This window comes from Micromonospora sp. NPDC047521, assembly GCF_055587305.1.
In genome coordinates this window covers 1-49,180 of sequence record NZ_JBVJGN010000026.1, presented here as the reverse complement: position 1 = coordinate 49,180, position 49,180 = coordinate 1, and the positions used below count along the sequence as shown (strand labels likewise).

The 49,180-nt window shown below is 73.5% G+C and carries 47 protein-coding genes and 1 pseudogene; 14 read left to right on the top strand and 34 right to left on the bottom strand.

Going from position 1 to position 49,180, the window contains the following annotated elements:
• Together ACZ6N8_RS30780 and ACZ6N8_RS30775 are read left to right on the top strand one after the other, a co-directional pair.
• Positions 1 to 1,044 (top strand): glycosyltransferase family 4 protein (locus ACZ6N8_RS30780; RefSeq protein WP_466014517.1); only part of this gene is annotated, 1,044 nt, incomplete at its 5' end.
• 96 nt (positions 1,045 to 1,140) lie between these two features.
• Positions 1,141 to 1,785 (top strand): maleylpyruvate isomerase N-terminal domain-containing protein, encoded by a 645-nt coding sequence (locus tag ACZ6N8_RS30775; RefSeq protein WP_466014515.1) that lies wholly within the window; start codon positions 1,141 to 1,143, stop codon positions 1,783 to 1,785.
• A 745-nt stretch (positions 1,786 to 2,530) separates the two neighbouring features.
• On the opposite strand, the gene ACZ6N8_RS30770 is transcribed toward ACZ6N8_RS30775, so the two are convergent.
• The 4 genes from ACZ6N8_RS30770 to ACZ6N8_RS30755 form a co-directional block, all read right to left on the bottom strand.
• On the bottom strand, positions 2,531 to 3,814 hold the full coding sequence (locus ACZ6N8_RS30770) for a citrate synthase (protein WP_466014513.1): 1,284 nt from the start codon (positions 3,812 to 3,814) through the stop codon (positions 2,531 to 2,533).
• 175 nt (positions 3,815 to 3,989) lie between these two features.
• Positions 3,990 to 6,002 (bottom strand): sulfatase-like hydrolase/transferase, encoded by a 2,013-nt coding sequence (locus ACZ6N8_RS30765; RefSeq protein WP_466014512.1) that lies wholly within the window; start codon positions 6,000 to 6,002, stop codon positions 3,990 to 3,992.
• Positions 5,995 to 7,398 carry a methyltransferase gene (locus ACZ6N8_RS30760; RefSeq protein ID WP_466014522.1) on the bottom strand — a complete coding sequence of 468 codons (1,404 nt, stop codon included), beginning with the start codon at positions 7,396 to 7,398 and terminating at the stop codon, positions 5,995 to 5,997. Before ACZ6N8_RS30760 ends, ACZ6N8_RS30765 begins: the two co-directional genes overlap by 8 nt.
• Positions 7,399 to 7,436: 38 nt before the next feature.
• Positions 7,437 to 7,586 (bottom strand): hypothetical protein, encoded by a 150-nt coding sequence (locus ACZ6N8_RS30755; protein ID WP_167517342.1) that lies wholly within the window; start codon positions 7,584 to 7,586, stop codon positions 7,437 to 7,439.
• A 191-nt stretch (positions 7,587 to 7,777) separates the two neighbouring features.
• Here ACZ6N8_RS30755 and ACZ6N8_RS30750 point away from each other — a divergent pair, with 191 nt between their 5' ends.
• Positions 7,778 to 8,635, top strand: a complete 858-nt coding sequence (locus tag ACZ6N8_RS30750; protein ID WP_466014510.1) for an arginase family protein — start codon at positions 7,778 to 7,780, stop codon at positions 8,633 to 8,635.
• Positions 8,636 to 8,647: 12 nt separating this feature from the next.
• On the opposite strand, the gene ACZ6N8_RS30745 is transcribed toward ACZ6N8_RS30750, so the two are convergent.
• The 5 genes from ACZ6N8_RS30745 to ACZ6N8_RS30725 form a co-directional block, all read right to left on the bottom strand.
• The gene (locus tag ACZ6N8_RS30745) at positions 8,648 to 9,877 is read right to left on the bottom strand and encodes a bifunctional glycosyltransferase family 2/GtrA family protein (RefSeq protein ID WP_466014508.1); all 1,230 of its coding nucleotides are present in this window, start codon (positions 9,875 to 9,877) and stop codon (positions 8,648 to 8,650) included.
• Positions 9,874 to 12,093 carry a glycosyltransferase family 39 protein gene (locus ACZ6N8_RS30740; protein WP_466014506.1) on the bottom strand — a complete coding sequence of 740 codons (2,220 nt, stop codon included), beginning with the start codon at positions 12,091 to 12,093 and terminating at the stop codon, positions 9,874 to 9,876. The genes ACZ6N8_RS30745 and ACZ6N8_RS30740 overlap by 4 nt, the downstream gene beginning before the upstream one ends.
• Before the next feature lie 44 nt (positions 12,094 to 12,137).
• Positions 12,138 to 13,589, bottom strand: a complete 1,452-nt coding sequence (locus tag ACZ6N8_RS30735) for a sensor histidine kinase (RefSeq protein ID WP_466014521.1) — start codon at positions 13,587 to 13,589, stop codon at positions 12,138 to 12,140.
• Positions 13,590 to 13,620: 31 nt separating this feature from the next.
• Positions 13,621 to 14,367: a response regulator transcription factor gene (locus tag ACZ6N8_RS30730; RefSeq protein ID WP_357992322.1), complete on the bottom strand. Its 747-nt coding sequence runs from the start codon at positions 14,365 to 14,367 to the stop codon at positions 13,621 to 13,623.
• 84 nt (positions 14,368 to 14,451) lie between these two features.
• Positions 14,452 to 14,682: a hypothetical protein gene (locus ACZ6N8_RS30725; RefSeq protein WP_466014504.1), complete on the bottom strand. Its 231-nt coding sequence runs from the start codon at positions 14,680 to 14,682 to the stop codon at positions 14,452 to 14,454.
• A gap of 199 nt (positions 14,683 to 14,881) precedes the next feature.
• Between ACZ6N8_RS30725 and ACZ6N8_RS30720 the strand changes: the two genes are divergently transcribed.
• The 3 genes from ACZ6N8_RS30720 (at position 14,882) to ACZ6N8_RS30710 (ending at position 17,436) form a co-directional block, all read left to right on the top strand.
• Positions 14,882 to 15,820: a serine/threonine-protein kinase gene (locus ACZ6N8_RS30720; RefSeq protein ID WP_466014503.1), complete on the top strand. Its 939-nt coding sequence runs from the start codon at positions 14,882 to 14,884 to the stop codon at positions 15,818 to 15,820.
• A gap of 69 nt (positions 15,821 to 15,889) precedes the next feature.
• Positions 15,890 to 16,315, top strand: coding sequence for an OsmC family protein (locus ACZ6N8_RS30715; RefSeq protein WP_354823038.1), 426 nt, complete (start codon positions 15,890 to 15,892; stop codon positions 16,313 to 16,315).
• Between the two features lie 272 nt (positions 16,316 to 16,587).
• A complete protein-coding gene (locus ACZ6N8_RS30710; RefSeq protein ID WP_466014501.1) occupies positions 16,588 to 17,436 on the top strand; it encodes a hypothetical protein in 849 nt (282 codons plus the stop codon).
• Between the two features lie 13 nt (positions 17,437 to 17,449).
• On the opposite strand, the gene ACZ6N8_RS30705 is transcribed toward ACZ6N8_RS30710, so the two are convergent.
• From ACZ6N8_RS30705 to ACZ6N8_RS30685, 5 genes are all read right to left on the bottom strand, one after another.
• A complete protein-coding gene (locus ACZ6N8_RS30705) occupies positions 17,450 to 17,980 on the bottom strand; it encodes an ATPase (protein WP_466014499.1) in 531 nt (176 codons plus the stop codon).
• Positions 17,981 to 18,102: 122 nt separating this feature from the next.
• On the bottom strand, positions 18,103 to 18,549 hold the full coding sequence (locus tag ACZ6N8_RS30700; RefSeq protein ID WP_139582652.1) for a response regulator: 447 nt from the start codon (positions 18,547 to 18,549) through the stop codon (positions 18,103 to 18,105).
• A gap of 68 nt (positions 18,550 to 18,617) precedes the next feature.
• Positions 18,618 to 18,965 carry an STAS domain-containing protein gene (locus ACZ6N8_RS30695; RefSeq protein WP_466014497.1) on the bottom strand — a complete coding sequence of 116 codons (348 nt, stop codon included), beginning with the start codon at positions 18,963 to 18,965 and terminating at the stop codon, positions 18,618 to 18,620.
• Positions 18,966 to 19,083: 118 nt separating this feature from the next.
• On the bottom strand, positions 19,084 to 20,133 hold the full coding sequence (locus ACZ6N8_RS30690) for a cobalamin B12-binding domain-containing protein (RefSeq protein ID WP_466014495.1): 1,050 nt from the start codon (positions 20,131 to 20,133) through the stop codon (positions 19,084 to 19,086).
• Positions 20,130 to 21,893: a SpoIIE family protein phosphatase gene (locus tag ACZ6N8_RS30685; RefSeq protein WP_466014493.1), complete on the bottom strand. Its 1,764-nt coding sequence runs from the start codon at positions 21,891 to 21,893 to the stop codon at positions 20,130 to 20,132. The genes ACZ6N8_RS30690 and ACZ6N8_RS30685 overlap by 4 nt, the downstream gene beginning before the upstream one ends.
• A 204-nt stretch (positions 21,894 to 22,097) precedes the next feature.
• Here ACZ6N8_RS30685 and ACZ6N8_RS30680 point away from each other — a divergent pair, with 204 nt between their 5' ends.
• Both ACZ6N8_RS30680 and ACZ6N8_RS30675 read left to right on the top strand, forming a co-directional pair.
• Positions 22,098 to 22,487 carry an STAS domain-containing protein gene (locus ACZ6N8_RS30680; RefSeq protein ID WP_466014491.1) on the top strand — a complete coding sequence of 130 codons (390 nt, stop codon included), beginning with the start codon at positions 22,098 to 22,100 and terminating at the stop codon, positions 22,485 to 22,487.
• Between the two features lie 82 nt (positions 22,488 to 22,569).
• Complete coding sequence (locus ACZ6N8_RS30675; RefSeq protein WP_466014489.1) at positions 22,570 to 22,914, top strand: STAS domain-containing protein; 345 nt, start codon at positions 22,570 to 22,572, stop codon at positions 22,912 to 22,914.
• Between the two features lie 69 nt (positions 22,915 to 22,983).
• Here ACZ6N8_RS30675 and ACZ6N8_RS30670 read toward each other — a convergent pair whose 3' ends face one another.
• Entirely contained in the window at positions 22,984 to 23,298 is a 315-nt protein-coding gene (locus ACZ6N8_RS30670) for a hypothetical protein (protein ID WP_387121203.1), read from the bottom strand.
• 202 nt (positions 23,299 to 23,500) lie between these two features.
• Here ACZ6N8_RS30670 and ACZ6N8_RS30665 point away from each other — a divergent pair, with 202 nt between their 5' ends.
• The 3 genes and pseudogenes from ACZ6N8_RS30665 (at position 23,501) to ACZ6N8_RS30655 (ending at position 26,529) form a co-directional block, all read left to right on the top strand.
• The gene (locus ACZ6N8_RS30665) at positions 23,501 to 24,475 is read left to right on the top strand and encodes a DUF2267 domain-containing protein (RefSeq protein ID WP_466014486.1); all 975 of its coding nucleotides are present in this window, start codon (positions 23,501 to 23,503) and stop codon (positions 24,473 to 24,475) included.
• A gap of 79 nt (positions 24,476 to 24,554) precedes the next feature.
• A pseudogene (locus ACZ6N8_RS30660) lies at positions 24,555 to 25,331 on the top strand (spermidine synthase); the annotation flags it as partial.
• A gap of 73 nt (positions 25,332 to 25,404) precedes the next feature.
• Entirely contained in the window at positions 25,405 to 26,529 is a 1,125-nt protein-coding gene (locus ACZ6N8_RS30655; protein WP_466014484.1) for an AI-2E family transporter, read from the top strand.
• Here the strand turns inward: ACZ6N8_RS30655 and ACZ6N8_RS30650 are convergent.
• The 10 genes from ACZ6N8_RS30650 to ACZ6N8_RS30605 form a co-directional block, all read right to left on the bottom strand.
• Complete coding sequence (locus ACZ6N8_RS30650; RefSeq protein ID WP_364365845.1) at positions 26,500 to 27,801, bottom strand: NAD(P)/FAD-dependent oxidoreductase; 1,302 nt, start codon at positions 27,799 to 27,801, stop codon at positions 26,500 to 26,502. The genes ACZ6N8_RS30655 and ACZ6N8_RS30650 overlap by 30 nt on opposite strands.
• Positions 27,802 to 27,836: 35 nt before the next feature.
• The gene (locus ACZ6N8_RS30645) at positions 27,837 to 29,990 is read right to left on the bottom strand and encodes an amylo-alpha-1,6-glucosidase (RefSeq protein ID WP_466014482.1); all 2,154 of its coding nucleotides are present in this window, start codon (positions 29,988 to 29,990) and stop codon (positions 27,837 to 27,839) included.
• 58 nt (positions 29,991 to 30,048) lie between these two features.
• Complete coding sequence (locus ACZ6N8_RS30640) at positions 30,049 to 30,381, bottom strand: CU044_2847 family protein (RefSeq protein WP_466014480.1); 333 nt, start codon at positions 30,379 to 30,381, stop codon at positions 30,049 to 30,051.
• Between the two features lie 13 nt (positions 30,382 to 30,394).
• Positions 30,395 to 31,738 (bottom strand): ABC transporter substrate-binding protein, encoded by a 1,344-nt coding sequence (locus ACZ6N8_RS30635; protein ID WP_466014478.1) that lies wholly within the window; start codon positions 31,736 to 31,738, stop codon positions 30,395 to 30,397.
• A complete protein-coding gene (locus ACZ6N8_RS30630) occupies positions 31,735 to 32,832 on the bottom strand; it encodes a hypothetical protein (protein ID WP_466014476.1) in 1,098 nt (365 codons plus the stop codon). The genes ACZ6N8_RS30635 and ACZ6N8_RS30630 overlap by 4 nt, the downstream gene beginning before the upstream one ends.
• Before the next feature lie 5 nt (positions 32,833 to 32,837).
• Positions 32,838 to 34,268, bottom strand: coding sequence for a vWA domain-containing protein (locus tag ACZ6N8_RS30625; RefSeq protein ID WP_466014474.1), 1,431 nt, complete (start codon positions 34,266 to 34,268; stop codon positions 32,838 to 32,840).
• Between the two features lie 45 nt (positions 34,269 to 34,313).
• On the bottom strand, positions 34,314 to 36,542 hold the full coding sequence (locus ACZ6N8_RS30620; protein ID WP_466014472.1) for a serine/threonine-protein kinase: 2,229 nt from the start codon (positions 36,540 to 36,542) through the stop codon (positions 34,314 to 34,316).
• Complete coding sequence (locus ACZ6N8_RS30615) at positions 36,539 to 38,203, bottom strand: S1 family peptidase (RefSeq protein ID WP_466014470.1); 1,665 nt, start codon at positions 38,201 to 38,203, stop codon at positions 36,539 to 36,541. Before ACZ6N8_RS30615 ends, ACZ6N8_RS30620 begins: the two co-directional genes overlap by 4 nt.
• Positions 38,204 to 38,262: 59 nt before the next feature.
• Positions 38,263 to 38,808 (bottom strand): GNAT family N-acetyltransferase, encoded by a 546-nt coding sequence (locus ACZ6N8_RS30610; protein ID WP_466014468.1) that lies wholly within the window; start codon positions 38,806 to 38,808, stop codon positions 38,263 to 38,265.
• A 64-nt stretch (positions 38,809 to 38,872) separates the two neighbouring features.
• Positions 38,873 to 39,853 carry a LacI family DNA-binding transcriptional regulator gene (locus tag ACZ6N8_RS30605; protein WP_466014466.1) on the bottom strand — a complete coding sequence of 327 codons (981 nt, stop codon included), beginning with the start codon at positions 39,851 to 39,853 and terminating at the stop codon, positions 38,873 to 38,875.
• Positions 39,854 to 39,974: 121 nt separating this feature from the next.
• Between ACZ6N8_RS30605 and ACZ6N8_RS30600 the strand changes: the two genes are divergently transcribed.
• Positions 39,975 to 40,535: a CGNR zinc finger domain-containing protein gene (locus tag ACZ6N8_RS30600; protein ID WP_466014464.1), complete on the top strand. Its 561-nt coding sequence runs from the start codon at positions 39,975 to 39,977 to the stop codon at positions 40,533 to 40,535.
• On the opposite strand, the gene ACZ6N8_RS30595 is transcribed toward ACZ6N8_RS30600, so the two are convergent.
• The 6 genes from ACZ6N8_RS30595 to ACZ6N8_RS30570 form a co-directional block, all read right to left on the bottom strand.
• Positions 40,532 to 41,251 carry a VOC family protein gene (locus tag ACZ6N8_RS30595; RefSeq protein ID WP_466014462.1) on the bottom strand — a complete coding sequence of 240 codons (720 nt, stop codon included), beginning with the start codon at positions 41,249 to 41,251 and terminating at the stop codon, positions 40,532 to 40,534. The genes ACZ6N8_RS30600 and ACZ6N8_RS30595 overlap by 4 nt on opposite strands.
• 179 nt (positions 41,252 to 41,430) lie before the next feature.
• Positions 41,431 to 41,724, bottom strand: a complete 294-nt coding sequence (locus ACZ6N8_RS30590) for a DUF6510 family protein (protein ID WP_354823089.1) — start codon at positions 41,722 to 41,724, stop codon at positions 41,431 to 41,433.
• 32 nt (positions 41,725 to 41,756) lie between these two features.
• A complete protein-coding gene (locus tag ACZ6N8_RS30585) occupies positions 41,757 to 42,521 on the bottom strand; it encodes a ferredoxin reductase (protein ID WP_466014519.1) in 765 nt (254 codons plus the stop codon).
• Between the two features lie 7 nt (positions 42,522 to 42,528).
• Entirely contained in the window at positions 42,529 to 43,128 is a 600-nt protein-coding gene (locus ACZ6N8_RS30580; RefSeq protein WP_466014460.1) for a sulfite oxidase-like oxidoreductase, read from the bottom strand.
• A gap of 76 nt (positions 43,129 to 43,204) precedes the next feature.
• The gene (locus ACZ6N8_RS30575) at positions 43,205 to 44,227 is read right to left on the bottom strand and encodes a TerC/Alx family metal homeostasis membrane protein (RefSeq protein ID WP_466014458.1); all 1,023 of its coding nucleotides are present in this window, start codon (positions 44,225 to 44,227) and stop codon (positions 43,205 to 43,207) included.
• Positions 44,228 to 44,434: 207 nt separating this feature from the next.
• Positions 44,435 to 44,845, bottom strand: a complete 411-nt coding sequence (locus ACZ6N8_RS30570; RefSeq protein WP_364365886.1) for a DUF2267 domain-containing protein — start codon at positions 44,843 to 44,845, stop codon at positions 44,435 to 44,437.
• A gap of 153 nt (positions 44,846 to 44,998) precedes the next feature.
• Here ACZ6N8_RS30570 and ACZ6N8_RS30565 point away from each other — a divergent pair, with 153 nt between their 5' ends.
• Positions 44,999 to 45,271, top strand: coding sequence for a DUF2795 domain-containing protein (locus tag ACZ6N8_RS30565; protein ID WP_357994129.1), 273 nt, complete (start codon positions 44,999 to 45,001; stop codon positions 45,269 to 45,271).
• Between the two features lie 42 nt (positions 45,272 to 45,313).
• A complete protein-coding gene (locus tag ACZ6N8_RS30560) occupies positions 45,314 to 45,982 on the top strand; it encodes a DUF1345 domain-containing protein (protein ID WP_466014456.1) in 669 nt (222 codons plus the stop codon).
• A 206-nt stretch (positions 45,983 to 46,188) separates the two neighbouring features.
• Here the strand turns inward: ACZ6N8_RS30560 and ACZ6N8_RS30555 are convergent, their stop codons facing one another.
• The 3 genes from ACZ6N8_RS30555 to ACZ6N8_RS30545 all read right to left on the bottom strand — a co-directional run bounded on the left by ACZ6N8_RS30555 (position 46,189) and on the right by ACZ6N8_RS30545 (position 48,902).
• Positions 46,189 to 46,857 carry a hypothetical protein gene (locus ACZ6N8_RS30555; RefSeq protein ID WP_466014454.1) on the bottom strand — a complete coding sequence of 223 codons (669 nt, stop codon included), beginning with the start codon at positions 46,855 to 46,857 and terminating at the stop codon, positions 46,189 to 46,191.
• 40 nt (positions 46,858 to 46,897) lie between these two features.
• Positions 46,898 to 47,869, bottom strand: coding sequence for a pirin family protein (locus tag ACZ6N8_RS30550; protein WP_466014452.1), 972 nt, complete (start codon positions 47,867 to 47,869; stop codon positions 46,898 to 46,900).
• 64 nt (positions 47,870 to 47,933) lie between these two features.
• Positions 47,934 to 48,902 carry a hypothetical protein gene (locus ACZ6N8_RS30545; RefSeq protein ID WP_466014450.1) on the bottom strand — a complete coding sequence of 323 codons (969 nt, stop codon included), beginning with the start codon at positions 48,900 to 48,902 and terminating at the stop codon, positions 47,934 to 47,936.
• Positions 48,903 to 49,180 lie beyond the last annotated feature (278 nt).

Below are 49,180 nucleotides of genomic sequence, written 5' to 3'. Positions count from 1 at the left end.
TTCAACCACACCCTCACCCGCACCGCCCTGCGCGCCACCGAAGCCGGCACGTACGACGTCATCCACGCCCACGACTGGCTCGTCGCCCACACCGCGATGACCCTGCGCGACCACCTGGACATCCCGCTGGTCACCACCATCCACGCCACCGAGGCGGGGCGGCACCAGGGCTGGCTGCCCGAGGAGATGAACCGCACCATCCACGGCGTCGAACACTGGCTCAGCGGTGAGTCCGGCCGCGTGATCGTCTGCTCCGGGTACATGCGCGACGAGGTCAACGCACTGTTCGGCGTACCTGCCGGACGGGTCGACGTGGTCGCCAACGGCGTGGAGCCGCACCGCTGGCGGGTGCCGGCACGCGCCGTGGCCGCCGCCCGCGCCCGGTTCGCCGGCGACGGCAAGCTTGTCACCTTCGCCGGCCGTCTCGTGTACGAGAAGGGCGTGCAGCACCTGATCGCCGCCCTGCCCCGGCTGCGCGAGCGCCACCCCGGCCTGCGCGCCGTGATCGCCGGCGACGGGCCGTACCGCGCCGAACTGGAGGCCGAGGTGCACCGCCGTGGCCTCGGTGGCATGGTCACCATGCCGGGCTTCCTGGGCGGCACCGACCTGCCGGCGCTGATGGCCGCGTCCGACTGCTTCGCGGTGCCGAGCATCTACGAGCCGTTCGGCATGGTGGCCCTGGAGGGCGCCGCCGCCGGCGCACCGCTCGCGGTGGCCGCGACAGGCGGCCTCGCGGAGATCATCGAGCCGGGGATGACTGGTACGACCTTCGCGCCGCACGACCCGGACGGGCTGGGCGACGCCGTGGACGCGCTGCTGTCCGACCCCGACCACGCCCGCGTCATGGCCCGCCGCGCCCGCCGGATGGTCCACGACCAGTACGGCTGGTCGGCGATCGCCCAGCGCACCGCCGCCAGCTACGCCGCCGCCATCGCCACCGACGCGGCGTGCACCGCCGAGCGGGCCGAGCGGCGCATGTCCCAGGGGCGGGCCCTCCCGGCGCTGCCCGAGGGCAACCTCCTGGCCGCCGCCGGCCTGCGCTGACACCGGGATCGGCGGGGCCGCCGGCGTCGGGTGTCGACGCGCCGCGGTCGGCGACCTGAGCGGTCGGGACGCCCGCCGCGCTGCCAGAATGTGCGGATGTCTCACCCTGTCGATGCCCTGGACGCCGCCTTTCCGGTCGCCGCCGCGATCGCCCTGGATCTGATCCGGCGGCCCGAGGTGACCGAGCGGTGGTCGGACCCGAGCGCCCTGCCGCACCTGTCCGTCGGGGGCCTCGCGTGCCACCTGGGGCGCCAGGCGGTACGCGCGGCGGAGCTGCTGCCGGCGGCCACCGACCTGCCCACGCTGGAGTCGGCGGACAGCCACTACGAGCGGGCGGCCTGGGTCAGCGAGGGCACCCCGGACGAGGCCGAGGTCGCCGCCGGCCCGGACGAGGCCGACGCGGCGCGCGGCCCGGCGGACCTGCACACCAGCTCCACCCGCGCGCTGGAGGTCGTCGGTGACCTGCTGGCGCGTGGTGCCGCCCGCGATGTCGTACCGATCCCGTGGCAGGGCTGGTCCCTGCGCCGCGCCGACTTCCTGCTCACGCGCCAACTGGAGATCGTCGTGCACTCCGACGACCTCGCGGTGAGCGTCGGCGTGCCCACGCCGGAGTTCCCGGCGGAGGTCTTCGACCCCGTACGCGACCTGCTGGTCCGACTGGCCGTCCGCCGGCACGGCCAGTCGGCGCTGATCGGCGCGCTGAGCCGCAGCGAGCGGACCCAGGACATCTCCGCCTTCTGAGCCCAAGGTCCGCCGCGCCCCACACCCCGCGCCGCTCTCGGGCGCGATGTCCCCCGGCCCCTGGGTCCCTTGTTCGTCCCCTGTCGAGCTGCCCCAGATATGGGGCGGGCCGCCGGAAGCGAAAAGCGGGAATCAGCGTCACCGAAGCGCGGATCAGCCCCGCCGAAGCACAGATCAGCGTCACCGAGAAGCCCTGGGGCCGAGACCACCCCTTGATCGACTCCGGTTCGCCGACCTTGTGGTGTCTTAACGCTGTGGACACCGCGATATCGGCGAACTGGAGTCGATCAAGGGTGAGTCCAGCCAGACCAACCCGCGAAGCCATCCGTCGGCGTGGCAGGCCGGAAATCGTTCGCTTGAAACCCACCACGCGCCACGCCACGCCCCCGCCACGCCACGCCCGCCTCGCCCCACCTCCGCCAGGCCACGCCTCCGCCACGCCTCGCCCCGCCTCCGCCACGCCCCGCCTCGCCCCGGCCCATATGTGGGGCAGCTCGACAGGGGCCGAACCAGGGACTCGGGGTACGGCCCGCAGGGCCACCGGCCCGGGCAGATCGGCCGGCCCGCAAGCCGGAAAGCCCAGCGGAAGGGCCGCAGACCGTTCTGCGAGGCCCAGCGGAAGATCCGGCCGAAGCGCCCGGGCCACCACGGGAGAGGGCGGGTGGGTACGGCGCAGGCCGCCGGCCCGGATCGGGGCGGCGGCCTGCGGATGATGCGGTGGTGCGGGTGGTGCGGGGAGCGGAGGTCAGCGCTCGGCGAAGGGGACGTAGTCCCGCTCGGCCGAGCCGACGTAGACCTGCCGCGGACGGCCGATCTTGGTCTCCGGGTCGCTGATCATCTCGCGCCACTGGGCGATCCAGCCGGGCAGCCGGCCGAGCGCGAACAGCACCGTGAACATCTTCGTGGGGAAGCCCATGGCCTTGTAGATCAGGCCGGTGTAGAAGTCCACGTTCGGGTAGAGCCGACGCGACACGAAGAAGTCGTCGGCGAGGGCGATCTCCTCCAGCTCCATGGCGATGTCCAGCAGCGGGTCCGGCTTGGCCATCCGGCCCAGCACGTCCTGCGCGGCCTTCTTGACGATCGCCGCCCGCGGGTCGTAGTTCTTGTAGACCCGGTGGCCGAAGCCCATCAGCTTGACGCCGTCCTCCTTGTCCTTGACCTTGCGGACGAAGGAGCGGACGTCGTCGTCACCGGCGTGGATCTGCTGGAGCATCTCCAACACCGCCTGGTTGGCGCCGCCGTGCAGCGGGCCGAACAGCGCGTTCACACCGGCGGACACCGAGGCGAACAGGTTGGCGTTGCTGGAACCCACAAGCCGCACGGTCGACGTAGAGCAGTTCTGCTCGTGGTCGGCGTGCAGGACGAACAGCATGTCCAGCACCTTCGACATCACCGGGTCGACCTCGTACGGCTCCGCCGGCACGCCGAAGGTCATCCGCAGCAGGTTGTCCACGTACCCCAGCGAGTTGTCCGGGTAGAGCAGCGGCTGCCCGATGGACTTCTTGTACGCGTACGAGGCGATGGTGGGGACCTTCGCCATCAGCCGGACCGTGGAGATCTCCACGTGCTCGGAGTCGAACGGGTCCAGGCTGTCCTGGTAGAAGGTCGACAGGGCGCTCACCGCCGAGGACAGCACCGCCATCGGGTGGGCGTCCCGGGGGAAGCCGTCGAAGAAGCGGCGCATCTCCTCGTGCAGCAGCGAGTGCCGCCGAATCCACTCGGTGAACTCGGTCAACTGCTGCTCGGTCGGCAGCTCACCGTAGATGAGCAGGTACGAGACCTCCAGGAAGGAGGACTTCTCGGCCAGTTGCTCGATCGGGTATCCCCGGTAACGCAGGATCCCCGCGTCGCCGTCGATGTAGGTGATCGCGGATGAGGCAGCCGCGGTGTTGACGAAACCGGGGTCGTACGTCGTCATCCCGGTTTCCTTCAGCAGCTTGCTCACCCCGATACCGGCGGGGCCCTCGACCGCGGGATGTACCGGCATCGACAGCTGCCCACCGGGGTGATCGAGCTTGACTTCCGTCATGTGTTCCTCGCTTCGCCGGCAGATCTACGTTGAATTGCCTTCGCTTCTACCGTAATTGCGGCTCCGGGGACAACGCCCGCCGTGGTTCGGCGGTGAGGCCTGCGTCACCCGATTCCCGACCGGATGGCCGGGAAACCACCATCCCGGCACGCGGGACCGGGTGCGCGACCCGCGTTCAGGACAGCGCGAGGCGTCGCAGCGTACCGTCCCGCGCGACCTGGTAGACGTCCAGCTGGTTGGTGCCGGCCCGGAACAGCCTGTCGTCGGTGAGCAGCGCGGCGAACCGGCGACCACCGGGGTCGGGCGGCACCACCGGGACGACCGCCCCGATCCTGCCGTTCACCGCCACCGCGAGCATCGTGCCGTCCGGTATCCGGTCGGGCACGTCGCCCCAGACGAGCGCCGGCAGGGTGCCGGTGTCCGGGTCCATCGACCGGAACGCGGCCAGGTCGGCGACCCGCGCGTTGCCCTCCGTCGCGCCGGCCCGGACCTCGGTGCCCACCAGGGGGTGCGGGGCCGGCAGCGGCGGCGGGGCGGGCACCCCGCCGGGGAAGGTGACCGGCTCACCGGGCCGGTCGTAGAAGTGCTTCGTGCCGTCGGTGCGCGGGGCCTGCCGGGCGGAGCGGCCGTCGACCCGCCAGGGCAGCCGGATGCCTGCCTCGTCGGCGACCGTCGGCAGCAGGTCGACGTGTTCCCAGTTGCGGTCGTCCACCCGGCCGGCCTGCTGCCGGGGCTCCTTGACGAACATCGGCACCCACGCCACCTCGCCCGCCGCCGCCTTGATCGCGTCCATGCCCCGGCCCTGGGCGCCCGGGCGGAAGCTCACCCCGTGGTCGGCGGTCACCACCACGAGAGCCTGGTCGTACAGGCCGCTGGCGCGCAGCGTTCGCAGCGTCTCGCCGATCAGCCGGTCGGTGTAGCCGAGCTGCGCGAGGTGACGTTGCCGGGCCAGGTCGATCCAGCCGGCGCCGTCGTTGGGCAGGTCCTCCGGGGCGTCGTAGCGCGCTCCGGACGGCAGGTACGCCCACGGCGAGTGCGGCATCAGCAGGTGCAGGAAGTGCAGCACGGGCCGGGGTTGGGGTTTCAGCCCGGCCAGGAAACTGGTGAAGCGGGCGGGCTGGTTGTCGTCGAGGCTGTCCCAGCGGAACTTCGGGTCGGCCGGCACCGGCTCGGCGGCGTCCAGGCCCACCTCGGCGCGGGTCCTCTCCCGGTAGGAGTCCTCCGGGTCGACGGCGCTCTCCGTCGGCCCGGCGACCTGCCCGAGCAGCTTGCCCGTCTCGCGGACCAGCACGCCGAGGCCCTGCTCCGGGGCGACCGGCTGCTCGCAGCGGCTGGGCGGGCAGAGCCGGGTGATGCTCTCCTCGGCGCGGATGTCGTACAGGCCGCCGAAGGCGGTGAAGATGTTGTCCGGGTACTGCGAGTAGTGCGGGGCGACAGGCCGCGACGGGTACTTCCCGGTGAGCATCGCCGGCAGCGCGTTGGGCGTCCAACCGCTGACGCCCGTGGCGTTGCGGTACCAGGTCGAGGCGCCGGCCAGCTCGGCGAAGTTCGGGTAGCGGGCCGCGTCGATCCGCCCGTCCGCGCCGAGCAGACTCACCAGCGGCAGCTCGTCCAGGATCAGCATGACCACTGGCGGGTGCACGCCCGTACCCTGCGCGGTGCCGGCCGCGCCGCCGTCGCCGCGTGGCAGCACCACAGCCGAGGCCGGTGAGACGAACAGGAACAGCGCCACGAAGGCCACCGGGCCGACGGCGGCCAGCCGCAGCACCCGGGCGGGCGCCCGCCACCGCCGGTGCGCGAGCGCGCCGGCCGCGCCGGCGAGCACGGCCACCACCAGCAGGGGTACGCCCCGAAGCGGTGTCAGGTGTCGGCCCACCTGTACGGCAAGGGCGGCCAGCAGCAGCCCGACCAGCCCGGTGTGGGTGACGGCGCGGGCGGTGCGGCCGGCGAGTCGACCGAGTGCGCCGAGCAGCGCCACCGGCACGGTGGGCACCACCGCGACCAGGGCGACCAGCAGCAGGATCTGCCCGGTGTCCGCGCGGTGGAACAGGAAGAAGTCGGGGCTGCGGCCCAGCACGTCCAGCAGCGGTTGGGTGACCACCAGCCCGACCAGCGCCACGACCTCCAGCAGGCGGCCCACCTCACCGCGCCAGCCCCGCTCCCACCGTCCGAGCGCCGGTTCAGCCACCCATCACCGCCCGGTAGAGGGTGCGGGTGCCCGACGGCAGTTCCAGACGCCCGGTGATCCGGCCACGGGCGGCGAGCAGAGCCTCGAAGGCGTCCCGCCGGTAGTCGGGGAACAGACCCTCGGGCTTGTTGGCGAGCAGCCGCCGGGTCATCGGGTCCTCGGGATGGACGAACTCCACCACCACCGCCCCGCCCTGCGCGGTCAGCCCCGCCAGCCAGTCGACGATCTCCGGCAGCGGCACGTTGCGCCCGATCGCCAGGTGGTGCACCACCGCCAGGGCGAGCACCGCGTCGGCGTCGGCCCGTTCGGCGAAGCCGGCCCGCTCCACGCCCCGCCAGCCCCCGCCGGGTGACGGGTCGGCCAGGTCCAGCACCAGCGGCAGGACGCGCTGCTGGCCCTCGGCGCGCAGCGCCCGGTACAGGTCGTCGACGACCGCCGGGTCCTGCTCGACGGCGACCACGTAGTCGGCGTACGCGGCGGCCAGCCGGGAGTACCTGCCGTCGTTGGCACCCAGGTCGAGCACCAGGCGCGGCCTGGTGCCGGCGGTCAGCGCGGCGGTCACGAACTGTTCCTTGGCCGTCCGGTCCTGCGCCGAGTAACCGCAGGTGCGCTGGTAGTCGGCCCAGTGGCTGCCGGTCGGGCGGCGCTCCAGGCGGTGCAGCAGCTTCTCGATGCCACGCACCGTGGACAGCAGCAGCTCGCGGGAGAAGCCGGCGGCGCGCAGCTGGGCGCGTACGTCGGTGGTGCTGGCGGCGGCGTTGCGGTGCTGCATGGCGCCGTGCAGGTGCAGGTGGGTCAGCACGCCTGGGCGCAGCCGGCGGGTCCCGCCGAAGAGCGGGCGGAGCTGCTCGGCCTCGATGCCGTCGACCTGGGCGCGCAGCCACGGCTGGAAGTCCACGCCCAGGTGGGCGGTGAGCATCAGCGGGTAGAGCACGGTCTGGCAGAACTGCCGGTAGCCGGCCCACGGTTCGCCGTCGCGTACCGGCTCGAACGAGCCGACGTCGATGAAGACCGGCTGCACGCCGTGCCACTGGAGGTTGTAGGCGGAGCCGTCCTTGGTGGTGAAGCCGTCGGCGAGCGCCGCGCCCAGGATCTCGGTGTGCAGCAGTGCCGCGTCACGCAGCATGGCGAAGGACCACTCGTACGGGTGGGAGACGAACGGGATCCGCTCGTGGCGCAGCACCGCCGCCCACGGCAGCCCGGCCGGCACCAGCGCCTGCGGGGCGTCCTCGGTGGCGCAGACCTTGCCCGCGGCGACGAGGGCGGGGAAGAACGCGCTGGCGGTGAGCGCCCGCCAGTGGTCGGCGGCCCGGGTGTCCAGCCCGCGCAGCACCTCGTCGCCGACGTGGAAGACCCGGTTGGCCGGGTCGCGGAAGGAGGCCGGCTCGGCCCGCACCCGGGTGGGTACGGGCGGCGTCGCCGGTACGGACCGGGTCACCGCTGGTCGGTGGGCTGTCGACGGAACCTGTCGACGAGTCTCCGCCAGTAGAGCTTGGCGGCGACCGCGACGCCGGCGACGCCGCCCACGACCGCCTGCACGATCAGGCTGCCGGACCCCGCGTCCAGGTAGGCCAGATGGATCACCGATCGCTCCTTGTCCTCGCCCCGTGTCGACGCCGGCGTCCCGGGGCGTACAGCGGTGAGGCTTTTGACCCAGAAAGCCGGACTTCTGCCACCGTACGCCGATCGTCAGCACCGTCGCGGGCACATCGGCGTACTCCCAGCCTCAGCACAGAATGGGGTCGGGACGCCCGTCCCGCCGGTACGCTGCGAACGTGCGCTGGACGATCGTGGACGCGCCGCTGGACTCCTCGGGCGCGGGGCGCGGCGAGGAGCGGGCCCCTGCCGCACTGCGCGACGCCGGCCTGCTGGACGCCCTCGCCGCCGACGACGGCGGCCGGGTCGACGAGGCGTGGTTGCGCGACCCGGTGCGGGACGCGGCGAGCGGCGTGATCGGCGCGGCCGGCCTGGTCGGCGCAGGCGCGGCCATCACGTCCCGGATCGTGGCGTTGATCGCCGACGGGCGGCGGCCGCTGGTGCTCGGCGGGGACTGCGCCATCCTGCCCGGCATCTGCCGCGCCCTGCCGCCCGCGACCGAGCTGTGGTTCGTCGACGCCCATCCGGACTTCCTCGACGGCGGGACGTCGCCGACCGGCGAGGCCGCCGACATGGACCTGTCGGTCGTCACCGGGCACGGCCCGGCCGCCGCGATCGGGTACGACGGCCCGCTGCTCGATCCCGGGCGGGTCCACCTGCTCGGGCACCGTCCGGCGGACGACGACAGCGGGCGGGTCGAGTCGTCCCGGATCGACCAGGCCATCCACCAGCTGCCCGCCGCCGCACTGCTCGGCGAGGGTGCCGCGGCGGTGGGTGCCAGGCTGGCCGCCGGCGGAGCCGGGCCGGCCTGGCTGCACCTCGACCTGGACGCGGTGGACCCGCGCGACCTTCCGGCGGTGACCTATCCCGAACCGGACGGGCTGCGCTGGCCCGACCTGATCGCGCTCGTCACTCCCCTGGCCCGCGCCGACCGGCTGCTCGGCATGAGCGTGACCGACCTGAACGTCGACGAGGACCCCGACGGGCGTCACACGCGACGCGTCGTCGAGGCCCTCGCCGAGATGCTGGGCGGGTGAACGGCAGGCGTCTCAGCTCCTGCGGTGGTGCATGCCGAGGCGCAGCAGCACGAACCGCAGCACGGTGGCGGCCAGGTTCGCGGCCACCAGCACCGCCACCTCCACCGATCGGTCGGGCGAGACGGACACCGCGTGCAGCACGGCCAGCGAGCCGCTGGTCAGCGCGAGACCGAGCCCGAAGGCGAGCAGTCCCTGCGCGTGGTGCCGGCCGGCGTGCCGGCGCCCGCTGATGCCGAACGTCACCCGCCGGTTCGCTGCCGTGTTCGCCACGGCGGTCACCAGCAGCGCCAGCAGGTTCGCCGGTTGCGCGCCCAGCGCGCCCCGGGTGGCCACGAAGAGCAGCAGGTACGCGAGCGTGCTGGCCACCCCGACGGCGGCGAACCGGACCAGCTGCCGGGGCAACCCGGCCGGCACCCGAGCGGGCGGCGCGGCCAGCGGTGCCCGGCCGAGCTGCGCCCGCAGGTCGGTCAGCGGCAGCCCTCCGGTCAGCAACGCCCGCCCCAGCCGGCCGATGCCGCGCAGGTCCGCCAGGGCGGTGGCGACGATGTCGACACGGCTGTCCGGGTCGTCGACCCAGTCCACCGGCACCTCGTGGATGCGCAGTCCCGCCCGCTGGGCGAGCACCAGCAGTTCGGTGTCGAAGAACCAGCCGGTGTCGCGTACCAGCGGGAGCAGCCGAGCGGCCACGTCGGCGCGGATCGCCTTGAACCCGCACTGCGCGTCGGAGAACCGCGCCGCCAACGCCCCGCGCAGCAGCAGGTTGTACGCCCGCGAGATGACCTCCCGCCTGGTCCCGCGCACCACCCGGGAGGTACGCGCCAGCCGGGTGCCGATCGCCAGGTCCGAATGCCCGGAGATCAGTGGCGCGACAAGCGGCAGCAGCGCCGCCAGGTCGGTGGACAGGTCCACGTCCATGTACGCGAGCACCGGCGCGGACGACGCCGACCAGGCGGCCGACAGCGCCCTGCCCCGGCCCTTGGCGTCCAGGTGCAGCACCTCGACGCCGGGCAGTTCGCCGGCGAGACCGTCGGCGATGGTCAGGGTGCCGTCGACGCTTGCGTTGTCGGCGATGGTGATCTGGAACGGGTACGGGAAGTGTTCGCTCAGGTGGGCGTGCAGCCGCCGTACGCACGGTCCGAGGTCGGTCTCCTCGTTGTAGACCGGGATCACCACGTCCAGCACGGCGCCGGCGCCGGCGGGGCGGGTCCGGACGGCGGCGCGGGGACCGCTGACCGCGCTCACGACGCGGCCCCGCCGGTGCTCAGGTCGTAGACGGTGACCCCGTCCACGGTCTGCGGTGTGAAGGTCTCCTGGACCCAGGTGGAGATCTCCTGTGAGGCCGAGCTCCCGCCGTTGGCCCGGAAGCCACCGCCACCGACGAAGTAGTGGATCTTCCTGTCGGCGACGTGGCGCTGGAACTGCGCGAGGGTCGGTGACGGGTCGCTGCCGTTGAATCCGCCGATCGGCATCACCGGCTTGCCGGTGGCGAGCTGGTAGCCGGAGGCGTTGTTCGAGCCGATGGTCGCCGCCACCCAGGTGTAGGTGTCGCTGTCGCGCTCCAGCAGCTCACGCAGCGCGGCGCTGGGCTCGCGGGCGTCGAGCAGCCCGCCCATCCCCCCGGCCGCCTCGCGGCCCTGGCCGCCGCCGGGAGAGCCGGGCATCTGGCCGCCCCCGGGGAAGCCGGGCATCTGGCCGCCCCCGGGGAAGCCGGGCATCTGGCCGCCGCCGGGGAACCCGGGCACCTGACCGCCGCCGGGGAACCCGGGCATCCGGCCACCGTCGCGGCCCCCCGGATCGCGGCCGCCATCGTCCCGGCCCCCGCCGGGGAACTGGCCCCCGGCCGGTCGCCCGCCGGGGAAACCGCCGCGCCCAAAGGCGCCAGCCACGGACGGGCCAGCGCTCGGGATCGAGCCGGTGTGCGGGGTCGCAGCGGTCTGGACCGCGTACGCCGCCGGACCGGCGAGGGCCGCCGCCACGCCCAGGCCCAGCACCACGGGCACGAACCGGCGGGGCAGCCGGGTGACGAGCAGGAGCAGCACCGCGCCGAGCAGGCCGGCGACGAGCACCACGACCCGCAGCCACGGGTACCAGTCGGGGCTGCGCCCGAGCAGCACCCACGCCCACCAGACGGTCACCGCGAGGGTGCCGGCGAGCGTCACCGTGGCGGCGAGTGGACGCCACCGCTGTGCGCGTGACCCGGGCACCGTGGCGCCGTCCGGCGCGGGACGCGGGCGGCGTTGCCGCCAGAGCAGCGTCGCGCCGATGCCGACCAGCGCGCCGACGGCCGGGGCGAGCGCCACCGTGTAGTACGCGTGGAAGATCCCGGACATGAAGCTGAAGATCAGGCCGGTGACCAGCAGCCAACCGCCCCAGAGCAGCAGCCCGGCACGCGTCCGGTCGGTACGCGCCGCCCGCCCGGCCAGCACCAGCCCGGCGACGAGCAGGATCAGCGCGGCCGGCAGCAGCCAGGACACCTGACCGCCGATCTCGCCGTCGAACATCCGCAGCAGGCCGGTCTGCCCGGAGAACGGGCCACCGCCTCCCCCGCCCATCCGGGGACCTGCGCCGCCGACGCTGCCGACCTCGTCACCGGTGATCCGGCCGAGGCCGTTGTAGCCGAGGGTCAGCTCCAGGATGCTGTTGCCCTGCGACCCGCCGATGTACGGCCGGGCGCTGGCCGGGACCAGCTCGACGAGCGCCACCCACCAGCCTGCGGACACCAGCACCGCGAGGGCGGCCAGCAGCAGCTGCCGGACCCGCCGCCACAGCCCGGTCGGCGCGGCCAGCAGGTAGACCCCGGCGAAGACGGGCACCACGAGGAACGCCTGGAGCATCTTGGTCAGGAAGCCGAAGCCGACAAGCACGCCGACGAGCACGATCCACCGGGTGCTGGCCGTCTCCACCGCCCGCACGGTGGCGTACGCGCCGGCGACAAGCAGCAGGACCAGCAGCGCGTCGGGGTTGTTGAACCGGAACATCAGCGTCGCCACCGGGGTGACGGCGAGGACCGCACCGGCGACCAGGCCGGCTACCGGCCCGTACCAGCGCTTCACAGTCGCGTACAGCACGCCCACCGAGGCGACCCCGCACAGCGCCTGCGGGACGAGCATGGCCCAGCTGTTGAGCCCGAACAGGCGTACCGACAGGGCCATCAGCCACAGCGACGCGGGTGTCTTGTCGACGGTGATGGAGTTGGCCGCGTCCGACGAGCCGTAGAGGAACGCCTTCGCGCTCACCGAGCCGGCCTGCACCGCCGCCGCGTAGAACGAGTTGGCCCAGCCGGAGGCGCCCAGGCCCCAGATGTAGAGCACGGCGGTGGCGAGCAGAAGGGTCGCCAGCGCGGGCCGGGTCCAAGCCGGTGAGCGGCGCGTCGGCGGCGGGGGCTCGGCGGGGCGCGTCGCCGTTGGCGGCGGGCCCGGGTCGGCGGGCGTCGTCGGTAGGGCCTCGGTTCTGTCCATGCGCCAAGCCTTGGGCGCCGGGCTGGTGCGACGCCGTGCGCCGTCTATGCGTCGGCTGTGGGATTGGGCAGCCGGACGGTGAAGACGGTCCGTCCCGGGCGGCTGTGGACCGCGACAGTGCCGTGGTGGGCCTCCACGACCGCCGCGACGATCGCCAGGCCGAGGCCGGTGCTGCCGTGCTCCCGCGACCGGGAGCTGTCGCCCCTGGCGAACCGTTCGAACATGGCCGGTCGCAGCTCCGCCGGCACTCCTGGCCCGTCGTCGGCGACGGCGAGCACCGCGTCGTTCCCGTCGACGCTCAGCGTGGTCGTCACGGTGGTGCCGGGTGGGGTGTGCACGCGTGCGTTGGCCAGCAGGTTCGCCACCACCTGGTGCAGCCGGGCCGCGTCGCCGGGCACCCGGATCACCACGTCGGGCAGGTCGAGCTGCCAGTGGTGCTCCGGGCCTGCCACATGGGCGTCGCTTACCGCGTCGATCACCAACGCGGTCAGGTCGACCGGTTCGACGGCGAGCGGCCGGCCGGTGTCGAGGCGGGCCAGCAGCAGCAGGTCGTCGACGAGACTGGTCATCCGGGTGCTCTCGGACTCGACGCGACGCAGCGCGTGCGCCACGTCGGCGGGAACCTCGTCGCGGCCACGCCGGGCCACCTCGGCGTACCCGCGAATGGCCGCGAGGGGGGTACGCAGCTCGTGGCTGGCGTCGGCGACGAACTGGCGTACCCGGGTCTCGCTGGCCTGCCGGGCGGCGAGGGCGTCGGCGACGTGGCCCAGCATCCGGTTCAGCGCCGCGCCGACCTGGCCGACCTCGGTACGCGCGTCGGTGTCCTGGGCCGGAACGCGGACCGCGAGGGCCACCTCGCCCCGGTCCAGCGGCAGCTCGGTGACCCGGGTCGCGGTGGTGGCCACCCGGTTCAGCGGGCGCAGCGTGGCCCGCACGATCAAGGCGCCGGCCGCACCGGCGATGACCAGCCCGACGGCGGCCACCCCGGCCTGCGCGGCGACAAGCGCCCAGACGGTCTCCTGGACGCCGGACAGCGGGATGGCGACGACGCGTACCCGGCCGTCCCAGTACTGCCGGGCCACGGCCCGGTAGTCACCGCGGGCGCCGAGGTCGACGGTGCGCGGCGTGGCCCCGACCGGCAGGTCCGCCAGGGCGGCGACCTCCCCGACCGGGACGGCCTGCTCGTCGGGGAACGGGTCGTCGCTGGACGGGCTGTTGGTGAGGGTCCGCGCGCTCGTCACCCGGCCGTCGGTGATCACCGCGACCACCGTTCCGGACGGCGAACCGGGTGGGATGGCCGGACCGCTGCCCGGGAAGGCCGGCCGCCCCGGACGGTCACCCCGCATCGCCGTCGCGGGCGCGAGTTGCGCGTCGAGCCGGTCGACCAGGAAGTGCCGCAACGCCACAGTGGTCAGCCCGCCGATGACGACGCTGACCACGGCGAGCAGGGCGACAAGGGCGAACACCAGTCGGGTACGCAGGGACCGGCCGGCCAGCCACCGGCGGGCGGCGCGCACCGGGCGGCGGCTACTCGGCCGGCTTGAGGACATAACCCGCGCCGCGCAACGTGTGGATCATCGGTGCGCGCCCGGCGTCGATCTTCTTGCGCAGGTACGAGATGTACAGCTCGACCACGTTGGCCTGGCCGCCGAAGTCGTAGTTCCACACCCGGTCGAGGATCTGCGCCTTGCTGAGCACCCGGCGCGGGTTGCGCATCAGGTAACGCAGCAGCTCGAACTCGGTAGCGGTGAGGGTGATCAGCTGGCCGGCACGGCGTACCTCGTGGCTGTCCTCGTCGAGGCTCAGGTCACCGACGGTGAGCACCGCGTCCTCCCGGGCGGCGACCGCGAAGCCGGAGCGGCGCAGCAGCGCGCGCAGCCGGGCGATCACCTCCTCCAGGCTGAACGGCTTGGTGACGTAGTCGTCGCCTCCGACGGTCAGGCCGGCGATGCGTTCCTCGACGGCGTCGCGCGCGGTCAGGAAGAGCACCGGCACGGTCGGGGCGTGCTCGCGCAGCCGGCGCAGCACCTGGAAGCCGTCCAGGTCGGGAAGCATCACGTCGAGCACCACGGCGTCCGGTTGGAACTGCCGCGCGGCGCTCAGCGCGGCCATGCCGTTGCCGGCGCTGCGTACCTGCCAGCCCTCGTAGCGCAGCGCCATCGACAGCAAGTCGGTGAGCGTCGCCTCGTCGTCGACCACCAGCACCCGCACCGGCTCGCCGTCGGGGCGACGCAGCTCGATCCGGCCCGGCGCGACCTGCCCGTCCATCACCATGCCCCCATCGTGGGCGGAGCGCCTGTGCCGCGCCCCTGCGCCGCCTGTGCGCCAGCTGTGCGGCAGGCGCGCCTCACGGCCGGTTCACTCGGACACCCCGAACGCGTCGGTACGGACGAACCGCATGGTCCAGCCGCCCAGGCCGTCCGGCTTGTCGCGTTCGTAGAGGTGGTCGGGGCCGGGCTGGTTCGGGCCGGTGCCGTCGGGATGGCGCATGATCCACCGTTGCGGCGGGGTGCCGTCCGGGCCGGCCGGCACCTGCCGTACCAGGCCGTCCGCGGGCCCGTCGACGAAGCGTACGGTGACCTCGCCCATCGCGGCGTCCCCTCGGTGACCGTGCCGGCACGCTCGGTGAGCCGGCCCTGGCTCGCAAGCTACCGCACCCGCCGTGCGCCCGCAGCGAGGTACGGCGGGATCGACCCCGACGACTGCTGCGTCGGTTTGCCCAGCTCGGAGCCCGGGTATCGCGATCGGAGCACCCGCCGCCGGCGGGTCGGGGGGCAAGGAGTGATCGATGCGGACGCTGGGCGGGCGGTACCGGCTCGAACAGCGCATCGGCGTCGGCGGGATGTCGGAGGTGTGGCGGGCCCACGACGAGGTCCTGGACCGGCCGGTCGCGGTGAAGCTGATCCTGCCCGGCCCGGACGGGCAGCACGGTCCGGTGGAGCGGATCCGCGAGGAGGCCCGCTCGGCGGCCCGTCTGGTGCACCCCAACGTGGCCAGCGTGCACGACTTCGGCACCTCGTCCACACTGCCCGGTCGTCCGGTGCCGTACATCGTCATGGAACTCGCCGAGGGCGAGACGCTCGCCGCGCACCTGCGGGCCGGTCCGCTGGACTGGCGGATCTCCACCCGGGTGTGTGCCGAGGTCGCGGCGGCGCTGGCCGCCGCTCACGCCAGCGGCATCGTGCACCGGGACGTGAAGCCGGCGAACGTCATGCTCACCCCGGCCGGCGTGAAGGTGCTCGACTTCGGCATCGCCACCCCCACCGGCGCACCGGACCCGCTGCCGGCGGGAATGCTGATGGGCACGCCCGCGTACCTGGCGCCCGAGCAGCTCGACGGCGCGGCGGCCACCCCGGCGGCGGACATGTACGCGCTAGGGGTGCTGCTCTACTACTGCCTCACCAGCCGCCTGCCGTACCGGGCGGACAGCACGAGCGAGCTGCTCGGCGCGCGTCGGAGCCGCCCGCCGGACCGGTTGCCCGAGATCGACGGGCTGCCGCCGGAGGTGGTGGAGCTGTGCCACTCGTGCCTGGCCCACGACCCGGCGCGACGCCCGACCAGCCTGGTCGCCGCGCTGCTGCTCGCCGAGGCCGTGGACGCCCGGGTGTACGTGCCGATGCTGGTGCCGGCCCCCCGCGAACCGGCTCCGGTGTCGCCGTGGACCGAGCGCGCGGCGACGGAGGCCACCGAGGCCGTGGCGCTCACCGACGGGTGGGACGCGCGCTGACCGTCGCGCTCGCGGCGTTTCGGCGGGCCACTGCCGGGTAGCCGGGCGGTGAGCGACGGGAGAAACGCGATGCCGGATCAGAGTTCCTGGCTGCGTGAGGCCACCGCGACCGCCGAGGGCGGTCACGTACGCACCGACGATGGCGGGCTCTCCACCGCGCTGGCGTCACCGCTGGCGCCGCACTGCACCGGGCTGACCCCGGAGCAGCTGCTGGCGGCCGCCTTCGCGTCCTGCCTGCACCACGCGGCGGTGGAGGTGGCCGGGGAGATCACCGACGAGGCGCACACGGTCCAGGTGCGGGCGGAGGCGAAGCTGGGACGCGACAACGACGGCCGCTACCGGGCCGACGTGCACGCCGAGATCTCGTCGGCCGGTCTCAGCCGGGACCAGCTCGCGGACCTGGTCGAGTACGCCGACCGGCTCTGGCCCTTCTCCAGCGGCGACAACACCAGGCATCGGCTGACCGTCACGCCCGCGGAGAACGGCCGCCACTGACCCTCCGGGTGGGCAGGTCGGCGCCAGACGTTCCGGCACGGCGCCCTCACCCGTACGGGTGATGCCGCCGTGCGGCCCCGATCCGGCGCGCGGACTCGACCGGATGACCGCCTTCACACGGCCAATCGGAAATAACCGTCTGGCCCGATCGGCGAGGTTCTGGGCTTTGCTATGGCCTTCGCCCCTTATTGTGTCCGCGATCCGGGCAAATTGTGGCGCATGCCACCGTAAGGGCCGATGGCATCGGGCCCTGAGCTATCTAGCCTCGGCGGGTGCATCCCGACGACCCCGCCGACCAGAAGCTGACCGACGCGCGCTCGACCACCCTCTCGGGCGACGCCGCCTCAACCGAACGGACGATCGGCCGTCACCGGGCCCCCGAACCGCCGCGGCGGAGCCTGCTGGGCTCCACGCCGGTCCGGGTCGCCCTGGCCACAGGTGTCACCTGCTGCCTCGGCCTGGCCGCCGTGGCCACCGCCCGCGGCGCCGAGGACGACAGCCGCCCCGTGGAGCCGCTCGCCGAGGCGGTCGCCGACCGCGCCGCCATCGCCGACGAACGCGCCTCCCGCTCGCTGGACCGGGACCTCGCCCCCGCCCGGGTCACCCCCAGCCCGGTGGCGACGCCCACCCCCAGCCGCGCCGCCGTCCGCAAGGCCCCGAAGAAGCCGGTCAAGCCCCGCCGGCCCCGCCCGGTCGCCGGCCTCGACCAGGCCCAGATGGACAACGCGAAAATCATCGTGGACGTCGGCCTGGAGATGAAGATGCCGCGTCGCGCCCTCGTGGTCGCGCTGGCCACGGCGATGCAGGAGAGCAACCTCTACAACCTGGCCAGCGACGTGCTGCCCGAGTCGGCGCAGTACCCGAACCAGGGCAGCGGCTCCGACCACGACTCGGTCGGCCTGTTCCAGCAGCGGCCCAGCAGCGGCTGGGGCACGGTGGCCGAGCTGATGCGCCCGTCGTACGCCGCCCGGGCCTTCTACTCGGCGCTCAACGAGATCCCCGGCTGGCAGGACATGAGCGTCACCGCCGCCGCCCAGTCGGTGCAGATCTCCGCCTACCCCGACGCGTACGCCCAGCACGAGGAGCGGGCCACCACCGTCGCGGCGGCCCTCACCGCGTGACCTGAGGAGCGCGCTACCGGGTCTGCTCCGCGCCCAGGCCACCGGCGGCCACCCGGGTCGCCGGCACGCCCGTGCCGGCCGCCGCCGTCGCCGTGTCGGCGGGCACCGCCTCGGCGGCCATCTCACCGTCGACCGTCACCCCGCTGAGGATCTCGTCGGCCCGCGCCACGCGCCGCCGTCGGGCGTGCAACGCCGCCTCGAACTCACGGCGGGCCTGCACGGCCTCGGCGTACGCCCGCTCGCGCACCTGCCGCGCCTCCGCGCGGGCCTCGTCCAGCTCGGCGCGGGCCTGGGCCAGGATCTCGGCCGCCTCCCGACGCACCACGTCCTGGCTGCGCCGGGTCACCGCGGCGTCGCCCAGATCGAGCCGCTGGAGCAGGCCGCTGAGAAACGCCGCCTCCTCGCGGATCTCGTCCCACTCCCGGGCGGCCCCGGCGGCGCACTCGGCCCGCGCGGCGAGCCGGGCCAACCGGACCCCCAGCTCGTCCAGGCAGGCATCCACCTGCCGCATGTCGTAACCGGTCTCAACGACGGAGAACCTCATACTGTCGCCCCCCAGGCAGCTGCTGTTACTTCCCCACTGGATCCTCGACGGCGCCGGCAGCGGCCGAGGAGGTTCGGGAAAAATGTTCAGCATCCGAGGGCGCGGACGGCCCGACCCCGGTCTCAGGGGCGCTTGGGCAGGACCACCACCCGGCCGAAGAACTCGTCGATGCGGCGTACCACGTCGTTGAAGTCGTCCAGGTCGATCGGCTTCGTGACGTACGCGTTGGCCTGGAGCGTGTAGCTGCCGACGATGTCGGTGTCGGCGTTCGAGGTGGTCAGCACCACGATGGGGATGGTGCGCAGATCCTCGTCCTGCTTCACCGCGCCGAGCACCTGCCGCCCGTCCATCCGGGGCATGTTCAGGTCCAGCAGGATGACGTCGGGGCGTCGCGCCTGCTCGTGGCGGCCCTCGGCGCGCAGGAACTCCATCGCCTCCTCGCCGTCGCTGACCACGTCGATGACCTTGTCGACGTCCGAGTCCGCCAGCGCTTCCTCGATCATCAGCACGTCACCCGGGTCGTCGTCGACCACCAGGATGCGTACCGGCTGCGGGCTGTCTACGCCCATCACTACCTGCCTCGAGTCGACGGAGACGGGACCTGACGGTCACCGTGTTGGCGGGAAAATCTAGCCCATCAGGAGGCGCTGCGGGACGCCGGGTCGACAGTGTCCGGTTCGTAGCGCAACACGTCTGCCAGACCGGTGACCCGCAACACGCGCTCGACCCGACCGTGGGCGCCGGTGAGCCGCAACCAGCCGCCCTGGGCGGCTGCCCGGTTGTCCCCCCTGACGAACACGGCCATGCCTGTGGAGTCGCAGAACGTGAGGTCGGCGAGGTCGAGCAGCACCCGGCTCTCGCCCGCCTCGGTGAGCCGGTCGATCGCGGCGGTCAGCTCGGGGGCCGTGCTCAGGTCCAGTTCACCGGCGAGCTGCAAGCGAGCGCCACCGCCGTCGCGCCCGGCGTACCTGACGCTGAACGTCACCGTTCTCCCCCTCGCTCCACCCGCTCCGGTGGGACGTTTGCAGTGCGGCAAGTATACGCAGAGGTAGGTCGGCGACCGCAGGCCGCGGTGATCGACTCGGTTGTCGCCGGTAGGACCCTCAGCGCACGGCGTGCGAGTCCCGTGCCGCCGCGCCCGGCCGGCTCAGCGCCAGCGTGTGCGCCGCACGCGGGAAGTCCCGCAGGACAGCGGCGTAGTGCCCCAGGGTCAGGTCGACGGCGGCGGCCGGCACCCCCCGGCTCCCCAGGATCCCCACCAGCCACTCGACGAAGTCGGTGAACAGCGACGGATCGTCCACGTACAGCGCGGCGGCCAGGAAGTCCACGATGTGGCCCAGGTCGCTGATCGTCGAGTCGAGCTGGGCGGCCGTGTAGCCCCCCACCGCCGGCACCCGCTCCCGCAGGTCGGCGAGTGCGCTGTCGATCAGCTCGCCCCGCCTGCGGACCAGACTCGCGTACTCGTCGTCGGCCAGGTGCGACAGCTGGGCCGGCGGGACCCGGCGCAGCGCGCGCTCGTCGGCGATCAGCTCGGCCGCCGCGGGCGCGCTCGGGGCCCACGCCGCGCCGAGCCGGGCGGCCCACCGCCCGTCCGGGCCGAAACCACGACCACCCACCACCACCGGTACGTCCGAGCGGCGGCACGCCTCGATCATCCGGTGGGCGTGCGGCAGCCGCATCGGCAGCGCGCACGCCAGGGCGACCGCGTGCGCGTCGTGCCGGTGCAGGTACGACACGAGGTGCGCCGCCGGCACGCTGGCACCCAGGAAGGTCACCTGCCAGCCGCGCAGCCGCAGCACCTCGGCGACCAACCGGGGTGGCAGGGCGTGCCACTCCCCGTCCATGCAGGCCACCACGACGCGCCCACCGGTGGGGCGGGGGTTGGCGTGCGCGGCCACCGCCGCCACCACCCGTTCGCTGATGTGCGTGGCGGCGTGCTCCTGCGCCACGCTCCACTCGTTGCGCGCCCACCTCTCGCCCACCTCGGCCTGGGCGGGCGCGACCAGGTCGAGCAGCACCCGTTCGGCGGGCACGCCCGCGTCGAGCAGGGCGATCGCCACGTCGATGGCGGCGTACTCGTCGGCGTCGCTGAGACAGTCCAGGTAGCCGCGGTACGCGTCGGTCGGGTCGACGGCAGCCGTCGGAGCGCTCACGAGTCGGTCTCCCTCCGCGGTTCGGCGCTTACCGGCTCGGGCACCGAGTGCAGGTGCCGGGCGCTACGGCCGCCCGGGCCGGCCGCGCGCAACGCCAGCACCGCGATGTCGTCGTGGTCGCCGTGCCCCAGCCAGTCGCAGGTGACCTGCTCGACCCGCTCGGCCAGGGCGGGCGCCGGCATCCGCTGACAACCGGTCACGGCGGTGAGCAGCCGCTCCTGGCCAAACTGCTCGTCGCCCCGGAGACCACCACGGGCCTCGGTCACCCCGTCGCTGTAGAGCAGGCACGTTTCTCCGGGGGCCAGCCGGACGGTCACCTCGCCGACGCGCGGATCGGGCACCACCCCGATCAGCATGCCGCGCAGCGGCACGACCTCGACCTCGCCCGAGGCGCGCAGCAGCAGCGGCGGCAGGTGCCCCCCGCCGGCCATGGTGAGGGTGAGGCCACCGTCGCGGTGCGGGCGGGCCACGCCGAGCACCATCGTGGCGAACCGGCCCTGACCGTGCGCCTGGGTCGTCTCCAGCAGGGCGTCGTTGAGCAGCCGCAGCAGTCGGCCCGGATTCGACTCCAACCGGTGCAGCGCCTGGAGGCACTGCCGCAGCTGGCCGGTGAAGACGGCCGCCTCGACACCCTTGCCGGACACGTCGCCGAGGAAGAACACCGAACCGCCGTCGGGGAGCCGGTGCGACCCGTAGAAGTCGCCGCCGATGCGCAGCCCCGCCTGCGCCGGCCGGTACGCGGTGCCCCACTGCACGCCGGCGGCCTCGGCCGGCTCCACAGGCAGCAGACTGGCCTGGAGGGTGTCGGCCACCTCCGCCTGGTCCCGGTAGAGCAGCGCGGTGGTCAACGCGGCGCCCGCGCGGGCCGCGAAGGCGCGGACCAGCTGCACGTCGTCCTCGTCGTACCAGCGGGTGTTGCGACGGGCCACCAGCAGCACGCCGGCCGGGGCGTCCCGGCCCGGCAACGGAACGACCCGGGCGGTGCTTTCGGCGCCGCTGAGCCCGGGCAGCCAGCCGGCGTCGACCGCCTGCTCCACCAGCCAGTCCACCGCGTGCGGCTCCACCCCGCTCAGCCCGTCGGCGATGGCCGCCGGCAGGTCGGCGCCGGGGAGCACGCCGCTGTCCACCAGCGGTGTCTCGTCGTCGCCGCGGGACGCGCGCCACCAGCGGGCCCGACCTGCCCGCGGCGCGAGCACCAGCACGGCCACCTCCGCCAGGGTCGGCACGGCGAGACGGACGACCGCGGCGGCGGCCCGATCCGGATGAAGCGGATTGCCCAGCTTGTCGCCCACCACGGCCAGGAAGGCCGACCGGGCCCGCTCGGCCAGCAGCGCGTCGGCGCGGCTCGCGCTCTCGGTGACGTCCTCCACGTACCAGCAGCACCGGCCGCCGGACAGGGACACCCGGCGGGCGGTGAGCTGACGGCCGCCGTGGATGAAACGCGCCGGGCTGTCGTCGCTCAGGCCGGCCACACCGGCGGCGGTGAGCTGCTCGCCGGGGACCACCTCGGGCAGCAGCCGCTCGGCCACCGGGCTGACGTGCCGCACGACGCCGTCGGCGTCACAGATCACCAGACCCTCGCGGAAGTGCTCGACGACCTCGGACCAGTCGGGCTCGGCCCGATCCCGGTCGGGAGCCAACGGAGGCAGAACCGCGGGCTGGGGCGCGGCGTCGGCGGAGAACACCAACGCCCGGGTGACACTCGGCGTGGAAATCCGTCCGTCGCCCGGGTCGAAGCCCCTGACGTCGGAAGCAGTCACCAGCTGAGCCTCACTCCTCGTGGTCCACCGGACCCACGCGGGGACCGGCGTCTGGGATCACCTGTCTCCCGACCACCCTACGCCGGCATGCCGAAAGCGGCACCTCGCGGCAGCTCGGCGGGCCCGGACCGCGTACCCGGCGGACCTCACGGGGCGTTGTTACGATCCTTTCCGAACCGGCCCGAGCGGCACCGGTGGAAGGGCGTGAACGTGCTATCCCCAGGGCGACGACCCGAGGCCACACCGCTGACAACATCCGTCGATCTGTCCGACCCCGACGGGCCTCTGATCCGGGTCGTCGGCGAGCTGGCGTACGCGACGTGCGCGCCGTTGCGCGACGAGGTCGACCGGGTGCTCGCCGACGCGCCACGGACCCTGGTACTGGACTTCGGCGACCTGCACTTCATCGACAGCACCGGCCTCGCCGTGATCGTGCACGCCTGGCGGGAGGGCCGGGAGGTCGGCACCACGGTCCGGCTACGGGCCGTCCCCGCGTTCCTGGCCTCCATCCTCGACATCACAGGGGTGGCGGGGCTGCTGACCAGGCCCGCCCAGGCGCGACCGGGCGAGCAACGACCCGCGGCGACCGGCTGAGCGTTCACGGACGCACCGCGACGCGGGCCACGTGTCGGTCCCCCGGCTTTGCGTTCGGGCCCGGGACTGGGAACATGGTGGAATGCCCGACCAGCTGCTGACCATCGAGGTGACCCGGCCCGACGCCGGGCACGTCCAGCTGCGGCTGACCGGCGAGCTCGACTACGACACCGCACCCGAGCTGATCACGGCAGCGGCGCAGCTGAGCGGCACGGGCGACGAGCGGCTGCTCATCGACCTGACCGGGGTGAGCCTCTGCGACTCCTCCGGGCTCAGCGCGCTGCTTGTGGTGCACCGCGCCGCCGGAACGATCCGGTTGACAGGGGTCAGCCCACAGCTGCGGCAGATGCTCGACCGCACCGGCCTGACCGAGCTGCTCGCCATCGACCACGTCACGACCGACGCCGACCTCCGCTCCATCGGCTGAACCGGCCGCCCCCGGTCGGGGGGGGTGGCCCCCGACCCTGGGACCTGGGGTCGGGGGCCGGAGGAATGTCTAGGGAGCCGTCATGGGCTGGAGCCGGGGTCCGTCGTCGCGGAGCGCGCCGAGCGGCGTCGCGTCGGCGTCCTCCGGAACGCCCGAATCGGGCGTCTGGTACAGGTAGCGGACGAACTCCGCACCCGCCTCGTTGTCGTCCGCGCCGGGCCACTGGCCGATGCAGTCCATGCCCACCACCTCACGGCCGGACCCGTCGGACTCCTCCACCAGCGCCCACAGGCTCACCGGGTAGCACCTGGTGGCATCGGGCGTGAGCTGCCAGCGCGCGTACCAGCCGGGTCGTGCGGGGACGATCTCGACGATCCGCTTCATGACGACCTTCCTTCCGCGTGCCTCGGAAGAACTCCGGTCCTGAGCCGATCGTGCGGGCCGTGCGGGTGAGCGCCCCTCACCCGTGGCGGATGAAGCCCGTCGAGGCCCGGCCGGCCCACCCGGCAGCGTCCGTTTCGGCTCCCGGGACGGCGGGAAGGCGACGGGCGGCAGTCACGATCCCCAGCGGAAGGGGTGTCACGCCATGCGCAAGCAGATGGAGGGCGACAACCAGCGGCGCCGGGCACTGGCCCGGCAGGCCCGCGAACAGGGTCGCCAGCCCAGCGAGTTCGGCGCCAGTCTGAGCGCCTCCAAGCAGGTCAGCAGTCTCGACCAGAGCAAGAGAGCCGGGCCACCGCCGGCCGGCCGGCACAAGCAGGACTCCACGCGCGGTGGGCCCGCCCCGCCGGCGCTCGGAACCCCTGACAATCCGCGACCGCAACCGTCCCCGCCGGCCGGTGGGGCCGGAGTGAGCAGCGTGGGCTACCAGGACCTCGTCGGTGAGGTCGGACGCCGGGCCGGTGTGGACTTCCAGACGGCCAAGGTCGGCGCCGAGGCGACAGTGCTGGTCCTGGCCTTCGCCCTGGAGGCCGCCGAGCGGCAGCGACTGCTCGCCGCGGTCCCGAACTCGCTGCACGACGTCCTGCCGGTCGACGGCATCGAGCGGCACCGCGACCTGCCCGGCTTCCTGGCCGAGGTGGGCCGGATCAGCGGCCGTACGCCGGAGCAGGCCCGCTACCAGGCGGAGGCGACGCTCACGGCGCTCGCCGACCAGGACGGCGACCTCGTCGAGTCGCTGCACGTACCGGACGGGCTGCGCGAGCTGCTGAACCCGCCGGAGGCCGGCGGCGGTCTCGTGGGCGCCTCCACCACCACGCCCACGCTGGACGCGGACCAGCTCCAGGCGGCGCTCGACGACCTGCCGTACTGGGCCGGTGACAGCGGCGGCCTGTACCGCGTGGTCGCCTTGCCGCCGGACAACCTGGACCGGGTGCTCGACCGGCTCGACCGGCTGCGTCAGGAGACCGGGCGCGGCCCGAGCATCGGGCGCCCCGGCGGCACGGCTGCCGTGCTTACCGTACGGACCAGCCAGGCCGACGGGGTGACGGCACTCGACGTGGACCTCGCCCACCGGATCGACGACGCGATCGACGAGGTGGGCGCCGGGATGGCCGGCTGACCGGCCACCGGCGCGGACGACGGCCGGCGGACGCGGGGCACGACCCGCTCCGCCGGCCCGCTCGGCTAGCGTGCCGGTCATGAATCGCGCCGCCGACCGGCTGGAACTGGTGACCGATCCGGTCCGCCGGACCGGGCGGACGCTGCTCTCGGCAGGCGTCGAGCAGTCGTACGTGGACGTCGAGGACCCGCGGCACCTGCACTTCGAGTACGTCCGGCGGATCGCCGCCGCGGCGGAGCTGGCGGCCCCGCGCGGCGTCCCGCTGGACGTCCTGCACCTCGGTGGCGGCGCGTTGACGCTGCCCCGCTGGCTGGCGGCGACCCGGCCCGGCTCGGCGCAACGGGTCGTCGAACGGGACGCGGCGGTGGTCGAACTGGTCGCCCGGGAGCTGCCACCACCGCCGCCCGAGGTGCGGGTGGAGGTCGCCGACGCCAGGGAGGCGGTCACCACGGCCCCGGCCGGCAGCTACGACCTGGTGATCGCCGACATCTACCGGGCGGCCCGGATGCCCCGGCACGTCCGTACCGTCGAGTTCGCGGCCGAGGTGGCGCGGACCCTGCGCCCGGACGGCCTCTACCTGGTGAACGTCACGGACCTGCCGCCGCTTGTCGGCACCCGCGTGCAGGTGGCGGTCCTGCGGGCGGTCTTCGGCGACGTGTGCGTGCTCGGCGACCGGCGGATGCTGCGTGGCCGCCGCTACGGCAACCTGGTGCTCGCCGCGACGCCCCGCCCCGGCGGGCTGCCGGTCGGCAGGCTCGCCGTGGCCGCCCTGCGCGATCCGGTGCCCGGCGGTCTGCTGCACGGCGCCGCGCTCGACACGTTCGTCGCGGGCGCCCGCCCCGTCGGCGACGACGACACGCGCCGACCGACCGTCCGCAATCAGGGGTGGTGCCGGGTTTCCGACGGCGTGCGCGGGGAAGGCCCGGCGGGTGAGCGACGCCGACGTACGGGTGACCGCCCGCCGGACCCTGATCGTGATCGGTCTGGTGCTGGCGACGGCGTTCGCGCTGGCCTTCGTGTACGCGACCCGCCGGGTGCTGGTGTGGGTCGTGGTGGCGGCCTTCTTCGCCGTCGCGCTCAAGCCCCTCGTCGATGCGGTGCAACGCCGACTCGTGCGGCGCCGGGCGCTCGCCACGCTGCTGGTGTTCCTCGCCGCGCTCGTTGTCGTGTCCGCCGTGGCCACTGTCATCCTGGTGCCGCTGCTGGACGAGTTGGGCCGGTTCGCCGACCGGGCTCCTGAGCTGCTGCGCGACGCCCGCGCCGGCCGGGGACCGCTGGGGCAGCTGCTGGAGCGCACCGGTGCCCGCCGGTACGCCTCCGCGCACTCCGACCAGTTGCGCGACCTCGGCACCCGGCTGCGCCAACCCGCGGTCGGGGTGCTGCGTGGCATCGTGGAGACGGTCGCCGGGCTGGTCACCGTCGTCGTGCTGGCGTACCTCATGGTGTTGGAAGCGCCGCGGATCACCGGCGGCGTGCTCGCGGCGGCCGGGGACGGTGAGGGCGAGCGGCTGCGTCGGGTGGGGCGCGCCGTGTCGCGGACCGTGACCGGCTACCTCACCGGCAACCTGCTGATCAGCGTGATCTGCGGCGGGTTGACCTACCTGGTGCTGGCCCTCACCGGCGTGCCGTTCGCCGCGGTGATCGCCCTGCTGGTGGCGGTGACCGACCTGATCCCGCTGGTCGGCGCCACCCTCGGCGCGGTGATCGCGGCCGGCGCCGGGTTCCTGCACTCCCCCACCGCCGGCGTGATCGTGCTTGTCTTCTTCGTGGTCTACCAACAGGTCGAGAACCACCTGCTCCAGCCGCTCATCCTGTCCCGCGCGGTCCGGCTCAACCCGCTGACCGTGCTGGTCAGCGTGCTGCTCGCGGCGGAGCTGGCCGGCCTGCTCGGCGCGTTGCTGGCCATCCCCGCAGCCGGCATCGTGCAGACCCTGCTGCGCGAGTACGGGCCGACCCGGCTGCGCCGGACCGCACCCCGCCCAGCCGTCCCGGAAGGACCGGACCGCCCGGACCGCCCGGGCCGCTCAGCGGCCCCGGGCCGCGACCTCGGGTGACGTGCTCTCCAACGGGACCGCGTTCGCCGGCACCAGGCCCAACTGGACCGCCGACCGGGTCAACGCGGCGTCCAGCACCCAGTCGGCGCCCACGCGTGTGCGGTTTCCCGGCATCGCCATCAGGTGGTACGCCCGGGTCACCGCCTTGGCGGGCAACCCGGCCAGGTTGACGTGCAGCGGGTTCGCCGCCGCGTCCTTGCCGCCCAGGTCGACGACCCAACCCAGGTCGTGGTGCTTGTACGGCTTGCGCCTGCCGAAACCGTACGACGCGGCGATGTTGTGCGCGGCGAGCTTGCCCTGCCGCTGCGCGTGCTGGGCCGTCATCCCGCAGACCTGACCCGGGTTGGTGAGGTCCGGCACCGCGGCCGCGTCGCCGCAGGCGAACACCTCCGGGTAGCCGGGGACGTTGAGGAACTCGTCGGTGACCAAGCGGCCCCGGTCGGTACGCAGACCCAGCTCGTTGACGAACGGGTCGGGACGCACCCCGACACACCAGACGAGGGTGCAGGTCGGCACGTACTCGCCGTCGGTGAGCTTCACCCCGTCGCAGGTCGCCTCCGCCACCGAGGTCCCCATCCGGACGTCCACGCCCCGCCGGTTGAGCACCTTGTGCGAGGTCTCCGACATCCGCCTGTCCAGCTCCGGCAGCACCCGGGGGGCGACGTCGAGCAGCATCCAGCGGGGGCGCACGGTCAGCCGGGGCCGCTGGGCGTGCAGCGCGTCGGTGAACAACTGCCCGTGCGCGGCGACCTCGGTGCCCGTGTAGCCCGCGCCGACCACCACGAACGTCGACCGGGCCAACTGCTCGGCCGGGTCCTCGGCCTGCTCGGCCAGCTCAACCTGCCGGACGATGTGGTCGTGCAGGTAGACCGCCTCGGGCAGCCCCCGGAAGCCGTGCGCGTACTCGGTGACCCCGGGGATGGGCAGCAGCTTGTTCACACTGCCCACGGCGAGCACCAGCCGGTCGTACGCCAGCCGGTTCTTCTCCCCCTCCGGCTGCGTGAAGCCCACCCACCGGTTCTGCAGGTCGACGTGGTCCGCCTCGCCGATCACCACCCGTACGCCCTTGAGCGTCCCGGTCAGGGGCACGGCGATCCGCCGGGGCTCGACCACCCCGGCGGCCACCTCCGGCAGCAGCGGCAGGTACAGGAAGTAGTCGGTGGAGTTCAGCACCACGATCTCGGCCCGGTCCCGGGCGATCCGGCTCAACGTCTTCGCCGCGTGGTAACCGGCGAACCCGGCCCCCACGATCACCACACGAGGTTTCGTCATTGCGGGCCGTTTCCCGTCGAGGCCCCGGACAAACGTCAGCTCGCCTGGAGGCGTACGTGGCCGCGGCGGCCCACCGCCTCCACCTCCCACTCTTCGCCGAACGCGCGCACCCGCGAGGCGCTGATCCGCCCCAGGTTCTCCGGGATGTCCGGGTCGAGCACGAGCCGCCCGTCGACCGGGTTGACGCCGAGCATGGCGCGGATCAGGGCGAGCGGAGTGCCGGCCGCCCACGCCTGCGGGCTGCACGCCGTCGGGTACGGCACGGCGAACAGCAGCCGTTCCCTGTCGAAACCGCTAAGGGCCTCCGGCAGCCGGTGGCCGAACTGCTCGGCCGCCTCGAACATCGCCAGGCTGATCCGGTTCGACTCGGCCCGGTAGCCGTACCGGGCCAGGCCCAGCGCGGCGATCGAGTTGTCGTGCGGCCAGACCGTGCCCAGGTGGTACCCGAGGGCGTTGTAGAGCCGCTCCTCCCGCGACAGCGTGCGGATGCCCCAACCGGAGAACATCTCGGGCGACATGAGGTGGCGCACCACCGCGTCGGCCCGCTCCGACGGCACGATCCCGCTCCACAGCAGGTGACCCATGTTCGACGTCATGGAATCGACCCGGTTCTTGTCGCCGTCCAGCGCGACCGCGTAGTAGCCGCCGCGCTCGTCGATCCAGAAGTCCCGGTTGAACCGCTCGTGCAGGGTGTTCGCCTCGTCGCGCAGCCGGCGCGCCAGGGTGGGGTTGCCCAACGGCCCGTCGAACAACTCGGCCAGTCGCAGTTTGGCGTCGTAGGTGTAGCCCTGCAGGTCGCAGGTGGCCAGCGGCAGCACGGGGATCCTGCCGTCGGCGAAGCACACCCCGTCCGGGGAGTCCCGCCAGCACTGGTTGCCCAGGCCCTCCGGCGAGCGGGTGGCGTACTCGACGTAGCCGTCGCCGTCCCGATCGCCGTAGTCGTCGATCCAGCGCAACGCCGCCAGCGCGTTGTCCCGCAGGTGCCGGACGGTCTCGTCGTCGCCGGTCCACCGCCAGTACTCGGAGAGCAGGATCAGCCAGAGCTGGGTGGCGTCGGCACTGCCGTAGTTCGGCCCGTACGGTTTCTCGCCACTGCGGGTCAGCTCGCCACTGCGTACCTCGTGCAGGATCTTGCCGGGCTCCTCGTCGGTGAAGTCGTCGCACGTCTCGCCCTGGAGGCGGGCCAGGGCCAGCAGGGCGCCCTTCGCCAGCGCGGGCCCGGCGACGAGCGTCTGGTACGCGGTGATCAACGTGTCCCGACCGAAGACGGTGAGAAACCAGGGCAGTCCGGCGCCGGGCAGCAGAATCCGCTGGCCCCTGACCTCCAGGTCCAGCCGCAGTGCCGCCAGGTCGTCGCGGGACTGGCGTACGGTGCGTTCCAACGGCGCGTTGTCGCTGCGCAGCACCGCCCTGTCCTCCGCCCACCGGCGCAGTGGGTCGTCGGCCCGACCGTGGACGACGTCGGCGATGTCACCCCGGACCGGCTCCACCACCCCCATCCCGGACGGCAACGGCACGTGCAGGTCGAGCTGCCACTCCTGGCGGGGGCTCAGGTCCAGCTCCCAGACCAGCTCGTCGCCCTCGACGCGGTCCGCCGGCGTCCCGCAGCACACCCGGGTCTGCGCCGAGAAGTCACCGCGCCGGTAGGAGAAGCACAGCTCGGAGCCGTCGGCGGCGTGGTGCCGGGTGATCTCGGCGGAGCGGTCCCGGACCACCGACTTGACCTCGAACAGGTCGGCGAAGTCCACGTCGACGGCCAGTCGCAGCTCCACCCGGACCGGCTCCAGCCGGAACGAGACCAGCTCCACGCGCTCGTGGAAGCCGTCGCCGACGTAGCGCAGCCGCCGCAGGCCCAGACTGTTCGGCGGCAGCCCGGGCAGCTCCGGGTTGGTGAGCACGTACTGCGCCGAGTAGTGGTCGATGGTCTCGGCACGCAGGACCAGCAGCGCACCGCCGTTGACGGTCAGGCTCCAGCCGCTGATCAGGCGGGTGTCCAGGTGCACGAGCCCGCCGATGCTGCCCGGCGGCACGTCCCCGGTGGCGTTGGAGTACAGGAACGTGGGGCCGCTGAGCACGGCGAGGGAGTCGGGGCCCAGCTCCGGCGGTAGGGCCCGCTGGTCGCCGCTGTCCGGATCCGCGACGAACAGGCCAGGGGTGGGATCGGCAGGGGTCGCACGCACGGCAGCCATGAACCCACCGTAGGAGGATGGATCCGGAGCGTCATCACCCGGTCCGGGTGAAGCGCGTTTAGGAACCCTTGGCGTCCGGCGACCGCTGCCAGCGCACCGTGACCGTCAGCTGGCCCTGCACGCCGGTCCGGGCGATCACCGCGCCGGCCTCGGCGGTCAACTGCACCCCAAAGGTGATCTCGACCTCGTCGGGACGGTGCGCCATCGACTGAAACTGACCCAGGGCGACGGAGGCGGCGTCGCGGACCTCGGTAAGCGCCCGGTCGAACGTCTCGCGTGCCTCCCGGACGACCTTGCCGGCGGCGCCGGCGTGCGTCACACCGGGTCGGCCGTCGACCTCCACCACCACCGAGCCGCCACCGTCGAGGTCGAACCTGCGCAGTTCGGTCATCGTGTCATCCTTGTCAGTCGGTCGAGGGCGCTGCCGGTTCGCAGCCCAGATCCATGTACTCCGTCAGAGGCACCGAGCGTCGGACGGCGTCGAGTTCGGCGAGCAGCGCGTCCAGGCGGCCCGGGTCCTGGAGGTAGACGAGGACGGCCCGCTCGAAGGCGGTGGCCATCGCCGTCGGCAGCAGATCCGATCCGTCCCGGCACAGCGTCCCGGTGCCCAGCCGGCCCGCGACCCTGGCGGCGACCGGGTCGGCGTCGTCGCCCGCCCGCGCGCGCCTGCTGAAGAACAACCCGTCGCTGGACTCCCGCCAGATCCGCTGCGCCGGCTCGGACGCCAGGTACGCCATGAGATCCCGGGCGGGCCCGGTGTCCCGGAACATGGCCGCGATGTCGTCGGACACCTCCTGCAGCGACGACGTGTCCGACGGACCGACCGGCGGCGTCGGGAAGAAGTCGACCCGGCCACCCCCGTCGGGCATCGCGTCGCGGTAGGTACGCAGCACGAACGACGCCTGGTGGTCGAGGTAGCACCCCGGCGGCGCGGTGAGCAGAGCGCTGCCCGCGTCCGCCCACGTGGTGAAGAGACTCGCCCGCGCCGCCCCCGGGGACGACGACACCCCCAGCAGGTCACCCCACGCCACCCAGGCGTCGCGCACCGGCCCCGTACGCCAGGACAGCTCACCCCGGGTCCACCGCTCGTACGCCTCCTGCCCCGACTGGTGCAGCAGGATGTCCTCGATCCAGTCGGTGCCCGGCCAGCCGGACACCGGCGGTGAACTCATCCCCAGGCACCACGGCACCCGGCCCCCGGCCGCCACCTTCCGACTCTGGGTGACCAGCTCGGCCCAGGTCGCCGGCGGCTGCCGGTAGCCCGCAGCGGTCAGCGCACCCGGCTCGTACCAGAAGATGCTCTTGAGATGGGTGGCGACGGCGACCGCGTAGGCCCGTTGCGGGCCGACCGGTTCGGTCTTGCGGGCGAGACGGATCACCTGCGCGGCGGCGCCCGCGTCGCCCTCGACGATCTCGTCGAGCGGACGCAGCTGGTCCTCGTTGACGTAGCGCTGCACGTCGTTGAGGCGGGGCAGGACGGCGATGTCGGGCGGGCGGCCACGCTCGATGCCGGCCTGGAGCACCTGGCTGACGTCGCGGTGACCCTGGTAGTCGACGTGGATGCCGCTCTCGGCTTCGAAGCCGCGCAGGACGGCGTCGAAGGCGGCCCGCTCCGCGCCGGTCCACGAGGCGAGGACTGTCACCTCGCCGGCCGGCCCGTCGCCGGAGCACCCACTCAGGCCGGTGCCGGCCAGCAGCACGGTGACCAGCGCCAGCGCCGTCCACGAGCGGTGTCTGCGATGTCTCATGTCGACCGGTATCCGTATTCGGCCAGGCGGGGCTGGAACCCCGCGAGAATGAGCACCGCGATGCCGAGCGCCAGCAGGGGCAGGACGAACTCGACGGAGTTGCTGTCCGCGGCGCGGGCGGCGTGGGTCAGTGTGGTCTGCGCGGCGCGCGGCGGCGCGGGGGCCGCCGACGCGGACGGCGGCTGGGGCGCGGCGCTGGCGCGCAGACCCGCCACCGTACGGTCGCACCCGTCCGGGCACTGCCTGCGCACCTCCTCGGCGAGCCCGTCGGCGGCCTCCCGACGTACCTGGAGGAGCTGCCCCTGCCGGCTCTCCTGCACCGCCGCCACGTCGCGGCGGACCTGGTCGAGATCCGCCACCGAGCGCAGGCTCAGCGAGGTGAGCGCGACCATCCCCAGCGTCGCCACGCTGGCCAGCAGGAGAGGCACGTTCACCGCCCGACGGAAGCGGCGCGACAGGTAGATCTGCGTCGGCACCAGCAACGCGCCGAGGACGAGAAGCGGCAGCAGCCACACGGCCGGGGTCAGCCGGTGCGTCCAGCCGTTGTCCCGCTGCTCGTCCAGGACGGACACCTGCTTGGCCAGCAGGTCGTCGAGCAGACCCAGGATGTCGTCCATGAGGCTCGCCGCGTCCCGCAGCCACGCGGCGCCGCCGGCCGGCAGGCTGGCGTCGCGGTAGCTGGCGTCGGCCCGCCCGATCAGACCTGTGTACGTGACAAGCAGCGCCTCGACCGTCTGGATGTCGCGGGTGCCGTCGTCCCCGGCGGCGTTGCTCTCGGCCACCAGGGTCAGGTACTGCCCGGCGCCGGCGATCTGGCGTTGGTAGTCCACCCCCGGGCCGCCGAGGAGCAGCCCACCGTCGGTCAGGTTGCGCACCGCCGCCGCGTGCGCGCTGCGCAGCGCGTGCTGCGCGTCGTGGACGGCGAGGATCGCCGGCACCGACCCCTCGGCCGCCGCGTCGGCGGTGCGGGCGACACCGAGGAACACCGCCAGGCAGGCGGCCAGGGCGACGGCCGTGGCCGCGAGCAGCGCCGCCCGCAGCCGCAGCAGGGTACGACGGGTGGTGCTGACCCGCCGCTGTCCGAGAGGGCTCACGACTGTCACGTCACCTTCTCGCCGTCCCGGCCCGGGTCGTCCAGGACGGCGTCGCACTGCTCGCAGTACACCGCGTCCGGCGGCGACAGGTGTCCACACGCGGCGCACAGCCGGTCCTCCCCAACCGGTGCCACCGGGACCGGCTCGGGTGCGCCCGTCGCGTGCACGGTCTGGCTGGAGAACAGCAGGCTGACGTTGACGTCGACCCTGCTCAGGTTGGGTTTGAGCCGGACCAGACCGTCGGGCTCCAGGTCCACCAGGTACCGCAGCTGCTCCAGCGCCTTGTCGTCGTGGGCCAGCCGGGCCAGTTCCACCGCCCGCGTCCACTGGGCGTGGGCCTCGACCCGATCCCCCCGGTCGTACGCGTCGCAGCCCGCGTTGATGGCCTGACGCACCTCCTCCTGCCCGGTCACGTGGGAGACACGGGGATCGAGGCGGGACGACTTGACCAGGTCGTCCGTCCAGTGCACGAGGACGGGGGCGGGGCCGGCCCGGACCTCCCCCTCGACGAGCAGGGTGACCCGGGCTGCCATCTGGTCCTCCTCCAGGTGCGCCACCGAGGGGTCGACGGTGAGGCAGAGGTGGTAGTCCCGCCGCTCCGCACCCCAGGACCCGGTGGCGACCTCGACCGTCCGGCCGTCGACCGTGTCGGCGTACCCGGTGAGGTCGGTGAGGGTGGGGCTGGCCTGTTTGACGAAGGCGACCGTCGAGTACGGCATGGTCTGCACCCGGATCCGCAGGTCGGGCAGCAGTTTGCCCAGCGCGGCGTCGATGGTCGCCCGGAACCCCGCCTCCAGTTCGGCCGGGCGGCGCACCGCCTCGGCGGTGCCGCGCAGCACGCCGGCGATCCGCAACAGGTCCCGGGGATGCCACCCGTCGCCGATGCCCCTGGCGTCGCAGACGAACCGGCCGGCGCACGTGTCGAGCACCCGCTCCAGCTCCTGCGGTGTCTCGTGCTGGTTGATGCCGTCGGTCAGCAGCAGCACGTGGCAGATCGCCGACGGATCGTCCGGCAGCAGGTCCCGGGCGGCGGCCAGCCAACTGCCCATCGCCGTGCCACCTCCCGGGCTGAGCCGGGACACCGCCGCCTGGGCCTGCGCCCTGGTCTCCGCCGACGCGGTCATCAGCCTGGACTCCGAGGGGAAGACCATCCGGGCCCGCTCGGTCCCCTCGACCACCGCGAACCGGACACCGTCGGGCAGCACGTCGATGGCGGCGGCGGTGGCCCGCCGCGCCGCCGCGATCTTCGTCGGCGGGTTCGCCATCGAGCCGGAGCAGTCGATCACCAGCACCTCGACGAGCCGGCGCGGGTCCGCCCGGGCCGGCCCGACCGCCTCGGGACCCGACGACTCCCCGACCACCGAGAGGATGGCGTGCATCTCGCGGCCGTTCGCCGGCAGGTACTTGTTCTGGCTGACCTGAAGACTGAACTCCATGCCGGCGTCCACCGATTCACGCTCCGTTCCGGGTCGTCGTCTCGGTCACCATCGGGTGCGGGGCCGGACCGCGTTCGCCCGGTCGATGAGCACGTCGTGGTCGTCGGGGCGGTGCGCCTGCTGCCCCAGCGCCCGGTACGAGCGCTCCAGCAGGACGCGCACCGCGCGTTCGGTAGGCGGCTCGCCCAGCACCGGGCTCGCGGCCAGCGCACCGGCGGCGCCCGAGCGCAGCAACTCCAGTGCCATCTCCCGGATCGCCGTGGTCAGTCGGTCCCGGGACTCGCCCTGCCGTTCGCCGCCGTCCAGGTGCAGCGTCGCCAGCCGTCCGACGGCCTGCTCCAGCTCGGCCGCGGTGGGCGGCCCACCGGCCAGCCGGGAGGACAGCACGCGCACCGCTGCGACCCCTGCCGCGTCGTGGTGTCGGGACAGCGGCGGGACCTCGTCGAGGATGGCGACAGCCCCGACGCGGTCGGTCGCCGCGAGCCGCAGCCGCGCCAACCCGAACGCGGCACTTGCCTGGAACGGGTCGCGCCGCCACACCGCCGCGTAGAAGCGGGAGGCCAGAACGGCGTCGCCGGCCCGCTCCGCGCAGTAGCCCAGCCCGAGTTTCGGGGCGATCTCACCAGGGATGTCGCCGTACACCGCGTCGAACTGCCGCCGCGCCTCGGCGATCCGGTCGTCGGTGAGCGCCAGCAGCGCCTGGTGCCAGGCGATCCGCCAGTCCGCCTCGGCCCGCTCGCCGAGGATCATCCCCGCCTCGGACAACGCCTCAGCCGCCGACCGGCGGTCGTCCAACGCCAGGTACGCCCGGCAGCGACCGAGTTCGACCTCCACCGACACCTGGCCCACCGTGGCGAGTTTGGCGAGCAGGCTGCGGGCGTCCGGTGCGCCGACGGCGGCGAGGTCGTCGGCGGCCGGATCATCCGGGTCGGGCCGAGGCGTGGGCAGGCCGAGGGCCACCACGTGGGCGGCGGGACGGCCGTCGTCGAGCAGCGTGGTGTCGGGGCCGTCGACCCAGGTGTGCAACGGCGGCACCAGCCCGAGGCCGGCGTCGAGCAGTTGCGCGGACGGCTGGAACAGCGACACCGGCTCGGGTTGCCGCCGGTCCGGCTGGCCGGCCAGGATCTCGCGCAGCACCCCGAGCAGCTGCTCCGACATCTCGGTCGCCGAGGCGAACCGCCTGTCCCACTGCGGGTGCACGGCCCGTGCGACGAGCCGGCGGAACGACTCGACGCCGAGTGCGTCGGCCGCCGCCCCGGGGGTGTCCGGTCCGGGCGTACGGTGCTCGAACAGCTCCGCCAGTGTCCGGCCGAGCGCGAGCAGGTCGGAACGGGGTGTGGCGCCCCGTGCCCGGAGTTCCTCGATGCTGACCAGGAAGTCGGCGGACCCGACGAGGTTGTCGTACGTGCCGTCGCTGCGGCGGACCCCACCCAGGTCGATCACCTTGAGGCGGTCGGCCGTGCGCATCACGTTGTCGGGCTTCATGTCGGTGTACAGCAGCCCGCGCCGGTGCAGGTAGTCCAGTGCGGCGAGGATCTCGTGGCCGTACGCGAGGATGTGGTCCAGCGGGAGCGCGACGTCGGGCTGCCGGGGGTCCCCCGCGACCACCAGCAGCCGGCGCAGCGACATGCCGTCGAGATAGTCCATCACGATGTAGCCGGTCGGCCCGGCGACCGGGTCGTCGTGGGTGGCGAAGTCGGTGCTGCGCACGATGTTCGGGTGGTCAAGCGTGTTGAGGAACTGCCGCTCCTGGATGGCGGCGGCGAGGGCTGCCTCGTCGTTGGCGTGCAGCACCCCCTTCAGTGCGACCTCCAGATTGTCCTGGTGGGTGTCGCGGGCCAGGTAGACCCACCCCTGGCCGCCGCGCGCCAGGCAGCGGACCACCTCGTAGCGGTCGGCGACGAGGTCACCGGGGCCCAGGCCGGGCAGGAAGCTGAACGGTGTCCGGCAGCGCGGGCAGAAGCCTCTGTCCAGACCGGGCCGGCCGCCCCGGCTGCGACCGACCGGGTGCCGACCCGGGCCGGGGCAGAAACGGGCCTCCTCCGGCACCCGTGGCGGTCGCGTCGCGTCCCCGTCGGTCGAGAAGGCCAGCACTGGCAGGGAGACGAGGCTGGCGACCGTCCAGTTGTCCCGGGTGCTCGCCAGGGGGATCACCGTCGACGCCGTGGCCCCGCCCGGGCCGGCGGCGGGCAGCGGCGCCAGGCCACAGACGTCGCAGTAACCGGTGTCGTCGACGGTGCCGGCGCAGCCCGGCGTCCGGGTGCACGACGTCACGACACACCCCCTGCGCTGCGGACCCCGACCCCGTGCCGGACGGCGTCGGCGTACCGGTGCACGGCCGCCGCGGCGGCCGTCAGGTCGCAGGCCCCGCCGGTGAGCTGCTCGTACGCCCGGCGGTAGAGCGGGCTCAGCGCGGCGTCCTCGTCGAGGCCGTGGTCGACGGCCATGGCGAGGAAACCGTCGAGGCGGCCGCGCAGCTCGGACCAGTCAGCCTCCATCGCGACGAGCCGTCGCCGGACCGCCTCGGCCTCGCGTACCGCGCGGTCGATGGCGCGTTCGGTAGACGCGACCCGGTCGGCACGCGCCGACGGGTCGGCCATCGCGCGCAGCGCGGTGAGGCGAATGCGGAGCCTGGTCGCGCGCGACGGCACCGGCGGCGGGTCGGCGACAAGCGGGGCCACCGCGCGGTACGCCCTCTCGGCGGCGGCCTCGGTGGCCGCGAGAGTGGCGACGCGGCGCGCGAGCAGGGCGAGGCGCAACCCGAGGGCCTCGCCCCGGAAGGTCAGCAGCACCCGCAGGTCCCGGGTGGCGGCCTGGTCGACAAGGGGCATCACGACGTCGGAGAGCAGCGTCTCGGGATCGCCGGCCTCGTCGATGTTGTCGATGATGGACGATCGTGGCGGCAGTGCGGCGGCGTGTCCGCCGGAAGCGTCGTCGGCGGCGCCGGTCCACTCGGCGATGCGCTGGGACACCGCCTCGGTCGCTCGGCCCGTGACGTCGACCGCCAGGTCGATGCTGCCCACCGGAGGCACGTCGGCGCGGTCGTCCGCCACTGTGGGCGCTGCGGTGGGGCGCAGCTCCCGGCTGGAGCGCACCGCGGCCCGGCGTACCGCCGCCGCCGACGCGGACTCCGAGTGGACGGTGACCACGATCAGCACGTTGGCGTCGAGCTGCCGCGTGAACAGGTCGGTGATCTGCCGGGCGACCGCCGGGTCCACCGGGAGGTGGTTGGCCGCCAGGAAGCCCCGGTCGACCGAGGGCGTACCGGGGACCAGGTCGCCGAGCCGGGGCAGGTGGTGCAGGATCGTCTCGACCGGGATCATCCAGGACAGGCCGCTGGCCGGGGAGGCGCCGGCGCCCACCGGAGGCGCGTCGTGGCTGTCCCGGTACGTGCTGACCACCATCCCGACGACAGTCCTGGTGATGTCGTCGACCACCGCGGCGCCGCTGAAACCGGGGCTGATCTGCGGGCCGGTGGTGGCGGTGTCCATCTGGACCCGTTCCTGTCTGGTGCCCGACGGGCCGGCGAGCCGCGCCCGCACGTACAGGCCCTGCTCCAGAGTGTCCGGAAAGCCGCGGACCACCACGTGCCGGTCCCACAGTCGCATCCGGCGCAGCGGCGCGTACGGGCCGGGCGACATCGGTCGCGACAACTCCAGCAGGGCGACGTCGCCGCCGCCCTCGTCGGTGGGTGGCACCCAGCAGTCCGGTAGGACACGCGCGGACGTGTGCGGTGAACCGGGCTGGCCGACCAGGTCGACGCCGATCGGCCCGGTCGGCGCGGTGTGCGGGTCGTCCGACGCGCCGGCGACGACGTGGGCGCAGGTCAGGATCTGACGCTCGTCGATCAGCATGCCCGCGCCCAGCACCTCGCCCCGGGGGCCACGGATGCGGACGGGCCACGGCTCGTTGCCATGCTCGACCGTCACCGTCACCTGTCCGAGAGTAATCGAGCCACGAAACCCCGAGTGCCCCGACCGATCGACGGATGCCGTTACGTCGTCGTGTCGCCGGCACCCCGGTCCGGCGCGGTGATGGCCCACCGCTCGTGGTCGCGCCACGCGCCGTCGATGAACAGGTAGTCCGGCGAGAAGCCCTCCAACCGGAAGCCGAGATTGCGGGCCACCCGGCGGGACGGCTCGTTGCCCGGTTGGATGTTCGCCTCCAGCCGGTGCAGCCCGACGGCGGTGAACGCGTGGTCGATCACCAGCGCGATGCCCGCCGAGGCGTGCCCGGTGCCGCTGTACGGCGCGAACGCCGCGTAGCCGAGGTAGCCGCCGCGCAGCGCGCCGAGCACGATTCCGCTGATGTTCACGTAGCCGGCGATCGCTCCGGTGGCCCGGTCGCAGATCAGGTAACCGGCGTTGTCCCGACGACGGATCTTGGCCAGGTAGCGGTCGTACTCCTCGGGGCTGCCCGGCGCGACGAGCCACGGGTGGTGCAGGCTCCGACTGCGCCGCGCGGCGGCGACGAACTCCTCGACGTCGGTGGGTCGGGGCCGCCGGATCGCGGCGGGACCACCGGTACGCAGGTATCTCACGGCCGACCACTCTGACCGACCGCACGGCCGTTGTGCAACCGGCCGGTGCGGGCGGTGGCCCCGTTCAGGTCGCCGGGCCGCCGGTGCTCTCCCGGGGGAGCAGCGTGTGCGGCGCGACGACAGCGGCGACAGCCGTGTGGGGCTCGTCGATCCGGGCGGTGAGGCGGGCCACGGCTTCCCGGGCAAGGAACCGGGTGTCGACGGCGACCGTGCTCAGGGTGGGCCGCGAGTAGCGCCCCTCCTCGATGTCGCCGACGCCGATCACCGCGACGTCGGCGGGGACGCGCAGCCCCGCGTCGAAGGCGGCCCGCATCGCGCCGATCGCGAGTGGGTCGGAGAGGCAGAAGATCGCGTCCGGGCGGTCCGGGCCGGCGAACAGGTCGCGGGCCGCGCGGTAGCCGTCGGCCCGGCGGCCGTGCCGGGCGGGCAGCTGGTGACCGGGCAGCGGCGTCAACCCGGCCGCGCGCAGCGCCCGGTGGTAGCCGGCCGTGCCGGGCCGCGGCACACCGCCGGGCTCCGAGGGATACGCGCCGATCGCGGCGATCCTCCTGCGTCCGGTGCGCAGCAGGTGGGCGGTGGCGTCCTCGGCGGCCCCGGCGACGTCGACGCTCACCTGGTCGCACGACCCGTCGGGACTCCCGCCCCCGATCAGCACGACGGGACGGCCGGCGGCGGTGAGCGCCCGGGGCGCACCGACAAGCACCCCGTCCACGGGCATCGGGCAGGTGGTGTCCGTGGACTCCTCGTCGTGCCCCCGCTCGACGACGAGCCGGTAGCCGCGTCGTCCGGCCGCGTCGACGACCTCGCGGGTGAGGTCGTCGGCGTACGGCAGGTCGGTGTCGGGCAGGACGAGGGCGAGGACGCCGACGCGCCCGGTCCGCAGGGTCCTGGCGAACGCGTTGGGCCGGTAGCCCAGCTCGGCGACGGCGGCCTCGACCCGGTGGCGTACGCCGGCGCTCACGTGGGGGTAGCCGTTGACGACGTTGGAGACCGTCTTGACCGACACCCCGGCGAGCCGCGCCACGTCCTTGAGCGTGGAAGCCACGACCCGCCCTCCCCGACAATGTCACACCAGCAAAACGACTTCGCCGGTGTAGCTTCGACGGTCGCAGGCGATTTCACACCTGTCAAGGCGATACGGTGGTGTCACTGCGAGGGGGTGGCCGGTGGACGACGACGTCGCGGTGCCGGCTGCCGCCCGGCTGATCCGGGACTTCGTGAACACCTACGAACCGCAGATCGACGACGAGACCCTGACCAGCCCCGACCTGCTGCACGACTGGTTCGCCGAACGGCATCTGCTGCCGGTCGGCGTACACCTGGGGCCGGCCGACCTCGACGCGGCCGTGACGATCCGCGAGGGCCTGCGCGCGGTGCTGCTGGGCCACGCCGGCCACCGCGCCGACCCGGACGCGCTCGATCGCCTCAACCAGGCGCTGGCGGCGACGCCAGTCGCGCCGCGCTTCACCGCCGACGGCCACCGGCTGGTCGCCGTCGGCGACACCCCACTGGACCAGGCGATCGCCGGCCTGGTCGACGCCATCGGTGAGTGCGCGGCGGACGGCTCGTGGCGGCGGCTCAAGGTCTGCGCCCGCGACACGTGCCGGTGGGCGTACTACGACGCCTCCCGCAACCAGGCCCGCCGGTGGTGCTCGATGGCCGGCTGCGGCAACTACGTCAAGATGCGGCGGGCGTACGCCGTCCGCACGGGTCGCGCACCGTCCTAGGCGGTACCGGGGTGGGTCAGCACCCGGAACTCGGTGCCGTCCGGGTCGGCCAGCACCACCGCACCGTCGTGGTCGTCACCGACCCGGTCGGCACCGAGGGAGAGCAGCCGGTCGACCTCCGCCCGCGGGTCGTCGTCGGCGGCGAGGTCGAACGTCACCCGGTCCCGGCCCCCGTTCGGCATGTACGGCGGGCCACCCCAGGTGATCTTCGGACCGCCCAGCGGGGACTGGATCGCGGTCTCCTCGTCCTGGTCCCAGACGAGCGGCCACCCGAGAGCCCCGCTCCAGAAGTACCCGACGGCCCGCGAACCGTCACAGGACAGGTCACCGAGGAACCCGCAGCCGGCCAGGAACGTGTTGCCCGGGCCCAGGACGCAGAACTCGTTGCCCTCGGGGTCGGCGAGCACCACATGGTCCTCCTCGGGGAGCTGACCGATGTCGATGTGCCGTGCGCCCAGCTCCAGCGCCCTGGCGATCGTCTGCCGCTGGTGCTCCGGCGACTCGCTCGTCAGTTCCAGGTGTGCCCGGTTCTGGACGACCTTCGGCTCCGGCATGAGGGGAAAGCGGAGCCGGAAACCGGTGTCGTCGTCCGGCAGCACCATGACGCCGTGGTGTGGGTCGTCGACCAGTTCCCGACCCAGCATCCCGGACCAGAACCGCCCGACAGCAAGGGGTTCGTTCGCGCCGAAACACACAGCGAAGAGGTGACTGGTCATGGCTGCGCTCAGCTCCGATCCGAGGACGGGAGGGCCGACCGGCCCGGGAGGTCGGAGCCTACGGACGAGCCCGCCGGCAGGCACCCGAGTATTCGGACGAGGACGAAGTCCCGCTCGCGGGCCGGGACAGCTCGGGTGGTCGGGGTGAATCCGTCGCAGGTTGACGCGCTCAGCTCGGGTCAGAGCGGCCCGGGGCGGGTCTGCTCCATCGGCATGGGGACCTGGAGGAAGGTGGTGCCGCGCATGTCCAGCCAGGCCCGGTCCGGCCCGCGGACCAGCCGCACCATCACCTCCTCGCAGGACGGGCAGCGCGCCACCAGGCCCGGGGCGTGCGAGTAGACGTGCAGGCTGGCCATCGAGCCGGTCATCCCGCAGTTCTCGCAGCGGCCCATCGCGGTGCTCAGGTCGACGGTGAACAGCTCACGCATCGGGCCGTCGAGCATGTTGCCGTCCAGGTACGACATCTCGGTCATCGGGTCTCCTTGAAGCTGCCTCGGGCGGACGGTCAGCCGGTGGGGCCGAAGCGTTCGGTCTTGACCTGCCTGGACGGATGGCCCAAGCCCACGAGCAGGTCGGCCACGGTCTCCACGAACGCCGTCGGGCCACACACGTAGGTGAGCGGTTGCAGGTCCGGCGGCCAGCCGTGGGTGTTCACGTCGGCGAGCCCGATCCGGTGCGGTTCGCCGCGCCATCCCTCGGGCGCCTCGCGCGTGTACACGTACGCCACATCCAGGCCGAAGTCGTCGCGGACCCGGCGGCGCAGCTCGTCGGCGTAGATGACGTCGGTGGGCGTGCGCACCGAGTAGATCAGCCGGAACGGCACCTTGCTGCCGGTCGCCCGGCGCGCGCGGATCATCGCCATCAGCGGCACGATGCCGGAGCCGCCGGCGACCAGCTGCACCGGCGCGGTCTCCTCCGGCCGCCAGATGAACCAGCCGCCGAGCGGTCCGCGGACCTCCACCGGGTCACCCTCGCCGAAGACATCGATCAGGTACGGGGACACCTCGCCGTCGTGCACCCGCTGGACGGTCACCTCGATCCGCGGCCCGCCCGGGCCGTCCACCACCGGCCCGGCGATCGAGTACGACCGGGCCGCCTGGTAGCCGTCCGGCGCGGTCAACCGCAGGTCGACGTGCTGCCCGGGCAGGTGCCCCGACCAGTCCGGCACCTCCAGCACCAGCGTCTGCGCGGTCGGTGTCTCCACCCGCCGCTCCACCAGCCGGCCGACCTGCCAGCGGATCGGCGCGCGGGCCGGGGTGCCGGTCGCCACGGCGCGCTCAGTCACCCTGGTACCGCTGCTCGCGCCACGGGTCGCCGTAGTCGTGGTAGCCGGCGGTCTCCCAGAAACCCGGCTCGTCCATCGTCTTGAGCCGGATGCCGCGTACCCACTTGGCGGACTTCCAGAAGTACAGGTGCGGCACCAGCAGACGCGCCGGGCCGCCGTGCTCGGCGGGCAGCGGCGCGCCGTCGAACGTGTGCGCCACCCAGGCCCGCCCGCCGCGCAGGTCGTCCAGCGGCAGGTTCGTCGTGTACCCGCCGTAGGAGTGCGCGAGTGCGAAGTGCGCGCCGGTGTCCACCCCGTCGAGAAGCGTGTCCAGGGAGACGCCCTGCCAGGTGGTGCCGAGCTTGGACCAGTGGGTGACGCAGTGGATGTCGACCGTCGGCGTCTCCTGCGGAAGCGCCATCAGCTCCTGCCACGACCACCGGTACTCGGTGCCGTTCTCGGCGGCGATGACGAACTCCCAGGTGTCCAGGGACACCCGTGGAGTCGGGCCGGCCGACAGCACCGGAAAGTCCTCGGTCAGGTACTGACCAGGGGGCAGGGCCGGCTCCTGTGATCGGGGCCGGCCCTGAAAGCCCGGTGACACGATTCCCATTGCACAGTCGTACCACCCGCGCCGGCCGGGGCGGGAGCTTTCCCGCGTACCCCCTCGTTGCCCCGGCGCGGCGCGGTCAGTGCCGCTCGGTCACGACCTCGCGGTCCTCGGGCACGCCGCCGCGGGTGGCGCGCAGGCTGGTCAGGGTGACCACCACCAGCACGCCGATGATCACGCCGAGCGAGGCCAGGGTGGGGATCTGCGGGACGCTCTCCCAGATGCCGTGCGCCCAGTGCAGGCCGAGCTTGAGGCCGATGAACGCCAGGATGATCGCCAGGCCGTAGCTGAGGTGCACGAGCCGGCTCAGCGCCGCGTGCAGGACGAAGTAGAGCGCCCGCAGGCCGAGCAGGGCGAACGCGTTGGTGGCGAAGACCAGGTACGGGTCCTCGGTGATGCCGTAGACCGCCGGCACCGAGTCGACGGCGAAGACCACGTCGGTGGCCAGCACCGCCACCACGACCAGGGCGAACGGGGTGAGTGCCCGCTTCGCGCCCTGCCGGACGGTCATCCTGGTGCCGTGGTACTCGTCGACCACTGGCATGATCCTGCGCAGCAGCTTCACCGAGCGCATCTTGTTGATGTCGACTTCCTGCTGGTGCCCGGACAGGGCGTCACGCAGCAGCTTCACCGCTGTGGCGATGAGGATGATCGCGAAGAGCAGGAACGCGAAGTCGAGGGTCTGCAACGCCGCCGCGCCGAGGGCGATGAAGACCGCCCGCAGCACCAGCGCGCCGGCGATGCCGTAGAGCAGCACCCGCTGGGCGAGCACGGCCGGCACCGCGAACGCGGCAAGCAGCAGCATGAAGACGAAGAGGTTGTCGACCGAGAGCGACTTCTCGACCAGGTAGCCGGTGAGGTACTCCACGCCCTGCTGGGAGCCGTAGCGCGCCCAGATCCAGCCGCCGAACGCCAACGGCAGCGCGATGTAGAACGCGGACCAGCCGAGCGCCTCCCGCATGGACACCTCGTGCGGGCGGCGCGTGACAAGGAAATCCAGCACCAGCAGGAGCAGCACACCGGCGATGGTCACCGCCCAGAGCGTGGGGGTGCCCACCGACGACAGCTCACTGGCGGCGGACAGGTACGACACTTCGGTCATGGGGCCTCCTCGAACACCGTGTCATGTTCGAGGTCTCCTTCACCCACCACATGGTGGGCAATCACCCGAGGCGCGCCGGGCGCGCCGTACTGACCGGAATGATTCGTGGGAAGTACTCCCCTCGCACGCACAAGGTTAGGCCAGGCTCATTCGCCGCGCCAAGCGGGACATCGGTGGTTGCCCTGGTAAACCGCTGTGTGTCCATCCTCAGGCGCGGCGCAGTGTCGCACCGGGGGCCATCGCCTGCTCCACCAGCCCCCGATAGTCGCGGGGCAGCTGGGTGGCCACGTCGTCGAACTCCCCACCGGTGATCGCCTCGCGCAGCGTCGTGAAGACCGCCCGCACGGCGTCCCGGGCGGCGGGCTCCTGCACATCGGCCCGCAACGCGACCCGCGCCACGAACTCGGCCGCACCGAACCGGTCCGCCTGCTCGGTGCTCGGGCTCGGCTTGAGCACCAGTTGCAGCGGCTGCGGCAGCTGCGCCGCCAGGTCCAGCACCTCGCCGCCGGTCAGCCGCTCACCGAACGTCTCCAGCACCGCCCGGGTCAGCTCGACCGCCCGTTCGGACGACGTCGACGTGCGCTGGGAAACCTGGTCGATGAAGGTGTCGTAGTTCATCCGTACTCCTCGGGTCGCGTCGGCGCCTGCGGGTACCCGCCGCGCCGGGGTGGAAACGGCGCCGGATTTCCCGCCGGGGCGGGCGTGACGCGACGGCGGGCGGGTAACCGCCGCCGGTCGTGACCACATCGATGCCACGAGGGAGCCGCTGCCATGGCGAGCTACGCCGACGTCCTGCAGTACCTGTCGAGCCTGGACTACCCGGCCGAGAAGGACGACGTCGTCCGCGAGGCCGAACGCGAGGGCGCCCCGCCGGACGTCCTGAAGGCGTTGCGCGCCCTGCCGCCCGTGGACTACGCCAACGGCACCGAGGTGGCCCGGTCGGCGGGCATCGAGGCGGCCCCCGAGGTCGGCCCGTCGCAGCGGGCCGCGCAGGCCCGGGACAAGACGCACAACCGGGTCTCGCAGCACCTGCGCGGCATCTGACCCGGCGGTGACGGCCCCAACCCTGGCACGCGGGGCCCCCGGATGACCCGCACCGGCCCGCTGTCGCGCCCGCCGGACGGGCACACCCCGGCCGCCGTGCAACTCGCCCTGGTGGGGGTCGTCGGCATCGTCGTCGGTGCCGGCCTCGTGCTGGTGCTGCCGCCGTCGCTCGCCCCGCTCGCCGGGTGGGACGCGGCCGCGCTGAGCTGGCTGGTGCTGGTGTGGTTCAAGATCTGGCCACTGGACGCGGGCCGTACGGCCGCTCTCGCCGTGCACGAGGACCCCAACCGGGCCATCCGCGACGTGCTGCTGCTCGTCGCCTGCTCGGCCAGCCTGCTGGCCGTGGGGCTGGTGGTGGCAAGCGCCCACGCGGCGCCCCCCGGCCTTGCCCGGGACCTGTACGGCGGACTGGGTGTGCTCAGCGTGCTGCTGTCCTGGTTGGTGGTGCACACCGTGTTCGCCGCCCGGTACGCCCGGATCTACTACACGGGCCCGGACGGCGGGGTGAACTTCAACCAGCACGAACCGCCGCGCTACTCCGACTTCGCGTACGTCGCGTTCACCATCGGGACCACGTTCCAGGTCTCCGACACGAACCTGACGAGCAACGAGATGCGGCGTACCGTCCTGCGGCACTCGATGCTGTCGTACCTGTTCGGCGCGTTCATCATCGCCGTCACGGTGAACCTGCTGGCGGGCCTGGCCCGCTGATCGCCGGGACAGGCGGGCGCCCCCTGGTCACGAACCGCGACCGGGGGCGCCAAACCTGCCCAGGCGGTGCGCCGCGCCCGAACCGGATCGCGGCGACCAGGCGGTGGAGGCCCGCTCGAACCGAGCGGCCAGCACTGCCGGGTACAACCATACGACAGAACATCCTCCATACGGTCAGTTTTTGCGGAACTGTGGGCCAGCGCACGTCACGGCCGGCCGGTCAGCTCCCCGTACCGGTGCTCCAGCTCCACCCGGGCCAGCGCCCCCACCAGCCAGGCCAGGCGCTCCGACTCGCCGCTGGCCAGGCCCGCCAGATCGTCGGCGGAACGACCCAGCCCGAGCCGCCGCGCAGCGGCCAGTGCCCGCCGGTCGGCCACCGGTGCGACCTCCCGCCACAGCGCCTGCGCCTCCCGCAGGAACAGGTCGACGACCTGGTCGTCGACGCCGGGCAGGTCGGCCAGCAACGCCCGCTCCCGGGCCGGATCGTGGTGCGCCACCGACCGCAGCCGGCGCAGATCGCCCCGATACCGCTCGACGACCGCACGCGCCAGATCACCCAGGACGGCGGCCAGCGCGTCCACGTCGCCACGCTGACCGCTGTCGCGCAGCACCCGCACCCGGTCCTCGTGCAGCGAACGGGCCAGCCGGGCGGCGCTGTCCCAGCCCGCGTCGCGCAACGCCCGCGCACCGTCCAACGCCCGCCGGAAGTCACCCCGCCGGGCCAGCAGCACCGCCAGGTAGAGCACCTGGAACAGGCTCGCCGGGTTGTTCGTGACCCGGAAGCCGTACTCCTCGGCGAAGCCCCGCCCGCTGCCGGCGAGCCGGCGGGCCAGACGTTTCCGGTCCTCGACGGGAGTGATCAGAGTGGTCGGCATGCCGGCGACTACCCGCGCGGCAGCCTGCCACACGCCCCGCTCAGCCGTGCAGACCGCCGGTGCGGTCACGGACCTTGAGGCGGGTGGTGGGCAGAGCCGGGGCCGGCAGCGGCGGCGCCGGATCGTCGGCGACCACCCCGAACCGCCGGCCCGCCATCCAGTCCTCCCGGGCGGCAGCCACCTCCTCGTGCGAGCGGCCCACGAAGTTCCACCACATCACCAGCGGCTCGTCGAACGGCGTACCGCCCAACAGCAGCAGCCGTGCCCCCGCCCCACCGCGCACGGTCACCTCCCGCCGACCCGACCCGAGGTAGAGCAGCGCCCCCGGCTCGAACCCCACCCCCGCGGCCTCCGCCGACCCTGACATCGCCAACAGCGCGTACTCGAAGTCGGGCCGCAACGGCAGCGTGGTCGGCGCGGTGCCGCCCAGCTCCAGCTGCGCGCCCATCAGCGGGGTGTGCACCACCGCCGGTGACCGTTCGCCGGCCAGCTCCCCGACCAGCAAGGTGACGTCCAGCTCGCCGTCGCGCCAGCGCGGCAGGTCCGCGTGGTGGGCGAAGGCCGCCGCGCCGGCCCGCGCCGGATCCGGCAGCGCCACCCACAGCTGCACGCCGTGCATCACCGGCGGATGGACAGCCGGCGACCGCTCGGAGTGGGCGATGCCCTGCCCCGACGTCATCACGTTCAACTGACCGGGCCGGATCGCCTGCACGCTGCCGAGACTGTCCCGGTGGATGATCTCGCCGTCGAGCAGCCACGTCACCGTCTGCAGGCCGGTGTGCGGATGCGGCGGCACCTCCATGCCGGGCCGCTGCGCCACGTCGTCCGGGCCGAAGTGGTCGACGAAACACCACGCCCCGACCATGCGGCGGGGACGCTGCGGCAACAGCCGGCGCACCGTCGTGTAGCGCCCGAGCGGCACGTCGTGGCCCGGCAGCAGCACGCTGCCCGGATCGGCGTCGGCAACGCCTGGTGGTCGGGTCTGCGCCAGCATCGATTCGGTACGCTCCACCGCCCGACTGTACGCGCACGCCCACCCGCGGCAGCGGCGCTTCCCGTCGCCCGCCCGCGCCGGATCAGCCTTCGCCGGTGTCCACAGTCACGCTGTTCGCCCCCGCCACCAGATCGAGGTAGAGCCGGTCGGTCGACCGGTCCCAGCCGGGCGCGCCCAGCAACGAACCCGCGCCCACACCGTTCCACAGTTCGTCGCCCACCACCACCGAACCCGCGCCCGCGCCGACCCGCACCCGGACCGGAGGCGTACCCGGCACCCGCACGTCCAGCTGACTCGTACCGCCGCTCAGCCGTACGACCACCGTGCCGTCGATCACCGGCAGCAGGACCTCGGTACGGCTCGACCCGCCAGCCAGTTCCACACCCAGCAGCCGGGCCCGCGTCAGGTCCACCACCTGCCCGCTCACCCCGCCGTTCAGCTGGAGACGCCACGCGACCCGCTCGTTGAGCAGCACCCGCACCGCCTTCACCCCGGACGCGCCGGTGCCCGCCAGGCCGAGGCGTACGGTCTCGCCCCGCACCTCCGGTCGCGCCGCGACGCCCTCACTGCTGATCCGGTAGAGGTCGTCGCCCAACTCCGCCACCCGCAGGTCGAACGACGACACTCCGTCCACGAGCACGAAGGTGGCCCGCTGCCGCCCGGCGAGCGGCGCGGTCATCGTCTGCTCGGCGGCCCGCGCGGCACCCGAACCGTCCGGGCGGCTGCCGTCGGGGCGGCTGCCGTCGGGGGCGCCCGTGTAGGCCTGGCCGAGGCGGTGCGGGTCGGCGATGATGACGGCCACCGCCGCGGCGCCGAGGATCAGCACGATCGCGGCAGCGGCCGCCAGCAGGCGCGCGCCCACCGACAGGCGGCCCGGTGCCGCAACGGGTCCCGGCTCGGCCGCCAACTGGCGCTCCGGGCGCTGTCCTGGTCCGCGCTCCCCTTCGCGCCCCGGCTGGTGCGCCGCCTGGTGCTCCGGTCGTACTGTTCCGCGCTCGGGTTGCTGCGCTACCTCGTGCCCGTCCTCCGTGCCGTCACCCACTGCGGCCATGCCTCGTCCCTCCACCGGTCCCCGCCGGAAGGTACGTACCCGCGCGCCGACCGGATCACTCCGCGCCTGCCACGCCGCTCCGCCACGTCGTCCCGACCGAATCTTGGACAGTCTCCGTTCACGGCTGACGGGAACTGTCCAAGATCTGGGCTGGACATGCCGATGGCCGGCACCCCGTGTGTGGGGGTGCCGGCCATCGGTCGGGTCGTGCGGTGGGTCAGCTGTTCCAGTGCTGGGCCACGAGGTCGGTGGCCTGCTGCTCCCACTGGGCGTAGGCG

Excerpts from the sequence above, each read along its gene's own strand:
- ACZ6N8_RS30770 (WP_466014513.1), bottom strand. The coding sequence starts at position 3,814 with ATGACGGAAGTCAAGCTCGATCACCCCGGTGGGCAGCTGTCGATGCCG.
- ACZ6N8_RS30590 (WP_354823089.1), bottom strand. The coding sequence starts at position 41,724 with ATGACCGAGATGTCGTACCTGGACGGCAACATGCTCGACGGCCCGATG.
- ACZ6N8_RS30545 (WP_466014450.1), bottom strand. The coding sequence starts at position 48,902 with ATGGCCGCAGTGGGTGACGGCACGGAGGACGGGCACGAGGTAGCGCAG.
- ACZ6N8_RS30565 (WP_357994129.1), top strand. The coding sequence starts at position 44,999 with ATGGCGAGCTACGCCGACGTCCTGCAGTACCTGTCGAGCCTGGACTAC.
- ACZ6N8_RS30675 (WP_466014489.1), top strand. The coding sequence starts at position 22,570 with ATGCCCGACCAGCTGCTGACCATCGAGGTGACCCGGCCCGACGCCGGG.
- ACZ6N8_RS30715 (WP_354823038.1), top strand. The coding sequence starts at position 15,890 with ATGCCGGATCAGAGTTCCTGGCTGCGTGAGGCCACCGCGACCGCCGAG.
- ACZ6N8_RS30595 (WP_466014462.1), bottom strand. The coding sequence starts at position 41,251 with ATGACCAGTCACCTCTTCGCTGTGTGTTTCGGCGCGAACGAACCCCTT.
- ACZ6N8_RS30645 (WP_466014482.1), bottom strand. The coding sequence starts at position 29,990 with ATGGCTGCCGTGCGTGCGACCCCTGCCGATCCCACCCCTGGCCTGTTC.
- ACZ6N8_RS30640 (WP_466014480.1), bottom strand. The coding sequence starts at position 30,381 with ATGACCGAACTGCGCAGGTTCGACCTCGACGGTGGCGGCTCGGTGGTG.
- ACZ6N8_RS30775 (WP_466014515.1), top strand. The coding sequence starts at position 1,141 with ATGTCTCACCCTGTCGATGCCCTGGACGCCGCCTTTCCGGTCGCCGCC.
- ACZ6N8_RS30700 (WP_139582652.1), bottom strand. The coding sequence starts at position 18,549 with ATGGGCGTAGACAGCCCGCAGCCGGTACGCATCCTGGTGGTCGACGAC.
- ACZ6N8_RS30720 (WP_466014503.1), top strand. The coding sequence starts at position 14,882 with ATGCGGACGCTGGGCGGGCGGTACCGGCTCGAACAGCGCATCGGCGTC.
- ACZ6N8_RS30635 (WP_466014478.1), bottom strand. The coding sequence starts at position 31,738 with ATGAGACATCGCAGACACCGCTCGTGGACGGCGCTGGCGCTGGTCACC.
- ACZ6N8_RS30705 (WP_466014499.1), bottom strand. The coding sequence starts at position 17,980 with ATGAGGTTCTCCGTCGTTGAGACCGGTTACGACATGCGGCAGGTGGAT.
- ACZ6N8_RS30740 (WP_466014506.1), bottom strand. The coding sequence starts at position 12,093 with ATGGACAGAACCGAGGCCCTACCGACGACGCCCGCCGACCCGGGCCCG.
- ACZ6N8_RS30670 (WP_387121203.1), bottom strand. The coding sequence starts at position 23,298 with ATGAAGCGGATCGTCGAGATCGTCCCCGCACGACCCGGCTGGTACGCG.
- ACZ6N8_RS30665 (WP_466014486.1), top strand. The coding sequence starts at position 23,501 with ATGCGCAAGCAGATGGAGGGCGACAACCAGCGGCGCCGGGCACTGGCC.
- ACZ6N8_RS30580 (WP_466014460.1), bottom strand. The coding sequence starts at position 43,128 with ATGGGAATCGTGTCACCGGGCTTTCAGGGCCGGCCCCGATCACAGGAG.
- ACZ6N8_RS30650 (WP_364365845.1), bottom strand. The coding sequence starts at position 27,801 with ATGACGAAACCTCGTGTGGTGATCGTGGGGGCCGGGTTCGCCGGTTAC.
- ACZ6N8_RS30575 (WP_466014458.1), bottom strand. The coding sequence starts at position 44,227 with ATGACCGAAGTGTCGTACCTGTCCGCCGCCAGTGAGCTGTCGTCGGTG.
- ACZ6N8_RS30730 (WP_357992322.1), bottom strand. The coding sequence starts at position 14,367 with ATGGTGATGGACGGGCAGGTCGCGCCGGGCCGGATCGAGCTGCGTCGC.
- ACZ6N8_RS30625 (WP_466014474.1), bottom strand. The coding sequence starts at position 34,268 with ATGGAGTTCAGTCTTCAGGTCAGCCAGAACAAGTACCTGCCGGCGAAC.
- ACZ6N8_RS30570 (WP_364365886.1), bottom strand. The coding sequence starts at position 44,845 with ATGAACTACGACACCTTCATCGACCAGGTTTCCCAGCGCACGTCGACG.
- ACZ6N8_RS30725 (WP_466014504.1), bottom strand. The coding sequence starts at position 14,682 with ATGGGCGAGGTCACCGTACGCTTCGTCGACGGGCCCGCGGACGGCCTG.
- ACZ6N8_RS30560 (WP_466014456.1), top strand. The coding sequence starts at position 45,314 with ATGACCCGCACCGGCCCGCTGTCGCGCCCGCCGGACGGGCACACCCCG.
- ACZ6N8_RS30555 (WP_466014454.1), bottom strand. The coding sequence starts at position 46,857 with ATGCCGACCACTCTGATCACTCCCGTCGAGGACCGGAAACGTCTGGCC.